Origin of the sequence: Phycobacter sedimenti, from assembly GCF_038148855.1 — a bacterium.
Classification (GTDB): Bacteria; Pseudomonadota; Alphaproteobacteria; order Rhodobacterales; family Rhodobacteraceae; genus Phycobacter; species Phycobacter sedimenti.
In genome coordinates this window covers 57,672-113,334 of the sequence record NZ_JBBVGR010000005.1, presented here as the reverse complement: position 1 = coordinate 113,334, position 55,663 = coordinate 57,672, and the positions used below count along the sequence as shown (strand labels likewise).

Below are 55,663 nucleotides of genomic sequence, written 5' to 3'. Positions count from 1 at the left end.
CCGAGGCCAAGACCAAGGACATGTGGGGCGAGGCCTTTGAGGAGGGGGTGCGCTGGGTCGCGCCGATCCAGGCGAGTTCACGCATGGTTATGGAGGACACCGAGATCCGCGGATATGTGATCCCCAAGGGCGATACGGTGATGACCATCCAGGCCTCTGCCTGCCGGGACGAGGACATCTACGGAGACGATGGGGAAAGCTTCAACATCTTTCGCCCCCGCAAGCCGCATCAGGCTTTTGGCAACGGGCCGCATTTCTGTCAGGGGACCCATATCGCCCGCCGGATGCTGGCGAATATCATGCTGCCCATGCTGTTTGACAGGTTCCCGAACATGGAACTGGCAAAAGACGAGCCTGTACAGTTCTACGGGTTCGGGTTCCGCGGACCACGCAATCTGCCGGTGACACTGATGTAGGTCACTGATGGGAGGAGATGCCGGATACTCTGGCCAATAAATCATCATCTGGGAGGAGAACATGATGACACGCAAAATACTGGGTGCGGCGCTTTTTGCCGCTGCTACCGCGCTGACGCCTGTGGCGGTCGCGGCCCAAGAGGTCACCCTGCGGCTGCACCAATTCCTGCCGCCGCCCGCCACGGTGCCGAAAATGATCCTGAAACCCTGGGCGGCCGAGGTAGAGGCCGCCTCAAACGGGCGCATCAAGATCGAACACTATGACGCCATGTCCCTGGGCGGCACGCCGCCGGGGCTGATGGATCAGGCCGCCGATGGGGTCGCCGATATGGTAATGACCGTGGTGGGGTACACGCCGGGCCGTTTTCCCAAGACCGAGGTCTTTGAACTGCCCTTCATGATGACCGACCCGATTGCGACCTCCAAGGCGTTTATGGAACTGGTCGAAACCGACCTGCAGGAGGGTGAATACAAGGACGTGAAGGTGCTGGGCGCCTGGGTGCATGGACCCGGTGTCATCCATACCGAAAGCGGCGTGACCAAGCTTGAGGATATGGAAGGGCAGACCCTGCGCGGGCCGACCCGGATCATCACCGACATGCTGAAAGAGCTGGGTGCGACGCCCGTGGGGCTGCCGCTGCCTGCGATCCCCGAGGCGCTGTCCAAAGGCGTGATCAGCGGCACGGTGATCCCGTGGGAGGTGACACCTGCGGTCAAGCTGAGTGACCTTGTCGAGCATCACACTGAGTTCAGCGGCAACGAATCGCTCTATACTGCGACCATCGTTCTGGTGATGAACCGGGACAAGTACAACGCGCTGCCGGATGATCTGAAGGCAATTCTGGATGCGGAATCCGGGCAGAAGCTATCCGCCTTTGCTGCCCGCGTGATGCTGGAACGCGATGCGCCGGGTCGAGAGATCGCCGAGGACAAGGGCAATGAGATCTTTGTTCTGGACGAGGCGGAAGTGGCGCGCTGGAAGGAAAAGGCGCAGCCCGTGATTGCCCGATGGGTCGAAGAGATGAACGCCAAGGGCGTGGACGGCGAAGCCCTGATCCAACAGGCAAAATCGCTCATCACCAAACACGGCGGGTAATAGCAGGCGTTCAAATCGGGCAGAAAATCGAACGCAACGACGAAGGGCGCAGGCAGCAACCTGCGCCCTTTTTTGCATGCAAAGTGGCGACTGAGGCGTATCGTGCCTGGCCTGTCACCCCACGTTTTGCTCAGATTGGGGCTGATCGGCGCTTGTTTTGCCGATCCCGGCGCAAACCTGTGACTAGGGCCTTGCCGAAAAACCGCGACTGCTTCCGGCCCATTCCCGAGGAGGCCCCGCGATTGCAGTTGCATCAGCCTGCGCCTGGCGTCGAGGCAAAGCTTTGTCGGCCAGGATCGAGTGACACGGTTGCTCATACTCGGGTGCGCTTACGCGCTCATGTACCGGAGCCGAGATCGCCTCGCCGCGGAACTCCGGCGCGTCAAAATCAAACCGGCGCAACAGCCGGAACAAGGCGCGCCGCCGAAGCGCGGCCTCTTCCTTATCAAGAGAAAAATGCATCATGACTGGTTCCCACACCTACCAAGGTCTTAACCTCTGGCATGGCAGTGGCAAACAGAAGGTTTCCAAACGCAGTCAAAATACGGCGAGTTTTCCATTTATTAAGCTAAGATAACCGAGTGTTTACGGCAGCCTCGCGGCAGTCCTGATCGGCCTGACAACCTCAGCTTCGGGCCAGAAGAGGGCGCGCTTCGGCAAAAGAGAGAAGGCGGCGGCTGTCCTCGTCCCACAGGTGAAGGCGCGCATTGGCCAGGCTTTCACGGATGGTCATGCGGTTGCTTTCGGCCAGTTCCTGATGATCGCGCAGCACTTCGGTCAGCCGGTAAAACGGGATGCGGCTGTATAGGTGATGCACGTGGTGGATACCGATATTGGCGCTGAACCACTGCAGGACTGCGGGCAGCTGATAGTAGGAACTGCCATGCAGAGCGGATTCATGCAGCTGCCAGTCGGGATCGTGATCCCAGTTGGTGTGTTCGAACTGGTGCTGCACATAGAACAGCCAGACGCCGATTGTGGCCGCCATAAGGGTGCTGGGCAGGAAAATCAGCACCAGCGGCTGCCAGCCGCCATAGTACCAGATGGTCACCAGAGCAGCGAGGATGACCAGATTGGTGAGCATGGCACTGAGCCAGTATTTGCCGCTGTCCATCAATCCCAGCGGGATACGGTTCTGCAGCAGGAACAGATAGCCGGGGCCGAGGCCGAACAGGACCAGTGGATTGCGATAAAGACGATAGACCAGCCGCTGAAAGCGCCCCAGCGCACGGTACTCGGCCAGGGTCAGCGTGTGTACATCGCCCATGCCCCGTTTATCCAGGTTGCCGGTGGCGCTGTGGTGGATCGAATGGGTCCGGCGCCAGACGTCATAAGGCGTGAGCGTGACCACCCCCATTGCCCGGCCGATCCAATCGCTGATGGTCCGGCTTGGGAAAAAGGCGCCATGGCCGCAGTCGTGCTGGATCGCAAACAGCCGCACCAGAAACGCCCCGTTCACAAGCGAGATCCCGAAGGCCAGCCAGTAGCTGATCGACAGGCTCCACCACGCGAGGCCCCAGAGGAGGACAAAGGGCACAACCGTGGCCCCCAGCTCAAAGGCGCTGCGCAGCCGGTTTGGATCGCGATAGGTGGCAAGGGTCTTGACCCAGTCGCGGGCAGGGGTTGCGCCGCGTGCGGGGCCTTTGGGGTCGATGATGTCGGTCATGCGCCTGTAGTCTTGTGTTTCTTACTGCCCGGATACCTGAGTATGTGGCTATAGCAAGAGGAATTTGAAACTCTGTTATCCACTTGTGGGGCTGGATCAGCTGCCTTTGGGTCAATCAGGCGTTGCACAGGGCGCGCAACGTCGCATTCAAGGTTTTGATTTTGAGGGAGATTTGCCTTTTCTCGCAGGGGCGCGGCGGCGGGGAGCAGAGACAATGGGCCGCAAGGCGTTACAGGGTGAGTTTTGAAGGTTGGCGCAAAATGAAATGAGCCGCCCCGGACAGGGCGGCTCATTATGATCCTGACTTGGCGGCCACGCCGCTTTGGCGTCAGCCGTAAACCAGCCGTGGCAGCCAGGTGATGATCTCGGGGAAGACCATACACAGCACCAGGCCGACGATCTGCAGCGCCAGAAACGGCAGCGCGGATTTGAAGATATCCGACATCGGGATCTCGGCCGGGGCCACGCCGCGCAGGTAGAACAGCGCATAGCCGAAGGGCGGCGACAGAAAGCTCATCTGCATGTTGACGAGGTAGAGCACGCCGAACCACAGGACCAGATCGGCTTCGGAGGTCAGGCCGAACGGCTCGGGGCCCATTGCCTTGATGATCGGCACGAAGATCGGCACGCACAGCAGCAGGATGCCGACCCAGTCGAGGAACATGCCCAGAATGACCAGAACGAACATCATGATGATCAGGATGCCCCAGGGACCGAAACCGGTTGCCTCAAGCGCCGATTGTACGAACTGCTGACCGCCTTCGAGAACGTAAAGCCCCACGAAAATGGTGGCGCCGAACATGATCCAGATCACCATGGCGCTTGCCTTGAGCGTGCCGATCGAGGCTTCGCGCACCGTTTGCCAGTCCAGCTTGCGGTGGATTGCGGCGACGATGAAGGCGCCGAAAGTGCCGATGCCGGCGGCTTCCACCGGGGTTGCAACACCCGTGAAGATCACGCCGAGCACGATCACGATCAGCGCGATGGGTGCCGACATATTGCCCATCAGGCGAACCTTCTCGGCAAAGCTGACGCGTTCCTCGACCGGGATCGGCGGGCCGAGCGTGGGGTTGATGGTGGAGCGGGCAATCACATACAGGACATAGGTGCCCGACAGCATCAGCCCCGGAAAGACCGCGCCGATGAACAATTCGCCCACCGACTGCTCGGCCACCACCGCATAGATGATCGCCAGGATCGACGGCGGGATCAGGATGCCGAGCGTGCCGCCCGCCATGATCGAACCCATCGCGATCTTCGGATCATAGCCGCGTTTCAGCATGGCGGGCAGGGCGATGATGCCCATGGTTACAACGGCCGCGCCGATCACGCCCACCATGGCCGCCAGAACGGTCGATGCGATGATCGTTGCCGCTGCCAGACCGCCTTTGACGCCGCCCAGCACCTTGTAGATCACATCGAACATGTCGTTGATTATCCCGGCCCTTTCCAGCATCGAGGCCATGAAGATGAAGAGCGGGATCGCCGAAAGCTGATAGTTGGTCATCAGCGGGAAGATCCGGCTTGGGACGATGTTGAGCGCCCGCTCGTCCCCCAGGAGATAGAGGAAGACGCAGGCCAGACCCCCGGTCACAAAGGCCAGCGGCAGCCCGGCCATCAGAAGGGCCAGGAGCGAGCCGAACATGATGAGTGTCAGCCACTCGATTCCAATTTCCAGACCCATGTCTTAGGCCCCCTTCACGATTGCGCGCACGTCCTGCGCAAGCTTGGAAATGCCCTGAAGGACCAGCAGCAGGCCGCCGATCACCATGACCCATTTCATTGGCCACAGCGGGATTTCCCATTCATTGAAGCTGATCTCGCCCCAGCGGATATTCGGATCGGTCCATTGCGCCAGGTTCATGCTGCCCAGCATCTCGCCAAAGCCGATGTTGCCGCGCGCCCATTCGGACACCACGCCGTTGCCGGTGGCCACCGCATTTGCATCCAGCGCGAATTTGTAGCCGGTGAACAGCAGGGTGAAGGCAAAGATGAAGAAGAAGATCGAGGTGAACAGATCCGCCCACGCCCGTTTGGGGCGGCTGAGCGGCGCGTAGAAGATGTCCACCCGCACATGCGCCTCGGTCAGCATCGCGTAGGAGCCGGCAATGAGGTACTGCATGCCGAACATCAGGTACATCGCCTCATGCGCCCAGTTGGTGGGCGAGCCGAAGACATAGCGGCTGATCACTTCGAAGTAATAGACGAAGACCGCGATCACGGCCCAGTAGCTGACGAACTCGCCCGCCATCAGGGACGTGCGGTCGATCCATCCGGTCCAGCCGGTCGACACATGGCTGGAATCCTCGACCTTCTCGGCCTCTTCCAACTCACGCAGGGCTTTTTCGGCTTCGGTTTCCGGCTCTTCCTCGGGCAGGTTCTGATTGGCCCGGCGCACCAGGCCCGGCATCAATACCGCGTCCACCAGCATTGCAGCCAGCAGCACGTATAGCGCATAGGCCCCGACCTGGTTCCAGAAGGCCATGTTCTCGCCGGCAACCTCCAGGGCTGGAGCGGCGGTTTCGAGGTCAGTCTTCGCTTGGGCGATGCGTTCCTGGCCGTCCGAGATACGCTTCTCGGCGCGCTCTATGTTCTTTTCCGCGCGCCGCTGGGCAAACGAGCCTTCCTCGGCGGCGGTCAGTTCCTCGCGCAGGGTGGGCAGATCGGCCTCGGCAGCGGCAACGCGGCCCTCTTCGCGTTCCAGCGTGCGTTCCGCCTGGCGCACCACGTTGGAGGCGTCCGACAGAATGCTGCGTGCTTCCTGGCCGTTCGAATTTGCGATCAGGATCAGCACGAAGACAGGGATGTAGGCAAGGCCGACAAGGCTGCGCAGGTAGAACCGGTGCAGACCCAGCATGCCGCCGGTCACAAGAATGAAGTAGCCAAGCGAGTTGGTGTATTTGCTGGGGCCGGTTTTGGGCCTGCGGGCCAGGAACATGGCCACCAGCGGGAAGACGATCAGTCCGATCCAATAGGCCCAATGGGGCAAGGACACATCGAGACTGGGCATGGGGATCCCCCGTTGATGTTAGAGATGAGCTGTCTCACAAACGGACCCGCACGCGATGTGCGGGTCCGACGCGGTTCAAGGTGCTGTGGTTCGGATCACAGATCCAGGGTCATGCCCTCGGTCAGGGCCGGGTCCACATAGCCAAGCGAGCCGGACTGCATGTAGTCGAGGATCGTCTTGAAGACGCGGGCGCTGGACTTGTCGCGGTTGGCGTATTTGTACCAGACGGGCACGGCGACCTCGGTCATCAGCTCCACATCGTCCTGGCTGAGGCGGGTAACCTCGGTGCCATCGGCCTCGAACTTCTTCCAGGCTTCCTGGTCGGCGGCCTGGATCGCGGCGTGGTGCATGTCGGAATAGACGTGGGTTTCCATCTCGACGAACTGCTGCATCTGCGGCGAAAGCGCATTCCAGCTGTCCATGCCCACAGTGAGGTCCATGATGTCCACCGGCTGGTAGAGCGACATGAAACCCGGAGGGCCCATGACGATATAGTCGGTCACCTGGCTGAAGCCGAGCGAGTAGTTCACCGCGGGGCCCACATAGTCGGCCACGTCGATGGTGCCCTTTTCCAGCGCCGGGAAGATTTCCGAGCCGGGCAGAACGGTGGTTTCGGCGCCAACTTCGGTGAAGATCTCGGCGACCATGCCGCCGGGCAGGCGCATTTTGCGGCCACGGAAATCGTCGATCGAGCGGATCGGCACCTTGGAATGGATGATGTTCGGACCGTGGTGGATCGGGCCGACGAAGTGCATACCCTGCGCCTTGTACAGCTCGCGGGCCATGTCGATCCCGCCAAGGCCGTAGTAGAAGACGTCATATTCATGCGGGTTGCGCAGGCCCAGCGGGAAGGACGACAGGAAGACCGCCGCCGGAATGATGCCTTGCGCGTAGATGGTGAAGGGATTCACCGCGTCCAGAACGCCGTTCTTGACCGCGTCATAGAGCTGGAAGTCGCCGACGACGTCATTGGCGCCAAAGGGCTGGAACGCCAGCTCACCGCCGGTCTTTTCGACGATGGTCCCGCACCAGTCCTTGAAGATCTGAAGCCCGGCGCCGCCCGGCCAGGATGTTTGCACCTTCCAGGTTTTCGTATGGCTGGCGGCTGTTGCGATATGGGGCGCGGCCAGCCCGGCAGCTCCAGCCCCGGCAAGAGCGGTCAGCGCGCGGCGGCGCGATACGATTTTTGTCATGATACTCAATTCCTCCCTTTTCCTGTCTTGCGACAGTTCCGACCGCGCCCCCCCTCGGGTTTTCTGTGCGCGGTGCGACCATTTTAGGGCTCTGATTTCAGATTCTCAAAATCATATGTTTTGTTTTTTTCAGCCCCAGAGATGATGCTCGGGCTAACAAATTGATTTGACGAATGGAAAAGGCATCGACGTCAGATTGGAAATTGGACTGTTTTTTTTACCAAATTGTGATCGGGTCAATTTGACAAGTTTTGAAGCGGCAGAGGAGGCGGTAATCGTCAGAATGTCCAGCCGAACATGCCTCTGCAAAGACGGGTCTTGGTGCATGCGGTCGATGCAAAACACCACACCCTTGTTGACCCTGTTGAGGGTGCAGGCTGTTGTTTCAATCGGCATCTTTAGAGGCTATTGAACGAGTTGTTAGTATGTAGTCGGTTACGACGTATCTGGTGAGTTTTTACGATTTAAGAGGCTTGAAATGGTGGAGGGGGTGAAGGGTCTTGGCGGCCTGCGCGAAGGTTTGCGCAGTGTGCTCGGCCGTTTCTATCCACCCGTTCTTGTCGCGCTTGCGGCTTTGTCGGGCGTTTTCCTTTTTGCCGAGCAACAGAATGCCACCATCCACAAGCAAAAGCTGCGGGCCAGTGTTCAGAACGAGGCAGGTCTGATCCGGTCTCGCCTTGAGGGGGCGCTGACGGCGGATATTCAGCTGGTGCGCGGGCTGGTCGGGGTGATGTCCACCGAACCCGATATGTCGCAACAGCGGTTTGCGGATCTGGGGGCGAACATCATCGGAGATCACGGCGAGATCTCGCATATTGCAGCGGCGCCGGATCTGGTGATCTCTCTCATTCATCCGCTCGAAGGAAATCAGGCCGCCATTGGCCTCGATTACAATCAGAATGACATGCAGCGTGCGGCGGCCCATGACGTCAGGGATAGCGGCCATATGGTGCTGGCAGGGCCTCTTGAGCTGGTTCAGGGCGGGCGTGCCTTTGTCGCCCGGTTTCCGATTTTCACCGATGATGCGGAGGGGCGGCGGTTCTGGGGCATCCTGTCGGCGGTCATTCAGGAACAGGGTCTTTACGAGCGCGCAGGTCTGCTGGATGAAGACCTCGGCATCGAGCTGGCCCTGATAGGCAAGGACGGGCGCGGCGCCGAGGGGGAGCTGTTCTTGGGTGAGGCCAGCGTGGTCGAAGACGATCCGATCTGGATGGAAATCATCCTGCCGCAGGGAAACTGGCTTCTCGCGGCGCGTCCGAAGGGCGGCTGGGGGTCTGCGCCGGACAATCGATGGGCCCTGCGCCTCGTCTTGCTGATGGCGGGTGCTCTGATCCTGATCCCAACGTTCCTGGCAAGCGCCTTGTCGGCGGCGCGCAGGCAGGTGATCGAAAAGCTGAAGCGCCGCGAACAAGAGCTGGAGACACTGTCTCGCCGTCTCGAAATTGCCGTTGAAACCTCAAAAATCGGTATTTGGGAACTTGATGTCGAAACCGGAGAGTTGATCTGGGACCGGCGGATGCATGAACTCTACGGTTTGCAGCGAAGCGACAAACCGATCACCTTCGCGGACTGGAAGAACCGCCTGCATCCGGAAGATACGCAAAGTGCGGTCGAGACGTTCTGGCGGGCAACCCAGCAGAACGAAAACTATTTGTCGGAGTACCGCATCCTGCTGGACAATGGGGAGCACAAATACATCAGGGCTTTGGGCAGTTGTTACATCGATGCCAAGGGGCGTCAGCGGATGATTGGCGTGGACTGGGACGTCTCCTGGGACGTACATCTGCGTGAGGAACTGATCCGGGCCAATCGCGCTCTTACCCAGCGCAACACCGAATTGCTTGAGGCCAAGCTGACTGCAGAGCAGGCCGACCGGGCCAAGAGCGAATTCCTCGCCAATATGAGTCACGAGATCCGCACACCCATGAACGGGATCCTCGGCATGGCTGACCTTCTGGCCGAGACCGATCTGCCCGAGGAAGAGCATCTCTATGTTGAAACCATCCGTGATTCCTCGAATGCGCTCCTCAAGATCATCAACGACATTCTGGATCTCTCAAGGCTCGAGGCCGGAAAGCTGGATATTTCGCCGACCGATTTTGATCTTCACACATGCATCAACCAGGCCGTGAACCTGCTGAGGCCAAAGGCGGAAAGCAAGGGGTTGTCGGTTGCGGTCGAGATCGACGAGAGCGTCCCGGACCAGGTGCGCGGGGATGATGGCCGGTTGCGCCAGATACTTGTCAATCTGGTGGGGAACGCCGTGAAGTTCACCGCCGAAGGCTCTGTGACGCTGCGGGCATACAACCTGCCGACGGCCCCCTATCGGATCATAGTCGAAGTGGAAGACACCGGAATCGGGATTTCCGAAAGCCAGGCGCAGCATATCTTTGACCGTTTTTCACAGGCGGATGCCGCGACGACCCGAGCATTTGGCGGAACGGGCCTGGGCCTGACGATTTCAAGCATACTGGCCGAAAGAATGGGCGGCAGCCTGACGCTGTGCGAGGATCGCGGAGTGGGAGAGGGCGCCTGTTTCCGACTGGAGATCGAGCTGGAGCCGATGCGTCATCCGACGGCGAGACAAGACGAGGCTCATGCTGCGGAATTTGACATCGATGTGCTGCGCGGCTGCCGTATCGTCCTGGCCGAAGACAATCGCACCAACCGGCTCTTGATCCGCAAATACCTCGCCCGGCTGCCCGTGACCTGCGTGGAGGCGGAAAACGGTCGGGAGGCCGTTGAATTGTGTCGCCAGAACATGCCGGATTTTGTGTTGATGGACATGTCCATGCCCGAACTCGACGGGATTGCGGCGACAAAGGAGATTCGCGCGCTGGGTGGCAAGCAGCCGGTCATTGTGGCGTTGACGGCCAATGCCTTTGACAGCCATCGCAGGGCTTGCCTTGCGGCCGGAATGGATCATTTCCTGCAAAAGCCGATCCGAAAGCCGGTTCTGCTGGCCGCGCTGGCGGGGTTGCAGACGAAACGTCTGGGCGCAGGCAGGATCAGTAGCGCCAGTTAGCGGGCGCATGGCGCTGCCGGGCGTTACTGGGCCTGACGCAGCCAGTCCGTGAGGGTGCGTTTGGCTTCGGCGCAGGCCGCTGAGACGGTCAGACCCTTGGCCAGATTGCAGGCGATAGCTGTGGCAAGGGTGCAGCCGGTTCCGCGCATTTCCCGCGCCAGCCTTGGGGCTGTAAAAACCTCGTGGCTGCAGCGCGAGAACAGGTGATCACGGCTTTGCGCACCGGTGCCGTGCCCCCCTTTGATCAGCACCGCTTTCGGTCCACCGTGTACGCCGCTGGCCAGCAGGGCATCGGCTTGTCGACGCAGGGCGCCCGGCGCGTCGCTGACCGGCCGTCCTGACAGAAGGGCGCTTTCGTCGAGGTTCGGTGTGAGCAGCGTGACCCGGTCAAGCAGTGGAGCCAGGCTTTGCCCGGACCCAAGTGTGCCGCCAGAAGTGGTCTTCAGGACGGGATCCAGGACCACCGGCACATCGGACGGCAGGCACCGGGCGATGGCGCGGGCGGCCTCGTCACTGCCGATCATCCCGATCTTGACGGCGGCAATCGGCGCGTCCTGCAGGGCGGCGCAGATCTGCGCCTCGATGATCCTGGCAGGCACCGGGCTGACGCATGTGAGGGCGCGGCCGGTTTGCACCGTGACGGCGGTGACGACAGGCGCAACGCGGCAGCCCAGTTGTGTCGCCGTCGCCGTGTCGCGGGTCAGGCCCGCGCCGCCGCTGGAATCGGTGCCGGCAATCACCAGGATGCGCGGCTCTGCGTCGGCGCTCATGTGGGTGCTGCCGCCAGGAGGGCCAGGTTGACAAATCCGCGCTGCTGGAGACGCCGCGCCGCGCGCCAGGCCCGAAAACCAGATTGGCAGCACAGAACGATGCGACCGTGGCGGGGCAGTTCGGTGGTTTCGACGTCGCTCAGGGACAGGCGGCGGGCATCGGGGAGCACCGGGGTCGGAGCCTCTTGCGAAGGGCGCAGCTCGATCACGAAATCCTCTGCCGTGATCTGTTCTCTGGCAACGAAGGGCAGGGATTCTGTCGGCTCTGCTGCCTGGTCGAAGCGAAAGGCGGCAGGCCTCAGCTGCGCCATGTCCAGTGAAACGAGCTGTCCCAGAGGCGATGGGGTGTGCCCCAGCAAGACCTTCAATGCCATCTGCGCCTGAAGAGCGCCGATTGCACCGACCACGGGCCCCATGACACCCAGGCTGGCGCAGGAGGCGCCGTTGTCCGGCGGGTCGGGGAACAGCGCCCGCAGCGATGGTGCTGCACCGCAAAAGCCGCCGACATAGCCCGATTGCCCAAGGGCAGAGGCCGAGATCAGCGGCTTGCCCTCAGCCCTGCAGGCGTCGGACAGCGTGTAAGAGGCGGCGATGGTATCGGCGGCATCGACGACGAGGTCAGCGCGGGCCACGGCGGCGGGCGCGTTCAAAGGGGTCAATGCGCTCTGGATCGGGTAGAGCCTCAATCCGGGAAAAGCCTTGCCCAGATGGCGGCGTGCGGCCTCGATCTTGGGCAGGCCGATGTCGGCCATGGTGTAAAGCGGTTGGCGGTGCAGGTTGGTTTCCTCCACCAGATCGGGATCCATCAGGGTAATCTCGCCAACGCCCGCTCCGGCAAGGTAGCTCAGGCACGGGCAGCCCAACCCTCCGGCGCCGACAACCAGAACATGGGCCGAGGCCAGCCTGGCCTGACCGCGTGCGCCCACCTCGGGCAGGGCTGTCTGACGCGCGTATCGGTCTGTCTGGCTCATCGCGCGCAGGCCTCGATCCATTCGCGGGTGCGCGCCTCGGGGTCTGCGGCCTGCTGGATGTCCGTCACCACGGCGGCGCTGTCGGCCCCGGCGGCAAAGACACCGGGCAGACGTTCCGGGGTGAGCCCGCCGATGGCCACCAGCGGCGTGTCGCCTGCAAGTGCTTTCCAGCGCCGCACCCGCTCCAGCCCCTGCGGCGCCCATTTCATCTTTTTCAGCAGGGTCTCGTAGACCGGCCCCAGCGCCACATAAGCCGGATCATGGGACAGGGCGCGGTCAAGTTCCGCCTCGTCATGGGTCGAGAGGCCATAGCGCACCCCGGCGCGGCGCAGGGCGGCAAAGTCGGCGCTCTCCATATCCTCCTGGCCCAGGTGCACGAAGGTACAGTTGAGATCCAGCGCCGCTTGCCAGTAGTCATTGACCACCAGCTGCGCGCCATGCACCGCGCAGAAATCGCGCGCGCGGGCGATCTGGCGGCGCACCTCGGCCTCGGGCTGGTCCTTGAGGCGCAACTGCACCAGTTTTACGCCGTGGGGCACCAACAGCTCCAATCGGCCCACATGGCCGACGATCAGGTAAAAGCGCTCCATCACATCAACTCCGCCCATCACATCAACTCCGCAAGGCCCAGAACAGGGGTCGAGGGAACGCCCATGTCGCGCCGCTCCATCGGCTCGGCCTCGAAACCCGCGCGCCCCGCCTCGGTGGCGCGGGCCATGGCGCGCGCCATCAGTACCGGATCGCCGGCCTTGGCGACCGCGGTGTTCAAAAGGACCGCATCCATGCCCAGCTCCATCGCTTCGGCGGCATCCGAAGGGCGCCCGATACCGGCATCGACGATCAGCGGCACATCCGGAAAATGCGCCCGCATCGCCCGCAGCCCGTCGCGGCGCAGCAGCCCTTGACCCGAGCCGATCGGCGCGCCCCATGGCATCAGCACCTCGCAGCCTGCCTCGATCAGCCGCTCGCCCACCACCAGATCCTCGGTCGTATAGGGAAAGACCTGAAACCCCTCGTCGCAAAGGATCCGCGCCGCTTCGACCAGCGCAAAGACGTCCGGTTGCAGCGTATCGTTGTGGCCGATCACTTCGAGCTTGATCCAGGGCGTGCCAAAGACCTCCCGCGCCATATGAGCCGTCGTCACCGCATCGCGCACCGTATGACAGCCGGCGGTATTGGGCAGGATGCGCGCGCCGGTCTGTTGCAGCATCTCCCAGAAGGCGGCGCCGGTTCCCCCCGCCGTTTCGCGGCGCAGGGATAGGGTGATGATGTTGCTGCCACTGGCGCGGATCGCCTCGGTCAGAACCTTCGGAGAGGGGTACTGTGCGGTGCCCAGCAAGAGGCGCGAGGAGACCTCGGTATCGTAAAGCCGCATGGCTCAGCCTCCCTGCATCGGGGCGAGGACTTCGAGCCGGTCGCCCTCTGTTAACGTTGCATCAACACGTTTAGCGCGCGAAACAAATTGCCCGTTCAGCGCGGTGGCGATCGCAGGGCTGGTAAAGCCCAGCTCCTGCAGGGCCGCATCCAGTGTCTGGGCGCGGATCTCACGCGGTTCGGCGTTCACGATGATCTGCATTTTTTGTCTCCGGTATCAGCATCTGCGCGGCGCGTTCCGCCATGGCCGGCGCCAGCAGAAATCCGTGGCGATAAAGCCCGTTGAGGAACAATGTGCCGTCCTGCCAGATCAGGTCCGGCAGGTTGTTGGAAAAGGCCGGGCGCAGGCCTGCGCCGACCTCCACCACCGAGGCTTCGGCAAAGCCCGGATGCAGGGTGTAGGCGGCATTCATCAGCTCGCTGAGGGCGCGCAGGGTAGGCGGGCAGGTGGCGCTGCTTTCCACCATGGTTGCGCCCAGCATGAAATGGTGATCGCCGCGCGGTACCAGATAGATGGGGATGCGGGGGTGCAGCAGGCGGAGCGTACGGCTGATCTCGATCCCCGGCGCATGCAGGATCGCCATCTCGCCGCGCACGGGGCGCAGGCCGGGCAGGGCGGCGTGCATGCCGGTGCAGTCCAGCGTCACCCGCTCCGGGGCGGGTGTGCCCAGATGAAGGGTCACGCCCATCTCCTCGACCCGCTGTGCAAGATCGATCAAAGCCTTGCGCGGGTCCAGATGGCCTTCCTGCGCAAAGTGCAGACCGCTGCGGAACCGGCCAGCGAGGTCCGGCTCCAGCGCGGCGATCTGCGCTTCATCGACCACCTCATGGGCTTCGGTGCGTTTGGCAAAGCGGGTGAGCTCGGCCCGGTCGCGGGCAGGCGCCACCACCAGCGTGCCGCGCCGGACCACTGGGGTGATCTGGGCCCACCAGTCGAGGGCGCGGCTGCCGAGGGTGATCACCTCGGCTTCGGCGCTTTCCGCCTCGCACCAGGGGGCAAGCATGCCGCCCGCATAGCGCGAGACGCTATCTTCGCCGATGCGCGCGCCGCGTTCATAGACCGTTACCCCAGCGCCGCGCTGCGCCAGCTCATGGGCGCAGGCCAGCCCGGCCAGCCCGGCGCCTGCGATGGTGATCATGCGCCCGTGTCCTCAGCGTCCTTCACGGGCACATAGAGGTCACCGCCCTCGCGGAACTTGGCCGCCATCGCCTCCATCCCTTCCTTCTGGGCCTCGGCGCGGATGTCGTGGCTGATCCGCATGGAGCAGAATTTCGGCCCGCACATGGAGCAGAAATGCGCCACCTTATGCGCCTGTTTCGGCAGGGTGGCATCGTGAAAATCGCGCGCCGTGTCGGGGTCCAGCGAGAGGTTGAATTGATCCTCCCAGCGGAACTCAAACCGCGCGCGGGATAGCGCATCATCGCGCCGCTGCGCCCCCGGCAGCCCCTTGGCCAGATCGGCCGCATGGGCGGCGATCTTGTAGGTAATGACGCCTGTCTTGACGTCGTCGCGGTCCGGCAGGCCAAGATGTTCCTTGGGCGTCACGTAGCAGAGCATGGCGCAGCCGAACCAGCCGATCATCGCAGCCCCGATGCCGCTGGTAATGTGGTCATAACCCGGCGCAATATCCGTGGTGAGGGGGCCAAGCGTATAGAATGGCGCTTCGTGGCAGCACTCCAGCTGCTTGTCCATGTTCTCCTTGATCTTGTGCATGGCCACATGGCCCGGCCCTTCGATCATCACCTGACAGTCCTTGGCCCAGGCGATCTTTGTCAGCTCGCCCAGGGTTTCCAGCTCGGCAAACTGCGCCTCGTCATTGGCATCGGCGATGGATCCGGGGCGGAGGCCGTCGCCAAGGGAGAAGGACACATCATACTTGCGGCAGATGTCGCAGATCTCCTCGAAGTGCTCGTAAAGGAAGCTTTCCTTGTGGTGATGCAGGCACCATTTCGCCATGATCGAGCCGCCACGCGACACGATTCCGGTGACGCGGTTCACTGTCATCGGCACCATGTGCAGCCGCACACCCGCATGGATGGTGAAGTAATCCACGCCCTGTTCGGCCTGTTCGATCAGCGTGTCGCGGAACACCTCCCATGTCAGGTCCTCGGCAATGCCGTTCACCTTTTCCAGCGCTTGGTAGATCGGCACGGTGCCGATGGGCACGGGGGAGTTGCGGATGATCCATTCGCGGGTGTTGTGGATGTTGCGCCCGGTGGAGAGGTCCATCACCGTATCGGCGCCCCAGCGGATCGCCCAGACCAGCTTGTCCACTTCCTCTTCCATCGACGAAGTCACGGCGGAGGTGCCCATATTAGCGTTGATCTTGACCAGGAAATTACGCCCGATGATCATCGGCTCCAGTTCGGGGTGGTTGATGTTGGAGGGGATGATGGCACGGCCTGCGGCGATCTCCTGGCGGACGAATTCGGGCGTCACGTAGTCGGGGATATTGGCGCCCCAGTCGTTGCCATCGCGGTGGCAGGGTGCGGTTTCGCGCAGCTGGTTTTCGCGGATGGCGATGTATTCCATCTCTGGCGTGATGATCCCGGCCCGGGCATAGGCAAGCTGGGTGACCGCCTTGTCCCCCGTGGCCCGCAGCGGGGCAGGGCGCACCGGGAATTCGGGTGTCAGCCGGTTCCCTTCGACAAATCCGTTATCCTCGGGCTTGATCTCGCGGCCCTGGTATTCCTCCACGTCCCCACGTGCAAGGATCCAGTCGCGGCGCAGGGCAGGCAGGCCCTGGCGGATGTCGGCGGTGTGATCGGGATCGGTGTAGGGGCCGGAGCTGTCATAGACCGGCAGAGGTGCTTCGCCTGCGGTGGGGTGGGTCGAGATCTCGCGCATCGGCACGCGGATATCCGGGTGGATTTCGCCCGGCACATAGATCTTTTGCGATGCGGGCAGCGGGCCTGTCGTCACGCTGGGCGCGATCTTTGGGTCTTGATGGGTCATGCGGTGCTCCTCGAAGCAGAAACTTCAAAAAAGACACCAGATGAGGCATGGGCGGGGAAACGCGGAACGGTCGTACTCACCGTTCGGTTCGGACGTTGCATTCTCGGCCTGTACCTGGCCAAGGGACGCGCGTCCTAGCTTCCTACGCCAGTGTCAACTGGGTCAGGTTCAAAGGGTCGCGTCACCGGCCGGAATTGCTCCCGTCCTGTCAGCCTCTCAGTCCCCTTGGCGGGACTCCCCTGCGTGCTTTCACACCTAGAAGAGGCGCCCCCGTGCCGTCAAGTGGGTTTCTGCATGGTGCGTCCAGGTGACGATAGTTTTCATTAAGTATATGAATAAATGTCAAAAAAATTGATTATGAGCAGGGCTTGTATTCGGGCTTCAAAATTATCTATAAAAATATCAGGGCGCGGTGTGCGCGTGAGAAATTGATAGATAAAAAAATCAGGGGAGGGTGCAGATGCTGGATGCCGCGCCGATCAGAACGGACTGGACACGGTCCGAGGCCGAAGAGATCTACAACCTGCCCTTCATGGATCTTCTGTTCCGGGCGCACACGGTGCATCGGCAGGCGTTCGATCCCAATCAGGTGCAGAAGTCCAAGCTTCTCAGCATCAAGACCGGCGGCTGCCCCGAGGATTGCGCCTATTGCAGCCAGTCCGCGCGCAACGGCGCAAAACTGTCTGCCGCCAAGCTGATCGAGGTGGAGCGGGTGATTGCCGAGGCGAAAAAGGCGCGGGATGCCGGTGCCACGCGCTATTGCATGGGCGCTGCCTGGCGCAGCCCAAAGGACCGCGAGATGGCCGCGCTTGAGGCGATGATCCACGGGGTCAAGGATCTTGGCATGGAGACCTGCATGACCCTGGGCATGCTGGAAGAGGATCAGGTTTTCCGCCTGCGCGATGCGGGGCTGGATTACTACAATCACAATATCGACACCTCCGAGCGCTACTACTCCGAGATCATCACCACCCGCACGTTCGCTGACCGGATCGAGACCCTGAACAGGGTGCGCGAGGCTGGGATCAAGGTCTGTGCGGGCGGCATCGTTGGCATGGGCGAGCAGCAGATGGATCGGATCGACATGCTCCTGGCGCTGGCGACGCTTGAGGAACACCCGGATTCGGTGCCGGTCAACATGCTGATCCCGATCCCGGATACGCCGCTGGCGGATGTGCCGAAACTCGACCCGATCGAGTTCGTGCGCACCATCGCGCTGGCGCGGATCCTGATGCCGAACAGCCATGTCCGCCTCTCTGCAGGCCGCACCGACATGAGCGATGAACTGCAGGCCATGTGTTTCTTTGCGGGTGCCAATTCGATCTTTGTGGGTGAGACGCTTTTGACCGCCGACAACCCCGAGGAAGACAAGGACCAGCAGCTGTTCGACCGGCTCGGCCTCAAGGCGATGGCCGCCCATTGCGAGGGCCGGATCGAGAGGGCGGGCGAATGACTGTCGCGCTGCGTGATACGCCTGCCTCCGAGTACCCGCGCCAGCAGGCGCTGCTCCACAGCCTCGCACAGCAGGACCGCTATCGCCGCCTGATCCCACGTGCGGGTCATGATTTTTCCTCGAACGACTATCTGGGCCTTGCGGCCAGCCCCGAAATGCGCGCAGCGGCCCATGCGGCGCTGGAGCGGGGCGTTCCGGTCGGGGCGGGTGGTTCGCGCCTTTTGCGCGGCAACGACAGCGAGCATCAACTGCTTGAGGCCGAGGCGGCGGCCTTCTTTGGCAGTGAGGCTGCGCTGTTCATGGGCGGCGGCTTCAACGCCAATGTGGCGATCTTTTCGACCCTGCCGCAGCGGGGGGATCTGGTGCTTTACGATGATCTGATCCACGCCAGCACCCGCGACGGCATGCGGCTGGGCCGGGCAGAGATCCAGAGCTTTGCCCATAACGATGCCGCGGACGCGGCGCGGCGCCTTGCCGAGTGGCGCGCGCAGGGCGGCGCGGGGCAGGTCTGGATCGCGGTCGAGGCGGTCTATTCCATGGATGGCGACCTTGCGCCGCTGGCCGACCTGATGGTGCTGGCGGATGCCTCTGGCGGCGTTCTGGTGGTGGATGAGGCCCATGCCACCGGCCTGTTCGGCCCAAACGGGCGCGGGCTGGCGCATGAGTTTGCGCATCGCTCCAACGTCATCAGCTTGCATACCTGTGGCAAGGCGCTGGGCGCCTCGGGCGCCTTGATCTGCGCGCCCCATGTGCTGGTCGAGATGCTGATCAACAAGGGGCGCAATTTCATCTTTGCAACCGCCCCGTCGCCGCTGAATGCGGCCCTTGTGCGCGCGGCACTTGGACTGCTGGCGCAGGGAGGCGAGCGGCTGGAGTGCGCCTGGGAGGGGATCAGCCATGCCCATGCCGAGGCCGCGCGCCTGTGTGGTCTGGACGGGTTTCAGTGCCAGATCCTGCCGGTCATCATTGGCGAGGATGGGCAGACGATGCAGATGGCCGCCACCCTGCAGGCGCGGGGGTATGACATTCGCGGTATCCGTCCGCCCACCGTGCCTGCAGACACCTCGCGCCTGCGCCTTTCGGTGACGCTCAACGTGTCGAAAAAGGTGATCACGCAGATGTTCGAGGACCTCGCCCAGTTGCAGGATGTGCGGGCATGAGCGGGGTTCTTGTGGTCACCGGCACCGATACCGGGGTTGGCAAGACCGTTGTCGCGGCCGCGCTGTCGCAGGCGCTGAGCGCGGCCTATTGGAAGCCGGTGCAATCGGGCCTCGAAGAGGAAACCGACAGCGCCTTTGTTGCGCGGATGGTACGCTGCCATGTCCTGCCCGAGGCCTACCGGCTGCAATTGCCCGCCTCGCCGCATCTGTCAGCCGAAGCTGAAGGTGTCCTGATCGAATTGGATCGCCTTGCGCTGCCGCAGGTCTTTGGGCCGCTAGTGGTCGAGGGGGCCGGGGGCCTGATGGTGCCGCTGAACCGCGGGGCGCTTTATGTCGATCTCTTTGCGCGCTGGCAGGCGCCCGTGGTGCTTTGTGCGTCGACCCGGCTTGGTACGATCAACCACACGCTGTTGTCGCTGGAGGCGCTGCGGGCGCGAAACTGCCCCATTGTCGGCGTGATCTTCAACGGCGATCCTGAACCCGAGGTTGAGGAAACAATCTGCCAGTTCGGCGAGGTGGCCCACCTTGGGCGCCTGCCCGTGATCGCGTCCCTGACACCGGACAGTCTGCGCTCTGCCTGCGCGGCCCATATCGACCTTGAAACTATACGCAAGGCCTTGTTTTGAATGTCGAAAATCGCCCTCAGTCCACTCGCCTTTGACCAGAAACACCTCTGGCACCCGTACACGAATGTCGCGAAGCCCGGCCCAACCTTTCTGGTGAAAGAGGCCGACGGCGTGCATATCACGCTGGAAGATGGCACCCGGCTGATCGATGCGATGTCCTCCTGGTGGTGCATGATGCACGGGCATCGGCACCCGGCGATCACGCAGGCGATGAAGGCGCAGCTGGACCGGCTGCCGCATGTGATGTTCGGCGGTCTGACCCATGATCCGGCGGTGGATCTGGGGCGGCGGTTGCTGGAGATCACTCCGGACAGCCTGCAGCGGATCTTTTACTGCGACAGCGGTTCGGTCTCGGTCGAGGTGGCGATGAAAATGGCAGTGCAATACCAGCACGCCATGGGGCATCCGGGGCGCAGCGAGTTCGTCACCGTGCGTTCGGGCTATCACGGTGACACCTGGAAGGCGATGAGCGTCTGCGACCCCGACACCGGCATGCACCACCTGTTTCAGGGCGCGCTCAGCGTGCAGCACTTCGTCGCCCGCCCGCCCGTGCGACTCGACAAAGACTGGATCGACGATCCCGAGCGGAACGGTCTGGCTGAGCTGCGCCGGGTGCTTGAGGCGGGACAGAACCGGATCGCGGCCTTCATCCTGGAACCCGTGGTGCAGGGCACGGGCGGCATGTATTTTTATCACCCCGAATACCTCAACCAGGCGCGTGCGCTTTGTGATGAGTTCGGTATCCTGCTGATCTTTGACGAGATTGCCACTGGCTTTGGCCGCACGGGACAGATGTTTGCGACCGGTTTCACCGGGATCGAGCCGGATATCCTGTGTCTCGGCAAGGGGCTGACGGGCGGGCATATCTCCTTTGCTGCCACGTTGACGAATGATCGTGTGGCCGAAGGGATCGGCGGCGGCAATCCGGGCATCTTCATGCATGGCCCTACGTATATGGCGAACCCGCTGGCCTGCGCCGCCGCCTGCGCGGCGATCGATTTGCTGACCGGGCAGGACTGGCGCTCCCGCATCGCACAGATCGAGGCGCAGATGACAGAAGAGCTGGCCCCCGCCCGTGATCTGCCCGGCGTGCGGGATGTGCGGGTGCTGGGCGCCATTGGGGTCATCGAGATGGATCACCGTGTCTCGGCGGACCAGGCGCACGCCCTGGCACCCGAATCCGGTGTTTTCCTGCGCCCCTTCGGGCACAATATCTACACCATGCCGCCCTTCGTGACGACGCCGCAGCAACTGAGCCGGATCACGGGGGCCATGCTGCGCCTGGCTGCCGTATTGTAGGCAGCCGGGCCCTCGGAGGCCCATCACGGATCCTGCTGGCTGATTCTCTTTTCCCGCCGGATGGGCGCGCTGTACAGGCCCGTCCTGAATCCCGTTTTTGAATTTCGAACCAAAAAATTGAATGGATAATCAAGAAAATCTGCGGCGGAGGGCGCGAATGCTCGACAAATGGTCGCAATAACGTCAAAACGTAGGTCATGGGCCGGTCACACTCGGACATCAAGACGGGGTGCGACGGGCTTGGGTCCCGGTGCGGCGCGGTGCTGCCCGCCGGCCCGAACGCTTGAACGACCACAGACGACGAAGAGCGCAAAACAGCCGATCTGGCCTGCGCCAAAAAGAACAGGGATGACATCAATGAAGACACCTTCTTTTGCACTGACGCTGGGCGCGGCGGCATTCATGTCAGGCGCGGCAGGGGCCGCGGATCTTGGCGCGGTAGACAAGCCGATCAAACTGGCGATGAACGAATGGACCGGTCAGCATATCACGACCCATATCGCGGGTGAGATGCTGAAGGCGGCCGGTTACAAGGTTGAGTACGTCTCTGCCGGCATGATGAACCAGTTCCAGGCGATTGCGGATGGTGACATCCACGCGACGCTGGAGATCTGGTCCTCCAACGTGTCCGATGAATACGCCAAGAAGGTTGCCGAAGGCACCGTGGTCGAACTGGGCGATCTTGAGCTCGACGCCAAGGAAGGCATCGCCTATCCCGCGCATGTGGCCGACCTGTGTCCGGGCCTGCCCGCATGGGAGGCGCTGAAGGGCTGCGCGCCGCTGTTTGCGACTGCTGAAACCTTGCCTGCGGGCCGCCTCGTTGATTATCCGGCTGACTGGGGCACCCCTGGCGCCGACCGCATGACGGGGCTTGATCTGCCGTTCAAGGCGGTGCCTGCAGGATCCGAAGCGGCTCTGATCGTTGAGTTGCGCGCCGCGACCGAGCGCAAGACGCCGCTGCTTGTCACCTTCTGGCAGCCCCATTGGGCAATGTCGGCCTATGATGTGAAATTCGTCGACCTGCCTGCGGGCGAAGAGGCCTGCTTCAGCGATCCGGCCTGGGGGCCGAACCCCAATGCCGTCAACGACTGTGACTTTGCGCCCTCGCGTATCTTCAAGGCTGGCTGGTCGGGCCTTGCCGAGACCTGGCCTGCTGCGTTCGAGATCCTCTACAACTACACTCTGGCGGTGGAAGACCAGCAGCCGATGATGGGTGCGGTGGACGTCGATGGCGGCAAGGTCGAAGAGGTTGTCGCGGAATGGATGGCTGCGAACGAGGACAGCTGGCGCCCGGTTGTGGACGCCGCGCTGCAGTGAGCGGTGACACCGTGAGCAAGGAGGCAACACCTGCCATCACCTGCCGGAATGTCTGGCAGGTGTTTGGTGCCAACGCAGAGAGCGCCCTGAAACGGGCGCTCTCTGAAACCAAATCGGCGGATGAGGCGGCAGCGCTCCTGCGCGCGCAGGGGCTGACCCCCGCCGTGCAGGACGCCACATTCGAGGTGCAGGAGGGCGAGCTGTTCGTGATCATGGGCCTCAGTGGTTCGGGGAAATCCACCCTGATCCGTTGCATTTCCCAATTGCTCCCCGGAACTGGCGGCGAGATCCTGATCGAGGGCGAGGATATCCGCACCGCCAGTCCGAAGCGGCTGATCGAGATGCGCCGCAACACGCTGGGCATGGTGTTCCAGCATTTCGGCCTGTTCCCGCACATGAACGTGGCTGAAAACGTCGCCTATCCGCTGCGGGTGCAGGGCATGGGCAAGAAGGAGCGGCTTGCCAAGGCGCAAAAGGTGATCGATCTGGTCGGCCTCGGCGGGCGCGAAAAAAACTTCCCGCGTGAACTCTCCGGTGGTCAGCGTCAGCGTGTCGGCATTGCCCGTTCGCTGGTTGCGGATTGCTCGGTCTGGTTCCTCGATGAGCCGTTTTCCGCGCTGGATCCTTTGATCCGCCGCCAGCTGCAGGATGAATTCCTCGACATTCAGGCCAAGCTGAAGACCACCATCGTCTTCATCACCCATGACATCAACGAGGCGCTGAAACTGGCCGACCGGATCGCCATCATGCGCGACGGCAAGATCGTGCAGATCGGAACGCCCTCGGACATCGTGCTGAATCCGGTCGATGACTATGTGCGCGAATTCTCCAAGGACGTGGCCAAGGGCCAGCATGCGCGCGTGGCCTCTGTCATGCAGGCGGGGGGCGATCTGTCCTACGGGCCGGATGATCCGGGCCTGCGCCGCGACATGACGCTGGATGCGGCGCTGGCGCGCTGCATGGAGCTTTATGAACCCGTCCCTGTGCGCGATGAAAACGGTGCGCTTCTGGGCGTGGTGAACCCGGCGGATCTGGCCGCCGCCCTGCAGGTGGATCCGGCGGCATGATGACGCTCAGCAAAGGCAGCATGGCGGCGCTGATCGCGCTGGCCGTGGGCGCCCTGTGTCTGGCGCTCGAAGGCGTCGCGCCCTGGCTGATCGCCTTTCCGAAAGGATGGGTGCTGCCCGCGACCGAGTGGGTCGGCAGCGCGATGGAGGCTTTCCTTGCCCTGATCAAACCGGCGGCGCGGCTGTTCTCGGCCCTTATGGCCTATCCGATGGAGGCGGCGAACTGGATCCTGGGGGCGACGCCCTGGCCATTCCTGATCGCGGCCACGGTGGCGCTGGGCTGGCGTCTTGGGGGCCTTACCATGGCGATGATGGCGGCCGTGGGTCTTGGGGCGGTTCTGGCCTCGGGCTATTGGCCGCAAAGCATGAACACGCTGGCGCTGGTGTCGATATCGGTGCCGCTCGCACTGCTGATTGGCGGAGCCATAGGGATTCTGGCCAATGAATACCCGCGTGTCCGTGCGCCGGTGCAGGCGCTGCTGGATGTCATGCAGACCGTGCCAACCTTCGCCTATCTTACGCCGCTTCTGGTGCTCTTTGGCTTTGGCCCGGTTGTGGGCCTCATAGCCTCGGCGATCTATGCGGCGCCGCCTATGGCGCGCAACGTTCTGCTGGGCCTGCAGCGGATCGAGCCGGAGATCAAGGAAGCCGCAATTATGGCGGGCGGCACCCGGATGCAGCAGCTGTTTCAGGTCGAAATTCCCGCCGCGGCAACCCAGATCATGGTGGGTGTGAACCAATGCCTGATGGCGGCCCTGTCGATGGTGATCATCGCTGCCGTGATCGGGGGCTTTGACGACATCGGCTGGGAAGTGCTGCTGACCATGCGCAAGGCACAGTTCGGGGCCAGCCTTTTGGCCGGTCTGGTGATCGTGATCTTCGCGATCCTGATCGACCGGATGAGCGGCACGCTCGCCGACGAGAAACGTCGGCTTTACGACGGGCGCGTCTCACTGGTGATCCTGGCCCTTGGCGCGCTCGCAAGTATCGTCTTCTACGGGCAGATCCAGGATCCGGGCGCCTATGCGCTGTTCAACAGCACGGCGGACCGGGTGGATGCGGGGCTTTCCGCCTTTACCAGCGCCAATGCCGAACTTTTGACGGCCATCAAGAACGGCGTGATGTTCTATGTGCTGCTGCCGCTGCGCATCGGTCTTGATCAGGCGGTGCTGCCCTTCACCTGGGGCTTTGTCTGGACCTCGGGCATGAGCATGGGGCTTTTTGCAGCTGGCGCGGCGGCCGGGCTCTACTGCGCCTATCGCGGCAAGCTGACGCTGGGTGTGGTGATCCTCATCGCGGTAGGCATGCTGGAGACGGGGATTTCCCAGCTCCCATGGCCCTTCGTTCTGGTTGGCGTTGGAGCCCTGTCCTATGTGGCGGGCGGTGTGCGTCTTTCGGCGCTGTCGGTGGTTTTGCTTTCAACGATCCTGCTGTCGGGCCTGTGGGAGCGGGCGCTGTTGTCGCTATACCTGTCGGGCGCGGCCGTCTTTGCCTGCGCGGTCCTTGGGGGCGCAATCGGGCTGGCTTCGGCGGTGTCGCCCATGGCGTGGCGGGTGGTGCACCCCATCTGTGACATGCTGCAGACGATCCCGCTGTTTGTCTTCCTGATCCCGGTGCTGATGGTGTTCCAGATCGGTGAGTTCTCGGCCTTCCTGGCGATCATCGCCTATGCCATCGTGCCGATGATCCGCTACACGCGCCACGGGCTGACCGAAACCCCGGCCGAGATGATCGAGGCGGCGACAGCTTCGGGGGCAACCCGCTGGCAGATGATGCGCGATGTGCGCGCGCCCTATGCGGCGCCGACCATCCTCTTGGGGCTGAACCAGACCATCCTTTACGCCTTTGCCATGTTGGTGATCGCGGCGCTGATCGGCACGACCGGCCTTGGCCAGTCGATCTATCTGGCGCTGGGGCAGGCGGATGTGGGGCTTGGCATCTCTGCCGGGGCGGCCATGGCGATCCTGGCGCTGATCGCGGACCGCATCGTGCAGGGCTTTGCTGAGGAACGCCGCCGCGCGCTGGGTCTGTAACTCGGCCCTTTCAAATGGACGCCGCGCTGCCATCTGGGCGGCGCGGCAAAAGCGCCTCTGGCCGACTTCCCAAAACCGCGCTAGTGTCCCGTTCGCTGGAAAGAACCACAGTGAAATGAGGGTGCGATGAGCCTGGCCTATGTCATGACAACCGAACGCGGCGCCACCGACCGGCTGCTGACCGCTCTGGCAGAGCGTTTGCAGGCACGGGGGGTGCGGCTGGCGGGAATCGTGCAGACGAACACCGAATGCTACGATGACAAGCTTTGCGACATGGATGTGCGGGTTCTGCCGGGCGATACGGTGATCCGAATCTCCCAGTCCCTTGGTCCCGAGGCGCGCGGCTGCCGCCTTAACCCCGGTGCCTTGGAGCAGGCCGTGGGCCTGGTCACCAAGTCGCTGGCCGAAACACCGGCACCGCAGGTTCTGCTGGTCAACAAGTTCGGCAAACACGAGGCCGACGGGCGCGGCATGCGCCCCGTGATTGGCGAGGCGCTTGCCATGGGCATCCCGGTGGTGTCGGGCGTGAACCGCATGAATGTAGAGGCCTTCAAGGATTTCTCGGGCGGTATGGCAGAGGCGGGAGAGGCCGATCTTGACGCGCTTGAGGCCTGGGTGATGCAGGCGATCGAAGCCCCGGCAGACTAGGCGCTCCAGCCTGATCCTTAAACATTATCAACAAGATGACCCGGCCGTTCGTCGGGTTTTTCTATGCTCATATGGCAGGGTTTGAGAAATCACTTGCTGCCATATGGCAGCGGTCACCATCGTCCCATATCTTGTCGTCCGGCTTAACAAAGAGGGGGAAGATGGTGGGCGACCCTGGAATCGAACCAGGCGTGCGTCTCCGCGAGGGAGTTACAGTCCCCTGCCACACCTTGCGGCCTGTCGCCCACTGTCAGGTGAGTGTTGCACCTGACGTGGAGGCGTGATTACTAGCGCCACCAACGGGCGTCAACAGGAAAATTCCAAGTTTTCTGCACTGGCCTGAAATTCCTTTTGCAGGAGAGATCCATGTCCAAGAAACCCACCAAGAAACCCCAGTGGGTCATTGAAAAGGAACAGGCCAAGAAGGCCGGCGCGAGCGAGACCGTCTGGCTGTTCGGTCTGCATGCGGTGCGTGATGCGCTGATGAACCCAAAGCGTGAGAAACTGCGCCTGATCGTGACGCTGAATGCCAGGAACAAGCTGGAAGAGGCGATTGCCGAGGCCGGGATCGAGCCCGAGGTGGTGGACCCGCGCGGCTTCAAGGCGCCGATCGATCCCGGCTCTGTGCATCAGGGCGCCGCGCTGGAGGTGAAACCGCTGAACTGGGGCAGCCTTGCGGAAAACTGCATTGGCGCCGAGGTTCCACGGGTGATCCTGCTGGACCGGGTGACCGATCCGCATAACGTCGGCGCCATCCTGCGCTCGGCCGAGGTGCTGGGCGCCAGCGCCGTGATCGGCACGCGGCACCATTCAGCGCCCGAGACAGGTGCCCTGGCCAAGACCGCCAGCGGTGCGCTGGAACGTCAGCCGTACCTGCGCATGCGCAACCTTTCGGACACCATCGTCGAGCTGCAGAACATGGGCTTTGTGGTGCTGGGCCTCGACGGAGAAGCCGAAGAGACCATCGAGCAGGCGCTGGAGGGGCGCAAGGATCGCCCGGTGGCGCTGGTGCTGGGCGCCGAAGGGCCTGGTCTGCGTCAAAAGACCAAGGAAACCGTGGATCATCTGGTGAAAATCGACTTCGCGGGTGGGTTTGGCTCGCTCAACGTCTCAAATGCGGCGGCAATCGCCCTATATGCCTCAAGAGAACGGTCGTAACCCTTCAGGAGGCAGTCATCGCACATTCGAGCTTTTCGGGCGGAAAAATCATCAGTTGTTGCTATTGCGGGGTGCAGTCGGCTTTTGTACCGGGCGGCAAATCCGGCGGCATGTCGGCATTGGTCTGTAGTACCTGCGGCGCGCCCCTGTCGGCACAGAAGTCAAGGCCCCTGGTGCCCGGCAAGGGGGCCAAGGCACCTGCTTGTGCCCCAGCGTCGACGCCGCGCCACAAGGTCTCTCATCAGCCCATACCGGCCAAGGCTTACGGCAAGATGGAAAAGGCCAAGCCCGTGAAAGCCAGGAAGCCGAAGAAACGCAAAAGCCTGTTTCAAAAGGTCATGTCAGAAGCCCTTGATGTGATCGAGGATATCTTCGACTGATCGCGGGTGCGGGAAACGGCTGCGACAGTAAGTTGCGCCATGAACCGATCACATCTGCGTATCACATCTTTGCAGGGCAATGTGTCTGGGGCACAATCGGAGCGTTCCCGATCCAGATGTGGAGTGCGCCCGTTGATCCTGCGCCTGATGATTCTCGTCCTGTCGCTTTGCCTGTTTGCAGCCCCGCAGCGGGGGATGGCGGATATGGCGTTGTTTTCCGCGCAAGATGGTGTGGCGATAGGCGGCTATGATCCGGTGGCCTTTTTCGAGACGGGACATGCCGTGCAGGGCAGCGCCGAGCATGCCCTGATGTGGAAAGGGGCAGTCTGGCGCTTTTCCTCTGCAGGCAACCAGATGCGGTTTGAAATGAACCCCTGGGCCTATGCGCCGATGTTCGGCGGTTATTGCGCCTTTGCCATGGCGCAGGGCCGTCTGACGACCGCCGATCCAGAACTGTGGGTGATCGTCGAAGGAGAGCTGTTCCTCCTGAACAGCCCCCAAGTGCGGGCGCGCTGGCAGGACGAGGCTGAGGCCCTGATTGCCGAAGCGCGGGCGCACTGGCCGCAGGCCTTGCGGCAATAGATGCGAAGGTGCCCCTTTAAATGCGGATCAAGGCTTCCCACATTGGAATCAGGCCTGCGGCGCGGAACAGCCGCGGACCTTTTTCACTGTCCCTCGTTCCATACCTGACGCCCGGGGCCCGTCCCGGGCGCCTTTTTTTGCGAATGGGGCGGTGATCTTTCTCCCGCTGTCTTCATGGTGAACTTTTGGCTTTTCCGCCCTGCGCAGGCCCTCTAGGGTCAGCCCATGACCAACTACAGTGATGACCTTCTGCGCAAGATCCTGAAACGCACCCGGACCGTGGCGGTGGTGGGCGTGTCCTTGAATTCGGTGCGCCCCAGCTATTACGTGGCGCGCTATCTGTCTTTGAAGGGTTATCGGGTGATCCCGGTCAATCCCGGCCATGCAGGCAAGACGCTGTTTGGTGAAACCGTGCGCGCCAGCCTGTCCGAGATCGACGTGCCGGTCGACATGGTGGATATCTTCCGCAAATCCGAAGCGGTGCCGCCCATCGTTGATGAGGCGCTGGAGCTGTTCCCGGACCTGCAGACGATCTGGATGCAGATCGGCGTGCAGCATGCCGAGGCGGCGGCCAAGGCCGAAGCGCGCGGCGTCGATGTGATTCAGAACCGCTGTCCCAAAATCGAATACCAGCGCCTGTTCGGAGAACTGCGCATGGGCGGTTTTGCAACCGGGATCATTTCCTCGAAACTGTGATCTTTCCAGCCGGGCGGTGCTCCCGCCCGTCGCCCTGCACATCGCAGATGTGCAGGCTCCCGTTGGGCCGGGCGCCGCGCTGGCGCGCGGCGGTTTCTTTCCGCTGAGAAGCGCTTCAGGGGCAGGTCTGCCCTGACGCGCCATGTCGAGTGTAATCTGATCTGGTCCGCCTCAAGGGTAAACCGCGCGTGCCGCGCGGCCGCCGGCGCGGCCCTTGACCCGGATCAGATCGGGCGTTTGAAGCAGTAGAGGTCAGCCCTTGGGACGGGCGGCTTTCTCGTCGATGCCGCTGAGGCCCTGACGATCTGCCAGCACCGCGAGCACGTCGTCCAGTGCCACGTCACGGGCGGCCAGCATCACCAGGAAGTGATAAAGCACATCGGCGCCTTCGCTGGCGAGTTTCGCCTTGTCGTCCTTCACGGCTTCGATGATGGCTTCGATGGCTTCCTCGCCGAATTTCTCGGCACATTTCTCGGGCCCCTTGGACAGGAGTTTGGCCGTCCAGGACGTATCGGGATCAGCCCCCTTGCGGGAGAAGATGGTGGTTTCCAGATCGTGCAGCAGGCTCATCACGTTGCCTTTCAGGTCAGTCGCATCGGTATCCCGGCGGCGGCCATGTGTTCCTTGGCCTCCTGGATGGTGTATTCGCCGAAATGGAAGATCGACGCGGCCAGCACCGCCGAGGCGCCGCCCTCGGTGACGCCTTCGACCAGGTGGTCGAGCGTTCCCACCCCGCCAGAGGCGATCACCGGCACATCCACCGCATCCGAGATCGCGCGCGTCAGCGGCAGGTTGAAGCCGGATTTGGTGCCGTCCCGGTCCATCGAGGTCAATAGGATCTCGCCCGCGCCCTTGGCGACCACAGTCTTGGCAAACTCTACCGCATCGATGCCGGTTTCGCGGCGTCCGCCGTGGGTGAAGATCTCCCATTTGCCGGGGGAGACGGTCTTGGCATCGATCGCGACCACGATGCACTGGCTGCCGAACTGCGCAGAGGCTTCGGCCACCACATCGGGGTTGGCCACGGCGGCTGAGTTGAACGAGACCTTGTCGGCCCCGGCCAAGAGCAGCGCCCGCACGTCTTCCTTGCTGCGCACACCGCCGCCCACGGTCAGCGGTACAAAGCACTGTTCGGCGGTGCGGCGCACCATGTCGAACATGGTGCCGCGGTTTTCATGGGTTGCGTGAATGTCGAGAAAGCAGATCTCGTCGGCGCCGGCGGCATCATAGGCCTTGGCGGCCTCGACGGGGTCGCCCGCATCGCGCAGGCCGACGAAGTTCACGCCCTTGACCACGCGGCCATCGGCAACATCGAGACAGGGGATGATGCGGGTTTTCAGCATGAGGTATTGGCCCTTGATCGCGGGAGTGTTGCTCTGTCTTTACTGACCGCGGGGCGCAGATGCAATCGGGGCGGAGTGTCTGGCGATGCGGCGCATCGAATCGTGCACGATCAGCACGTGAAAGGGCATCACCGCCAAGAGGTAGAGACGCCCCAGCAGGTTGTTGCGATGAACCCAGGTTGCCATGTGGATGCGGCCTTCCTGTTGCATCACGCAGATGCGGAAATTCAGGTGGCTGTCGTCCGTGCCCAGGATCAGCTCGTTTGCGTCTTCATGGACCACTGGAAAGATCGCATCCGCACCCTTGTCAGAGACTTCGGTCTTGAGGCCGAGGGGCGCCACGATCCTATTGCGCAGGGTCAATAGCGCCTGCGCCCACCTCGGCAGTGCAAGCCCCAAGTCGGCCGCAGCACGGGGGGACAGGTCGCTGTCAACGGCGTAGCCATCGATGAAATCACCGGATTGAACGTTGGCCCAAAGATGCGAATGCAGGGGCAGGGGCGTTTTTGAAATCAAAGACATGAGGCACCTTTTCCAAATGCCGCCATCCAATCCAATTCCCAAGGCCTGTGCAAAGCGGCGCGGTGCCGCAGGCCTGTTGCGACGGTTTATCCTTTCAGAATGGCAAGCGCCTCGGCCAGATCAATTGCTCCATCATAAAGCGCGCGGCCCGAAATGGCGCCATTCAGCGCCGCGCCGCAGGATTTCAACGCCCGCAGATCGTCGAGCGAGGACACCCCGCCCGAGGCGATCACTGGGATCGACACCGCATTGGCAAGATCCGCCGTGGCCTCGACGTTCGGACCCTTCATGGCGCCATCACGCATGATGTCGGTGTAGATGATGGCGGCGACGCCTGCGTCCTCGAAGGATTTTGCAAGATCGGTCACCATCACATCGGTTTCTTCGGCCCAGCCCTTGGTGGCGACGCGGCCATTGCGGGCGTCGATGCCGACGGCGACCTTGCCGGGGAACGCACGTGCGGCCTCGCGCACCAGGTCGGGGTTTTCCACCGCCACGGTGCCAAGGATCACGCGGGCAAGCCCCTTGTCGATCCAGTTCTCGATGGTCTTCATGTCGCGGATGCCACCACCGAGCTGCGCGGGCACCTTGCACTGTTTCAGGATCTCCTCCACCGGGGCGGCATTGACCGGCTCACCGGCGAAGGCGCCGTTCAGATCGACCAGATGCAGCCATTCGCAGCCCTTGGCGACAAACTCCAGCGCCTGGGCGGCGGGGTTGTCGTTGAACACGGTGGTCTTGTCCATGTCCCCGTGCAAAAGGCGCACGGCCTGGCCGTCCTTGAGGTCGATGGCGGGATAGAGGATCATGGTCGTCAGTCCTTGTCTCTGAAGGGGATCGCCCAGAGGGCTGGCAGGGTTTTGCCGGTTCTATGGCAGCAGGGAGGCGGGATTGCAACGCGACCCAAAGTCAAGCTTGCCTGAAAAGCACCTGTCGCGCCAAACTGAACGCAAAGAGGGAGGAAACACCGATGAAGACACTGACACTGGGTCTGACTTTTGCCCTGACACTGGCCACCGGCGCCTTTGCCGATCAGGTCGCTGGCAAGTGGAAGACACAAGAGGGCGAGGAAGGCGGCTATCTGCATGTGGATATCGCGCCCTGCGGTTCCAGCATCTGCGGCACGATTGCCAAGGCCTATGGCGCCGGGGGCGGGGTGACCGCCGATTATGAGCACCTGGGCAAACGGCTGATCTGGGACATGAAGGCGGATGGTGGCGGCAGCTATTCTGGCGGCAAAATCTGGGCGCCGGACGCGGACAAGACCTACAAGTCCAAGATGTCGCTGGACGGCAACCGCCTGGAGGTGAAGGGCTGCGTTGCGGGCGGGTTGATCTGCCGGGGGCAGACCTGGACGCGCGTCAACTGATCCGGCGGGGCTGCCGTCTGCGCAATCAGAACAGCCCCAACTGAACCGGGATCGGTACGTAGCCGCGGCTGATGTGGCGATCCCGCGCTTCTTCGAGCAGCTGCAATGCCTCGGCGTGCTGGCTGAAATAGGCGCGCCGCTGCTGCCCGCCGGGGGCGGCAATGGGCCCAAGGGCCTGCTCCACGCACCAGTCTCCGAACAGGGTCTGGCTCAGCCGCAAGACGCAATAGCGGTGGCGTCCGCGGTGGTGGTCGAATTTTTCCAGTCTGATCTGCAAGGGGGCGGGGCCTGAACGGGTTTCAAGTCTACCCCATATGCCGTGAAGTGCCGGGCCTGTCCATTCCCGTCCTCCGGACCGCCGAGGGGCGGCCCGGAAGGGGGGGCTGCGGTGCCAAGGCTTTGTGCAGCGCGTGGGCGTCAAACGGCCCCGGTGTATTCGCCGCGCGCCGGGTAGTCGTTGGCAATGGCGAAATCGAGGGCCGAGACCAGTTCCGAGAAATGCGGCCGCACGAAGGGCATGGTCTGAACCGACCCGTAATACAGGGTCTGCTCGGGCGTCACCATGAACAGGCCGGGTTCGGAAAACAACGCCGGCTCCTCGATCCCGATGGAGGTTTTCCCGCGTGAGGTCGAGATATAAAGTCCCCAGTCCTTGGCCTCTTGCAGCGGCAGGTCATAGGCAAAGCGCAGGCCCTTGGCTTCGACCTTTTCGGCCATCTCGCGGGTGCGCTCTTCACCGTCCGAGCTGATGGCGATGGTGCCGACGCCCCGTTCGGCGAAATCGGCGGTCTTCTTCTCCAGTTCCTTCAGGTAATTGGCGCAGATCGGGCAGTGCAGGCCGCGATAGAAGCAGATCACCGTGCCGCGGCTGCTGGCCTCCGTGGCAAGATCGAAGGTGCCGCCGCCCAAGAGCGGCAGGGTGAGGTTCGGGGTTTTCTGGCGGGGCATCAGCATGAAAGCTCTCCTATTAGAATGCAGGGCAGGGCGCCCGTGAGTGGTGGTGCGCTCTCTATGGGGTAAATCTCTGCTTGAAAAATCCGAATAACATGACATTTATTCCGATGCTGGTTGTGGGGGCGGAAAATGGACAGATTGTCGAGCCTGATGGCGCGCTTTCGCATGACCGTGGGCGCGGTAGAGCCCGCTGCGGCCAATCTACTGGTCTACGGTCACGGAGGTGAGGATCTGTCGCGGCTGGTTTTCCATCCGGCGGGGGTAGGGATTGCCCTTGGCCGCGATGCCGACCTTGCCCTGCGGGTGGAGTGGGCCGGGCCGCATAATCCGCTGGTGGCGGCCCTGCCGGACCGGGTTGAGGTGAACCTCGAACAGGCGCCCGAGTTGAAGGCGATTCTCGATCTGATCCGGCAGGAGGTGGAGGTGCACCGCTGCGGGGCCGAGAGCATCCTTGCGAGCCTTGGTCAGGCGGCCATGGTGCGACTGCTGCGGCATCTGATCGAGGCGGGCACGGCAGAGCCGGGGCTCCTCGCGGGTCTCTCCGATCTGCGCCTTGCGCGGGCCATCGTGGCGATGCACGACCATCCGGGACGGGTCTGGAGCACGCAGGATCTGGCGATGGAGGCGGGGCTGTCCCTGTCGCGGTTTTCGGAGCTGTTTTCGAAGCAGGTGGGCGAAAGCCCGATGAGCTATCTGCGCCGCTGGCGGCTGACCCTTGCGCGGCAGGATCTCATGCGCGGGGATCGGGTCGATGCGGTGGCGCGGCGCTATGCCTATGAGTCTCCTGAAGGCTTCACCCGCGCGTTTCGGCGCGCCTATGGCTGCGCGCCGGTGTCCTTGCGCAAAGGGGTGGCCTGATCCTGCAAAAGTGTCAGGGCTTCCAGGTCAGGAAATTACCGATCATGCGCAGGCCCACGTGCTGGCTTTTCTCCGGGTGGAACTGCATGCCCAGCATGGTGCCCTTGCCGATGACCGCGGTGACATCGCCGCCATAATCCACATGGGCCAACCGCTCGGCCGGGTCAGTGACCCGGAAGTGGTAGGAGTGCACGAAATAGCAGTGATCGCCGGAGGATATGCCCGCGAACACCGGGTGGTCATGGTCGATCACCAGATCGTTCCATCCCATGTGCGGCACCTTGAGGGCTGGGTCTTCGGGGGTGATCTTCACCACATCGCCGCCGATCCAGTCCAGACCTGGCGTGTCCTGGTATTCATGGCCTGTGGTGGCCATCAGCTGCATCCCGACGCAGATGCCGAGGAAGGGGCGGCCCTTGTCCTCGACCGCGTGAACCATGGCGTCATAGATGCCCTTGTGACCGCGCAGCTCTTCCGCACAGGCGGGAAAGGCGCCATCGCCGGGCAGCACCAGCCGGTCGGCACGGGCGACCACATCGGCGTCGGATGTGACCACAACCTCGCCCGCGTCCACCTCCTGCGCCATGCGCTGAAAGGCTTTCTCGGCAGAGTGGAGATTGCCGCTTTCGTAGTCGATGATCGCCGTCAGCATCGCGGGGGTCCTTCCTGTCTTGCCCGTTTGAAGTGGCCAATAATGGCTGCGGGGTCAAGAGGAGGATCGCGGCTCCAGCCCGTCGAGGAGCGCAATGACCTGCGCGAAGGGACCGTCGTGGATGGGTGGGGGCGGGCTGCCGAACTCCCCGGAGAGGTAGAGCAGGGTGAAACCGTGGATCAGCGACCAGATCTGGGTTTCCACGACCAGACGATCCTGCCCCGGTGCAACAAAGGGCGCCGCCACATCGCGCAGGGTGAGATAGGCGTCGGCCTCTTCCTTGCCGCCGCCATGCACAAGGCCCGCCAGACCCTGATCGCCGAAAATCACCGCAAGAATGCCGGGATGATCCAGCCCGAATTGCAGGTAGCCCCTGCACAGCGACCTGAGCCGCCCCCTCGGGTCCTGTGGGCCGCCGTCGCAGGCGGTTTGCAGGTAGTGTGAAAACAGGCGAAAGCCTTCCTCGGCGATGGCCTGTTTCAGCCCCGCCAGCCCATCGAAGTGATGCGCGGGCGCCGCGTGCGAGACACCGGCGCGGGCGGCGCATTTGCGCAAACTCAGCGCCTTGAGGCCGCCTTCCTCAAGAAGGTCGATGCCGGCGTTGACGAGAGCGGCCTTCAGGTCGCCGTGATGATGGCGGCTCTTCACGTTTTCTTGTGTCATGTCGGGTTTATCACCGGCAAACTTGACGGCGTCAAGTTTTGGCGTATCCTGACTGCAGCTTGACAGTGTAAAGTTGGCGTTGTGGCAAGGAGAAATGAGATGTCGATGAATGCGCGGCCTGCGGGCTTTCCAAGGTGGGTGATCACCGCGATGTGGGTTTCTGCGGTGCTGATCGCGGTCGGCTCTTATCGTTTTCTGATCGCTGATGTGGCCCTCGTTATGCCCGCCATGCTGCATCATGCGCTGGAGCGGCCGGTGATGTTCTATCTGCACGTTGGTCTTGCACCGATCGCACTGGCCTTCCTGCCGGTACAGTTCTCCAAAGGCCTGCGAAAGAACCGCCCGGCTGTGCACCGCTGGCTGGGGCGGCTATATGGCGGTGCGATCCTTCTGGCCGGGATCAGCGGCATCTGGCTGGCCTATACGACCGAGGAGGGTCCGGTGGCCGCGGCGGGGCTGGGGCTGTTGTCGGTGGTCTGGCTATGGACGACGGGCACGGCGATCTGGCACGCGATGAAGCGCCGGATTGTGCAGCACCGCGCCTGGATGATCCGGTCTGCCGCGCTGACGCTGGCTGCTGTCACCCTGCGGGTTTACCTGCCGATTGGTTCTGCTACTGTGGGGTTCGAGGCCAGCTATCCGATCATCTGCTGGCTGGCCTGGGTGCCCAACCTGATGCTCGCCGAATGGATCCTGCGCCGGGGCCGCGGCGCGCCGGTGGGCGCCACGGCCTAAGGTTGCGTCAGAGTGCGCCCTTGGTGGACGGGATCGCATCGCCTTTTCGCGGATCGGTCTCGACCGCATCGCGCAAGGCACGGGCCACGGCCTTGAAGGCGGCTTCGGCGATGTGGTGGCTGTTGAACCCGTGGAGCTGGTCGATATGGAGCGTGATGCCGCCATGGGTGCTGAGCGCCTGGAAGAACTCGCGCACCAGTTCGGTATCAAACGTGCCGATCTTGGGCGTCGGCAGGGTCACGTTCCAGATCAGGAAGGGGCGCGCCGACAGGTCCAGCGCGCAGCGCACCTGGGCGTCATCCATCGGCAGGTGGCATTCGCCATAGCGGCGGATGCCCTTTTTATCTCCCAAAGCTTTCACCAAAGCCTGACCCAGCGCAATGCCGGTGTCCTCGACCGTGTGGTGGTCGTCGATGTGATAATCGCCCTTGGCACGGATGGTCATGTCGATGAGCGAGTGCCGCGCCAACTGGTCCAGCATGTGATCGAAGAAGCCGACACCGGTCTGGTTGTCATAGGCCCCGGTGCCATCGAGGTTGATCTCCACCGAAATCTCGGTCTCGGCGGTGGAGCGGGTGATCTTTGCGCTGCGCATCTGCGGGCCATCCTTCGTCGTGTCGCCCGCAGGCCATTCGGCGACCTGGGGCTGGTCCTGCGCTTATAGGGCGGTGAGGGCTTCGCACTCAAGAGCGGTCAGTGCGAAACTCGGGCCCTGTTGCATCGGCAGCTGCGGGATTGCGCCTGCCTGCGCGCTGTGCCAGCTTTGCGCCAAATCGTCATTCCAGAACACCCAATGAAAGGGCGCCCATGTCGACCTGCGTTTTCATCCAGATCCGCTGCAAGCCCGGCACCACCTACAAGGTGGCCGAGGATATTGCGCTGCGGGAAATCCACTCCGAGCTTTACTCCACCAGCGGCGAATACGACCTGTTGATGAAGCTCTACATTCCCAAGGACGAGGATGTCGGGAAATACATCAATGATCACCTGCTGGTGATCCCGAATATCGAACGCTCTCTCACCACGATGACCTACAAGGTTTTCTGAGCCTCAGGTTCCAGAAACGAGAACACCCCGGTCTTGCGCCGGGGTGTTTTGGTTTTTTGGTGCGCAGTGGGCGATCAGACGGCGATCAGGCCTTGCTCTTTCAGCCGCTCATACGCCGTGTCGATCGAGGTCTTGAGGCGCTTCAGCATCTCGTCCACCTCTGCCTTGGTGATGATCAGCGGCGGACACAGGGCAACCGCGTTGCCTGCCACCGCGCGCAGGATCAGGCCGTTTTCCTCGCACAGCTTTTGCGCCATCGCGCCAGCGGCGCCTTTTTCAAAACTCGCGCCTGTGGTCTTGTTCGACACCAGCTCAAGCGCCGCGATCAGACCCTTGCCGCGCACTTCGCCCACCAGCGGGTGATCGGTGAAGATTTCGCGCAGCTGCGCCTGCATATGCGCGCCTACTTCGGCGGCATGGCCGAACAGGTTGTCGCGCTCGTAGATCTCCAGCGTTTTCAGGGCAGCGGCACAGGCGGCGGGGTGGCCGGAGTAGGTGTAGCCGTGGCCGAATACGCCGACCTCGTTCGAGGGGGCGACCATTTCCTTGTACATCCAGCCGGGAATGACCGATGCCGAGATGGGGAAATAGGCGGAGCTCAGCTGTTTGGCAAAGGTCATCAGGTCGGGCTTGATGCCCATGGTGGTGCAGCCGAAATCGGCGCCGGTGCGGCCAAAGCCACAGATCACCTCATCCGCCCAGACCAGAATGCCATGCTTGCGCAGCACCGCCTGCAGTTTCTCGTAGTAGCCTTCCGGCGGCACGATCACGCCCGAGGCGCCGGTGATCGGCTCCACGATCATCGCGGCAATGGTATCGGGGTCTTCGGCGATGATCTGCTGTTCCAGATTGTCGATGATGCGGTCCACGAACTGGGCTTCGGTTTCGTTGCCCTTGCGGCCCGTGTAATAATGCGGCGCGTCCGAGCGCAGGATGTGCAGCGCCTCGATCGGAGCATCGAAATGCGCAAGGTTCGCGGGCAGGGAGGTCAGCGAGCCAGCGGCCACGGTGACGCCGTGATAGCCGCGCTCGCGGGTGATGATCTTGCGCTTTTCCGGCTTGCCGATGGCGTTGAAGTAATAGCGCAGCATCTTGTAGTGGGTGTCATTGGCGTCCGAGCCGGAGTTGCCGAAGAAGAAATAGGCATCCTCCACCGGCACCATCGCTTTCAGTTTTTCCGCCAGCTTCTGGATCGGCTCGTGGGTCTTGCCGCCAAAAGTGTGCGAAAAGGACAGCTTGGTCAGCTGGTCCGTAATGGCCTCGATGACCTCGGTGTTGCCATAGCCCAGCGAGGTGCACCACAGGCCCGCAAGACCTTCGATGTACTCCTTGCCGTCCTTGTCATAGATATAGATGCCCTGTGCGTGATCCAGGCAAAGTTGCTCCGTCGCGGTCAGGTTGGTGGTGGGGTAGATGACAGGTGCCATGGCTGAACTCCTTTAGAAAAGAAACGCGTGGAGCGGATTGGATCGGCGGGCGGATTGCCGCTGGCGCAAGCATTGGCGCGTTTTTTCCCCTGCGTCAAAAGGAATTTGATCAAAAGTGCAGGGCCGCGTGCGAGAGGCTCGAAACACAAAAGCCGCCCCGAGGGACGGCCTTTGTGTTTCGAATGGAGCGGGCGAGGCGATTCGAACGCCCGACCCTAACCTTGGCAAGGTTATGCTCTACCCCTGAGCTACGCCCGCGCTGCCATTCGGTGTGCGGTGTTTAGAAAATCAGGCGGGGGGCTGCAAGCGCAAAATTCCGTCCGGGAGGGGATTTCTTGGGCGGTGCAAGAGATTGCAGTGGCTGAAAGACAAAAGCCGCCCCGATGGGACGGCCTTTTGTTTCGAATGGAGCGGGCGAGGCGATTCGAACGCCCGACCCTAACCTTGGCAAGGTTATGCTCTACCCCTGAGCTACGCCCGCGCTGCCATTCGGTGACCGGGTATTTAGGAAGTTCGGGCGAAAGGCGCAAGAGGAAAATCGCAGGCCTTTTCGGCAAGCAACCCCGCCAAGGTCTATCCCTCAGGCAGGGCAAAGCCGGCTTGCTTTGCAAGGCTGCGCTGCTGCGCGGTTTGCGGCACGCAAGAAATGAAAGCGCTGGCCGGGCAAGCCGGCAGGTCGAGCGCGCGGATCAGTTGGGAATCATACTGCCCCGAGAGCAGAAGGATTCCCTCGCGCGCCAGAATATCGCGGGCCCCGCGCCCCTTGTCCGAGCGGATCCTGCGCATGAAGTCCTTTTGCTGGGCCACCGCCTCCAGCACATCGCGCGGTACAGGGGTGCGCTGCACCTGCCGGAACAGTTCGGCCATGCGGGCATTGCCGGTTTCGGCGGCAAAGATGCGCAGGACCATCTCTTCGGGCAGCGGGCGCCAGAAATTGGCCGGATAGGGGTGATCGCGGAACAGCCAGTAGATATGGCGAAAGCCCTCGGCCGAGACCGAGCGTTTGGCGTCCTTGTTCTGCCCCGCCGTCAGGTAGTCGGGGCGGGCCACGATCAGGCCCAGATAGCAGCGCGCGCGTACCTCGTCGGCGGCGACCAGCAGGCAGACCTCGCCTAGTGCCTCGGTCGGGATCATCCAGTTGCTGCCCATGGTGTGTTTGATGTCCACATCATAGCCAAGGATGCGTGTGTCGAGCCGCCCCTTTTGCAGGCCAAGGAGGGCGCGCAGCTCAATCTCGACGCGGGTGCCGATATAGGTTTTCTCGGTCTTTTCCAGTTCCTCATAGGCGCGACGCCCGGTCTTGGGCGTCATGATCACGTCGTCGATGCACTGGCGCAGCATCTGCGGCACATCGTATTCCAGCGCCAGGCTGCCGCCCGCGCGGGTGGTGATCTCATCGGCCAGGGGGAACAGGATCCCGAAATCCGGATGGTTGGGATCGACACGGCTGTCGGGAATGTTCTGCTTCATGGAGACGAGCTTATTTCAAGAGCGCGCGGCCGGATAGGCGACACTGCAGCTCACGCCCGCACCGCGTGCAGGTTGGGCTTTGCAATCGCCGCCCTCAGCTGGCGGGCCACTGCCTCGGCCACGGGGGGCGGGAAGGCGTTGCCCACCTGGCGGTAGGCGTTGGTCTTGGCGCCGGTGAAATGCCAGGCGTCGGGAAAGCCCTGGATGCGGGCCACCATGCGCACCGTCAGGCGCGGCATGTCGTTGTGAAAGGGATCCGGCGCCTCATAGGCGATGGTGCGCCCCTCGACCCCAAGCGCGGCCCAGGCGCGGCGCGCGCGGGTTGGACCCAGATCCGGCCCGCCGTGCTTCTTGGAGCCGCCAACGATGGTGGGGGCGATTTCATCGGCCTTGGCGGCCCAGTCCTCGGCCCCGCGCCAGCCGCGTTCCTTCATCAGGTCAAGCAGTGTCGCGCCCACGGTAGGCGGGTTGTGCGGCAACGGCTCGGGCCAGTTGAACTGACCTGCGTATTCTTTGCGCAGGGCCACAATGGCCACGCGCGGGCGCAGCTGCGGCACGCCAAAGTCCGAGGCATTGAGCAGCCGCCAGTCGGTCTCATACCCGAGTTTTGCAAGCTGCCCCTTCAGTTTTTCACGGTAGTCGTGGAACACCGCGTCCAGAAAGCCACGCACGTTTTCGATCATCACGGCGCGGGGGCGGGTGGCATCGACGATCTCGATCGCGTCATCAAAGAGATTGCGCTCGTCCTTTTCGCCAAGCTGTTTGCCTGCCACCGAAAAGGGCGGGCAGGGCAGGCCGCCGGCCAAGAGGTCAATCCCTTTGTAAGCATGGGCGTCCTCCTTGAAGGCGCGCACGTCTTCTTCGAGCACGTTCCATGTGGGGCGATTGTGGCGCAGGGTGGCGCAGCAGTGCTTGTCGATCTCCACCAGTGCGGTGTGATCGAAACCGGCGCGCTCCAGTCCCAAGGCCTGGCCGCCCGCACCCGCACAGAGTTCAACCGATGTCAGCATTCTGTTCTGCCTGCCCTGTTTCTGCCCGTGCGGGCCGTTCTTGCTCTGTTCCCTTGGCGGGTAGTCCTAATCGCAACACCGATTCCGCGCAAGGTCAAGCGACAAGGGGGCTGGGGAAGGATGTATCCAAAAACACGAAAGGCCGCCATATGGCGGCCTGTTCGGTGGTCCAAATGGAGCGGGCGAGGCGATTCGAACGCCCGACCCTAACCTTGGCAAGGTTATGCTCTACCCCTGAGCTACGCCCGCGCTGCCATTCGGTGAGCGGTGGAATATTCATTCTGCCGACAGGCTGCAAGCGAAAAAATGTACTCCGGCTGCAAATTCTTTTGATTTTCTGCGACGGAATGCGGCTGAGGCAGCGTTGAACCGGTAACCAGATCGCCGCAAGGGAGGCCTATTGATGTTGAGAGGGAAGAAGCCATCAGATTTCGCCCGGATCGCTGCTTTGATAGCGGCGATTGCGCTGGCCAGAGTTCTGATGCCGGGTGCGATCACCGAGGAGACAGAGAACGCCGGCCCGCTGCTCTCGCAGCCTGCTCCGATCTATGTGAAGACCATCCGCGAGCTGCGCCCGGTGCCGCAGATCAGGTCAGCGCAGGGCTTCGACGTTTAACGGCTACACAAGGGCATGGGCGAGAAGACCAAGCCCTGCGGCCAGCACCATGACGAGGTTCAGTACAATACCGACCTGCCGCAGGATCAGGATCTGCGGACGTTTGGTAAACCCGATGGCATGAAGGATTCGCCCTCCGATCAGCATCACTCCAAGGGCGTGCATTGCCATGGCAGGCGCGCCCTGGCTTTCGACCGCTGCCATCAGGATCAGGCCGATGGGCACATATTCCACGAAGTTCCCCTGGGCACGGATGGCCACCAGAACCGCGCGGTTGTCGCCATCCCCGATCGAAACCTTGTGTCTGATCCGCTGCCGACTGACGCCCAGCGTCAGGTAGACAAACATGAGCGCCGCAGCACCGGCATACATGGACGTGATAACAAACATCGGCATTTCCTCCCGGTGGAGCCGTATCAATGGTTAAGTTCTTTTTTGGAACTTATTTAATAGCAGGGTTTTTGAAGGTGTGAAGCCGCAATGTAGCGATGCTCACGTGAGGTCATGCGCTTTCCCGATACCATCGGGGTGACGGTCGGGCCCGACGCGGACCATTGAAAATGCCGAAGGCAGACCCACCATCGGAACGATCCGCGACATTGGGGGTGTGGCTTGCGTTTTCTGCTGAGTATTCTGTTTGGGACTGTCCTTGCCTCCTGTGCGCCAGTGCCCAGGCAGGCCGGTGACATCGTGGTGATCGGAGATTCGGTTCTGGCGTGGAACCGGTCGGATGGCAGGGACATTGGCAGCATCATTGCGGCGGATCTGGACCGGCCCGTCGTGAACCGCGCCAATTTCGGGGCGCAAATCCGTGCTGGCAACGCGTCGTCCTTGCTGCGCCTCAGCATCCCTGACCAGTTGCCGGACGGGCCGTGGAACTGGGTAGTGATGAACGGCGGTGCCAATGACCTTGGCTTCTCCTGTGGCTGCACGCGCTGCGCAGGCGAGATCGAGGCCTTGATTTCACCTGACGGACAGAAGGGGGCAATCCCGGATCTGATTTCACAGGCGCAGTCCCAGGGGGCCAGGGTTCTGTGGCTTGGCTACTACCGCGCGCCCGAAACCCGCTCGTTTGAAGGGTGCCGTCCCGGCCTTGTGGAGATCGAGCGACGCATCGCCCGGCTCGCATCCACGCGCGCCGGTGTTTTCTTTCTGGATGCGGAGGATGTGCTGGCCCCGCCGCTGCGCGAGCATTTCGACCGCGACCGCACGCACCCGTCGGCTCTTGGCTCAAAGCTGATTGGCGCAGCGGTGGCGGACATCATGAAAGCGCAAGAATAGACTGAACTATCCGAAAAGGGCGCCGCTCCTGATTGGAGGGCGCCCTTTTGCATCATCTGCGATTGGCTTTATTCCAGTTCGATCAAGAGATCCTTGGCATCGATCTGTCCGCCCGGCTGCACGAGCACGGCCTTGACTACAGCGTCACGTTCGGCATGCAGGCCGGTTTCCATCTTCATGGCTTCGATGGTCAGCAGAAGATCGCCTTCGTGCACCTGCTGACCCGCCTGCACCGCGACCGTGGCAACAACGCCCGGCATCGGCGCGCCGATGTGGTTTGCGTTGCCCGCTTCGGCCTTGGGGCGGGCGGCAGTGGTGGATTTCACAAGCCGGTTCGGCACCCGGATCACGCGCGGCTGGCCGTTCAGCTCGAAGAAGGCCTTCACCTCGCCGTTTTCATCGGTTTCACCGAGGGCCTGCAGGCGGATTTCCAGCGTCTTGCCTGGATCGATCTCGGCCGAGATCTCGTCGCCGGGTTCCATACCATAGAAGAAGGTATGTGTCGGCAGGGTGCGCACCGGGCCGTATTCACGGTGGCGCCCCATGTAATCGAGAAAGACCTTGGGATACATCAGGTAGCCGTTCAGATCCTCGTCATCGACCTTCTTGCCTTCCAGCGTCCTGGACAGTTCGGCGCGGGTTGCTTCCAGATCCACGGGCTCAAGGTGCTTGCCGGGGCGCTCGAGGTTGGGCGCTTCGCCTTTCAGCACCTTGGCGACAATGCCGTCCGGGAAACCGCCCGGAGGCTGGCCGAGGTTTCCGCGCATCATGTCCACGACCGAGTCGGGGAAGGAAACATCGGTCGCGGGATCCTCGACCTCGGCGCGGCTCAGGCCCTGGCTGACCATCATCAGCGCCATGTCGCCAACCACCTTGGACGAGGGCGTCACCTTCACGATGTCGCCGAACATCTGGTTCACGTCGGCATAGGTCTGGGCGACCTCGTGCCAGCGCTCTTCGAGACCAAGCGAGCGCGCCTGCGCCTTGAGGTTTGTGAACTGGCCGCCTGGCATTTCGTGCAGGTAGACCTCGGAGGAGGGCGCCTGCATGCCGGATTCGAAGGCCGCGTAATGCGCGCGCACGTCATCCCAGTAGTCCGAGATCTCGCGGACCTTTGTGATATCCAGCCCGGTGTCGCGGTCGGTGTGGCGCAGCGCTTCGACCACGGTGCCCAGCGTCGCCTGCGAGGTGTTGCCGGAAAAGGCGTCCATGGCGCAGTCCACCGCATCAACGCCCGCCTCGGCAGCGGCGAGGATGGTGGCCACGGCCACCCCTGCGGTGTCATGGGTGTGGAAGTGGATCGGCAGGCCGACCTCTTCCTTCAGGGCCTTGATCAGCTGGCGGGCTGCGACGGGTTTCAGAAGGCCGGCCATGTCCTTGAGGCCAAGCACATGGGCGCCCGCAGCCTCCAGTTCCTTGGCCATGCCGACGTAGTATTTCACGTCATACTTGGCGCGGGCCGGATCGTTGATGTCGCCGGTATAGCAGATGGTGCCTTCGCAGATCTTTCCGCTCTCGTTCACGGCGTCCATGGCGACGCGCATGTTCTCGACCCAGTTGAGGCTGTCGAAGACGCGGAAGACGTCGATGCCCTTGGCGGCTTCCTTGACGAAGAACTGCACCACGTTGTCAGGGTAGTTGGTGTAGCCAACCCCGTTTGAGCCGCGCAGCAGCATCTGGGTCATCAGGTTCGGCATCGCCTCGCGCAGATCGCGCAGGCGCTGCCAGGGGCATTCCTGCAGGAACCGGTAAGCCACATCGAACGTGGCCCCGCCCCAGCATTCGACCGAGAACAGCTGGGAAAGATTCTTCGCATAGGCGGGGGCCACCTTGATCATGTCGATCGACCGCATTCGGGTCGCCAAGAGCGACTGGTGCCCGTCGCGCATGGTGGTGTCGGTGATCAGAAGCTGGCGCTGGGCCTTCATCCAGTCAGCAACGGCCTGCGGGCCTTTCTGCTCCAAGAGGTTGCGGGTGCCATAGGGCAGATTGCCGGTCTCGACCTTTGGCGCGCGCGGATCCTTGAGGCCGGGCTTGGGCTCTGGCCGTCCTTCGGTTTCGGGATGCCCGTTGACGCTGATATCGGCGATATAGGTCAGAACCTTGGTGCCGCGGTCCTGACGCTTGGCGAACTGGAACAGCTCGGGCGTGTCGTCGATGAACTTGGTGGTATATTCATTGTTGAGGAAGGTCGGATGCTTCAGCAGGTTTTCCACGAAGGCGATATTGGTTGAGACACCACGCACGCGGAATTCGCGCAGGGCGCGGTCCATGCGGGCAATCGCCTTTTCCGGGGTCGGCGCCCAGGCGGTGACCTTGGTCAACAGACTGTCGTAGTAGCGCGTGATCACCCCGCCCGCATAGGCGGTGCCGCCATCCAGACGGATGCCCATGCCGGTGGCCGACCGGTAGGCGGTGATGCGGCCATAGTCAGGGATGAAGTTGTTCAGCGGATCCTCGGTCGTCACACGGGTTTGCAGCGCATGACCATTGAGGCGGATTTCGGACTGGTCCGCCTTGCCGGTGGCCTCGGCCAGGGGCTTGCCTTCGGCGATCAGGATCTGCGCCTGAACGATGTCGATGCCGGTGACTTCCTCGGTGACGGTGTGTTCCACCTGAACGCGGGGGTTCACCTCGATGAAGTAGAAGTTGCCGGACTCCATATCCATCAGGAATTCGACGGTGCCCGCGCATTCGTAATTCACATGGGCGCAGATCCGGCGACCGAGATCGCACAGCTCTTCGCGCTGGGCGTCGCTCAGGTAGGGGGCCGGGGCGCGCTCGACCACTTTCTGGTTGCGGCGCTGGACCGAGCAGTCCCGCTCCCACAGGTGATAGATTTCCCCGTGTTTGTCGCCAAGGATCTGAACCTCCACGTGGCGGGCGCGGGTGATCATCTTCTCCAGATACCCTTCACCGTTGCCGAATGCGGCTTCGGCCTCGCGGCGCCCTTCCAGCACCTTCTCCTCCAGCTCATCCTCGGAGAAGATCGGGCGCATGCCGCGTCCACCGCCGCCCCAGGACGCTTTGAGCATCAAGGGATAGCCGACCTCGGCCGCTTCTTTCTTGATGGCAGCCATGTCATCGCCCAGCACCTCGGTCGCGGGAATGACCGGCACGCCCGCCTCGATCGCCACGCGCCGCGCCGAGGCCTTGTCGCCCAGGGCGCGCATGGTTTCGGCCTTGGGGCCGATGAAGGTGATGCCATTGCGCGCGCAGGCATCGACGAAATCGGGGTTCTCCGACAGCAGGCCATAGCCCGGATGGATCGCATCGGCGCCCGACTCCTTGGCGACGCGGATGATCTCGTCAATCGAGAGGTAGGCGGCCACGGGGCCAAGGCCTTCGCCGATGCGGTAGGCCTCATCCGCCTTGAAGCGGTGCAGGCCCAGCTTGTCCTCCTCGGCATAGACCGCGACGGTCTTCTTGCCCATTTCATTGGCGGCGCGCATCACGCGAATGGCGATCTCGCCGCGGTTGGCGATCAGGATTTTCTTGAAGTCGGTCATAGCTTCCCCCGAGGTCATGAAGTCTGGCGGTGTGTTAGGCGCTCATGAGCGCGCGGTATACTCGTAGTTCTGGGTATTTTGCAGCCTGATTGCGCTCTCATTTTGCATGATAGCGCCCCCATTTGACGCAGAGGCGTCGCGGACCCGGCGGCTCTCACGAAAGAGCGGGGTCCTTGCGACAGCTGCGCCCGGATAGCGGCCTAGCCTTTCGGTGCAAAAAACGGACAAGGGCCTATGCCGATGCACAAGACCGGCCTGCGCCGACTTGCGGTATAACATCCTCCTGCGCCGAGCTGCTCGGCGCCTCGGCTTCGGGGGGTGTAAGCTGCAACCTTGAACCTCACAGGAGACTCGATGCACAGAATTGTCTACTCCAGCCAATTGACCCGGAAAATGTCGCCAGGCGAGATTGAGCGCCTTGTCGAGGAGTCGCGGCGCAACAATCTGCGTGACGATGTTACCGGCTATCTTCTGCACAACGACTCGCAGTTTTTCCAGGTGCTTGAGGGGCCCGAGGATGTCTTGGTGCAACGATACAGCAGGATTGCCGGGGATCCGCGGCACGGCCATCTGCGCCTGGTGCGAAGCGAACCCATCGAGGCGCGGGCATTCGCCAACTGCCCGATGGGGGTGCTGACCTCCGAACACCTGCCGGCCTGGTCCTGTTGAAGCCAGTTTTCCCTGTTTGCTCCGCTCCCGGCGATCGGTGCTCTGCGTGGGGATCATGCCCAGGTATTGCGGCTGCTGCACAGGCTGTTCTCGCGTCTTGAGCAGGACATGACCGCGTGATCTGATCACGACAGGATCCGGCGCGGCAAATCGCGAACCTGCTGCAGCGTGCCAAGGCCGAGCTGTCCCATATTGGCCTCAAGATCCTTTCTCAGAATATCGACCACATGGTCCGGACCGCCCACGCCAAGGGCTGCAAGGGCATAATGAAAGCCGCGCGCCAGCATCACGAAGTCTGCGCCAAGCGCCAGCGCGCGCAGGATGTCGAGACCGCCCTCTATGCCGCTGTCAAAGATCAGCGGCAGATCGGTTGCCGCGCGGATCTCGGGCAGCACCTCGATCGCCGCAGGGCCGCCGTCGAACTGTCGGCCTGCATGGTTCGACACCCAAAGCGCATCGACACCGATCTGTTGCAGCGGGGCTGCATCTTCCGCGCGCATCACACCCTTGATGACAAAGGGGCCATCCCAGTTGTCCCGGAGCCAGCGCACATAGTCCATATCGGGCGAGGTGCGCAGCAGATAGCCGATATGCGCCGTGGACGAGCGGCTCTGCCCGGTCGCCTCGGCAGTGTACTTGTCCAGCGTGCGCATATGCGGCATGCCGCCCTCGTGGCGGTGTTGGCGGGCCATGCCCATGGCCCAGGTCGGGCGCATGGCCACCTGCGCCAACAGGCGCGGGGTCAGGCGCGGGGGCTGGGTGAGACCGGATCTCGTCTGGCGTTCCCGGCGCGAGGCAACGGGGACATCCACCGTCAGCACCAGCACCTTGAAGCCGGCATCTCGCGCCCGCGCCAGCATGTCCTTGCGGATGCCTTCGTCCTTGGGCGGGTAAAGCTGATACCAGGCCTGATCTCCAAGATGCGGCGCCAGATCCTCGGGGGATTGGCTGGCGACGGTGGACAGGCTGTATGGAATACCATTGCGCGCGCCGCAGCGGGCAAGATGGCCTTCGGCGTCTGGCCAGATCAACCCTGACATTCCGACCGGTGATATGCCAAAGGGCAGTGGCAGCGTTTGACCAAAGATCTGGGTGGACAAGTCGATCTCGAGCGGACCGTGCAGGATCGACGGAAGGAAACCGACCCTGTCCAGTGCTGCACGGTTGCGCGCCGTGGTTGTCTCCAGCCCGGTTGCGCTGTCCAGATACTCCCAGACAAAACGCGGAAGCCGCCGCTGTGCGCGCGCGCGCAGATCGGAAAGGCCGGGATAGTGCTGGTGCAGATCTTGAGCCGCTGTCATGGGCGCATAATTGCTGCTTTGCAGCGAGAGTCTAGCGAAATGTTACAGAAATCTAACGGGGCGGCCACGACCGGGTCTTTGGCAGGCTGGAGATGGCGCAGGCTATGACAAAAGAGCCGTGAACATAGTGTGAACGTCCCCTTTCCCAGAGCCATGAATCGCGCTATTGTCCCGCCCATGAGCAGTTTCGATGAAATGGACGCCTTCGAGGGCGCCTCTCTCTCCGCCCGCGCCATGGCCGCGCGCCCGAAACCCTATCTGGACGGGCTGAACCCCGCCCAGCGGGAGGCGGTGGAATGTCTGGATGGTCCGGTGCTGATGCTGGCCGGCGCCGGCACGGGCAAGACCAAGGCGCTGACCACGCGGATCGTGCACCTTCTGACGCTGGGGCAGGCGCGCCCGAACGAGATCCTCGCCGTGACCTTCACCAACAAGGCCGCGCGCGAGATGAAGGAACGGGTGGGGCGGATGCTGGGCCAGCCCGCCGAAGGCATGCCCTGGCTGGGGACGTTTCACTCGATCTGTGTGAAACTGTTGCGCCGCCATGCGGAACTGGCCGGGCTGAAGTCGAACTTCACCATTCTGGACACGGACGACCAGATCCGCCTTTTGAAACAGCTGATCCAGGCGGCCGGGATCGACGACAAGCGCTGGCCCGCGCGGATGCTGGCGGGGATCATCGATGACTGGAAGAACCGCGCGCTGACACCGGAAAAGGTGCCTGCCGCCGACGCCAGCGCTTATAACCATCGCGACACCGAACTCTACGCCCAATACCAGACCCGCCTGAAAGAGCTGAACGCCGTCGATTTCGGCGATCTCCTCTTGCACATGGTGACGATCTTCCAGACCCACCCGGACGTTCTGGCGCAATACCAGCGCTGGTTTCGCTACATCATGGTGGACGAATATCAGGACACCAACGTGGCGCAGTACATGTGGCTGCGGCTGCTGGCGGCGGGGCACAAGAACATCTGCTGTGTTGGCGATGACGACCAGTCGATCTACGGCTGGCGCGGCGCTGAGGTGGGCAACATCCTGCGGTTCGAAAAGGATTTTCCCGGCGCCAAGGTTGTCCGGCTGGAGCAGAATTACCGCTCGACCGAACATATCCTGGCGGCGGCCTCTGGCGTGATCCGGGGCAATGCGGGGCGTCTGGGCAAGGAGCTGTGGACCGATGCGACGGGCGGCGAAAAGGTGCGCCTGATCGGCCATTGGGACGGCGAGGAAGAAGCGCGCTGGATCGGCGAGGAAATCGAATCCATGCAGCGCGGCACCCGTGGTCAGGCGCCTGTGGACCTGAACAACATGGCGATTCTCGTGCGGGCCTCGCACCAGATGCGCGCCTTCGAGGACCGCTTTCTGACCATCGGTCTGCCTTACCGCGTCATTGGCGGGCCGCGTTTCTATGAACGGCTCGAGATCCGCGATGCCATGGCCTATTTCCGCCTCGTGGTCTCGCCCGAGGACGATCTGGCCTTTGAACGCATCGTCAACACGCCCAAACGCGGCCTTGGCGATAAGGCGCAGCAGAAAATCCAGATCGCGGCGCGGGAGAACGGTGTGTCCCTGCTGGAGGGCGCGCGCCTCGCCGTCGAAAGCGGTGAGATCAAGGGCAAGGGAGGCGCGGCGCTGCGCCAGCTGGCCGAGGATCTGCGCCGCTGGGGCCGGATGACCGGCGATCCCGACATCAGCCATATGGAACTGGCGGAAATCGTGCTCGATGAGTCGGGCTACACCACCATGTGGCAGATGGACAAGAACCCGGACAGTCCGGGCCGCCTTGAGAACCTCAAGGAACTGGTGAAGGCGCTGGAGAATTTCGACAACCTGCAGGGCTTCCTCGAACATGTCAGCCTGGTGATGGACAATGACAAGCAGGACGCCGAGCAGAAGGTCTCGATCATGACCCTGCACGCGGCCAAGGGCCTGGAGTTTCCGGCCGTCTTCTTGCCAGGCTGGGAGGATGGTCTTTTCCCCTCGCAACGGTCGATGGATGAAAGCGGGCTCAAGGGGCTCGAGGAGGAGCGGCGCCTGGCCTATGTGGGCATCACCCGCGCCGAAGCGGTCTGCACGATCTCCTTTGCGGGAAACCGGCGGGTGTTCGGGCAATGGCAATCGCAGCTGCCCTCGCGGTTTATTGATGAGTTGCCCGAGGAACACGTGGAGGTGCTGACGCCGCCCGGCCTTTATGGCGGGGGGTACGGCGCGGCGGCGGGCGGCCCTCAGGTCAAATCCCGTATCGACGAGCGCGAGGCCCAGGCCGATGGCTACAACTCTCCCGGCTGGAAGCGCATGCAGGCCCGCGCCAGCGAACGTGGCCTTTCGCAGCCCCGCGAAAGCCGAACCCAGGTGATTGACCTAACGGCGACCTCAAGCTTCACGCTGGGAGAGCGCGTGTTTCACCAGAAATTCGGCTATGGCGCGATCACGGATATCGAAGGTGACAAGCTGGAAGTGGATTTTGAAAAGGCTGGTCTCAAGAAGGTGGTTGCGAAATTCGTGACCGCTCATGACGACGTTCCGTTCTGACAGTCCGCAATTGAAAGAAGAGGCGGTCGGATCGCAAAGCGATCCGACCCGGGGGGGGGGGGGGGGGGGGGGGGGGGCCGCCCCCCCCCCCCCCCCCCCCCCCCCCCCCCCCCACGCCATTCCCCTGACGCACCCAAAGTTTGTGACGCACCCGATGCGAAAGGGTGCTCGGGCGCCGAATAACGCGGGCTGGGTGTGATGCGGCAGCGGTATCCCAAAAAAGAAAACGACGGTGCCAGGGAGGAGGAGAGGCACCGTCGTTCTTTGCAACATTCAGCCAAATGGGAGGAGGGGCCGAATGTATCAGATCCCGGGTTTGATCCCGGTATGAGGTGCGGCGACACCAGGGAGGAGGAGAGGTGCCGCCGCTCTGAACAACACCCGGCCAGATGGGAGGAGGAGGCCGGATGTATCAGATCCCGGGTTTGACCCCGGTATTGGGTGCGGTGACATCAGGGAGGAGGAAGATGTCACCGCGAGTTACAGACCCTAAAGGGAGGAGGAGAAAGGGCCTGATCTCGGTTATGCGTTTTCGTAAGCGGCCTGCAGGGCCAGACGCTTGATCATCGAACGGTTCAGACCCAGATCCGCCAGTTCGCGGTTGCTGAGCGAGGACAGCTCGCTGATGGTTTCACGGTACACGCGGTACCGTGCGAATTTGACTTTCAGCGCTTCGACAAAGGCCAGGCCGTTCTCAGCCACGGTGCCTTTGGAGGCGGAGATGTGATTTACTGCAGCCATCTGGCAGCTCCTCAATCTGGTTTCAAACAGTGTTATCTTGCGGTGCCGGTTAAGGCGTTTCTTGAACACCAATTTAAGGTTATGCTGCAGGTGCACAATCCCCAGAGTCGGCATTTCTGCTATGCGGCATTTGCATGGGTCTTGCGGGCGCCTCCCGCTCAAATGGCCAAAAAGACACCGAAAATGCTGGATTTGCCGCCATATTGGGCGCTCTGTGTCTGGCTTTGAGTGGGTGCCGTTACGGCAATTGTGCTTGGGCTGACGGGGCCGGAGCTATATCAGGTAGGGCGCCCTGCAGGGGGTGCCGAAACAAAAGGAGACGCCGATGGCCGTGACCCAGGATCAGATTCGTGACGCTCTCGAGCGGCTGGAACTGCCGGACGGGGGAACCCTTGTGTCGCGGGACATGCTGCGGGCGTTGCAGATCGAGGGCTCCAAGGTCAGTTTCGTGATCGAGGCGCCCAGCCCTGCCATCGCGCAGCAGATGGAGCCTTTGCGCCGCGCGGCCGAGGCTGTTGTCTTGACCCTCGAGGGGGTGGAGACTGTCTCCGTGGCCCTGACGGCGCATGGACCCGCCGCGCAGCCCGGCGGAAACTCTGGCGGTGGCCTCAAGATCGGTGGGCACCCCAAGGCGCAGCAGGGGCCGATCAAGCCGCAGGGAGTCGCCCGCATCTTGGCGGTTGGATCCGGCAAGGGCGGTGTGGGGAAATCGACTGTAAGTGCCAACCTGGCCGTTGCGCTTGCGCGGCAGGGTCGCAAGGTCGGGCTTCTTGATGCAGATATATACGGTCCCAGCCAGCCCCGGATGATGGGGGTCACCGGCAGGCCGTCCAGCCCCGATGGGCAGCGCATTACGCCTCTGCAGGCTCATGGGGTCACTCTGATGTCCATCGGCCTGATGGTGGACGACGCCAAGGCGGTGATCTGGCGCGGCCCGATGCTGATGGGGGCCTTGCAGCAGATGCTTGGCCAGGTGGACTGGGGAGAGCTGGACGTTCTGATCGTGGATCTGCCGCCCGGCACCGGAGATGTGCAGCTTACCTTATGCACCAAGGCTGAACTGACCGGCGCCATCGTGGTCAGCACGCCGCAGGATGTGGCGCTTATTGATGCCCGCAAGGCGCTCAACATGTTTGATCAGTTGAAGGTGCCGGTTCTGGGGTTGGTGGAAAACATGTCCTTCTTTACCTGCCCGGACTGCGGCGGCGAGCATCATATCTTTGGTCATGGTGGCACAGCGGCCGAGGCACAGCGGCTCGACCTTCCTTTGCTGGGGATGCTGCCGATCGATCTGGAGACGCGTCTGGCTGCCGACGGCGGCACGCCGATAGCGGCAGGGGATGGCGCCATGGCCGAGGCTTATGGGCGCATCGCGGCTGGCCTGGTGCAGGGCGGCATGGCGTAATCTGGCCGGTGGCAAGCCCAAAGCGGCGCGCAGGCTGCAGGTCAACCGACGGCCCTGCTTTGCGGGACGGGCAGCGGCTTTGGCATGGTGCGGCGCCGGAAGGGTGGAACGCCCGCCTAAGCGCCACGGGTTTTTGTACGCCTTGCCAGCAAGACCGGCCCGGCTGTCAGCCTGCAACGTCTCCTGACGTTGCAGGCTGAGTCATTTCTGGCGTGGGGGTCCGGTGGCGCCGTTCATGATCTCCTTCACGGTTGATTGAATGGAGGGTCACTGGAACCGACCTTGATCGGAGATGCGGTCACGATCCACAGGGTGGCGCGCGCGGCCGTCAAATACTGTCTGACCGGGCGCGATGCTGGAAATGGTGCGTCGAGCCTTGCGCGCTCTGCGCTGTTCTGTGTCTTGTTTGGGCTGTTTCGGGTTGGAGGATGCGCCCATGGGAAATCATGGGCGAGCATTGAGAGGCCTGCGGAGGGCGTGGGTCCGGATGCCGATAAAGGCGAATCGCATTTGTGTGTTTTGACGTGATTCTGACTGGAAACGGCTTGGCCATGACCGTTTTGAGGGGGTGCGCGTGGGAACATCGCGGGAACATTCGGCCTGCCACGAAAATGCCTCATTTTTTTTCTGGGAAACTATGGGTGCTCGAGGGTCGCGATGTGAACACTACATATAGGTATAAATATTAAAATTGGCGCAATTTAGGCTGTCTGCTTTGCGAAGGTTAATAGTGTGTTAACCGGAATTGCCCGTCTCTACCCGTGTTTGCCCACGCCGCCGTGAAGAAACCTATTGCCGTACCCTAATTTCCCATAGTATCCCTTTTGTCATCGAAAGAGAGCAAGGACGGGGCACCAAACGACCCCACGCGAAAACAAAACAAGCAGGTTTCATACAGGCCTTCGCTTTCATCGAACCAAGAGATCCGGCGCGCGAGCGAGCAGACATCCCCCCAGGTGGCGCGCGCAGTCGGACACCCCCGCAAGGCGGGACAAGGCGGCGGGTTGATCAGTGGCAGCAGATCAACCCGCCGCTTTCACTTCCACGGGGCAAAACACACCGCGAGGGACGCGAAAAAGGGACGGTAATTTGGGCCGCAGGTTCAGAGGCGAAAGCCACCATAAGGTGGACAGCAAGGGGCGGGTGTCTATCCCGGCTTCTTTTCGCCGCGTTCTGGAGGCTTGCGATCCCAACTGGCAGCAGCCCGGCGACAACCCCGAACTCGTGATCGTCTACGGTGACGACAGCCGCAAATTCCTTGAGTGCTATACGATGGAGGCAATCGAAGAAGTCGATGCCAAGATCGCCGAACTGCCGCGCGGCTCTTTTCAGCGCAAGCTTCTTGAGCGCATGTTCAATGGTCAATCCCTTCCGACCACGGTTGATGAGACGGGCCGCCTCGTGCTGCCTGCCAAGCTGCGGAGCAAGATCGGGCTTGAAGGTGAGGCCTTTTTCATTGCGTCGGGTGATACCTTCCAGATCTGGAAGCCGCAGACCTATGAAGAGGTCGAAATGGCCGAAGTCGAAAAACGGATGGCGGAACTGCCCGAAGGCTTTGATCCGCTGCAGTTTCTTGATGGCGCCGGAGGGGTTTAAGGTATGACTTCGGACCAAGAGCTTCCGTCCGGTCCTCACATCCCTGTATTGCTGCGCCCGCTGCTCAAGGCGGTCGCACCTGTATCTGGGCGCTGGCTGGATGGCACCTTTGGCGCGGGCGGTTACACGCGCGCCTTGCTTGATGCGGGGGCAGAGCAGGTGATCGCGGTGGATCGCGATCCGCTGGCCTTTGAGATGGCCAAGGCCTGGGCCGATCAATATGGCGACCGTCTGGTGCAGCAGCAGGGTGTTTTCTCCCGCATGGACGAATATGCGCAGGACCTTGATGGGGTGGTGCTGGATCTTGGCGTCTCTTCCATGCAGCTTGATCTTGCGGAACGCGGCTTTTCCTTCATGAAAGACGGCCCCCTTGATATGCGCATGTCGCAAGAGGGGCCTTCGGCCGCCGACCTGGTGGCAGAGCTTGGCGAAGAAGAGCTGGCTGACATCCTGTTCCATTTCGGCGAGGAGCGCGCCAGCCGCCGCATTGCCCGCGCCATCGTCAAGGCACGCGCGCTGGAGCCGATCACAACCACGCTGCAACTGGCGAGCATCGTCGAATCCTGTCTGCCGCGCCCCAAGCCGGGCCAGTCCCACCCCGCAACCCGCAGCTTTCAGGCGCTGCGCATCGCGGTGAATGCCGAGTACGATGAGCTGTTCGAAGGGCTGCTCGCCGCTGAGCGCGCGCTGAAGCCCGGCGGTCTATTGGCCGTCGTGACTTTCCATTCGGTCGAGGACCGCATGGTCAAACGGTTTTTCCAGTACCGCGCAGGAAAGACGGGGCGGGCAAACCGCTATGCTCCTGAGATCGAAGAGACACCCGCACAGTTCGAAATCGTCACCCGCAAGGCCATCGGCCCCGATGAGCAGGAGCTTGCTGAGAACCCCCGCTCCCGCTCGGCCCGACTTCGGGTAGGGCGGCGCACGGATGCGGCGCCGCAGCCCATCTCGGCCCGGGAATTGGGCATGCCACAGTTGAAGGAGGCGCGCAAATGAAGTCGCTTTTGTATGCCGTCACTGCTTTGGCGGTCTTTGGTCTGGCCTTTTGGGCCTACCGGGAGAATTAC

Annotated in this window: 53 protein-coding genes and 4 tRNA genes (2 of these 57 only partly in view); 26 read left to right on the top strand and 31 right to left on the bottom strand. The window is 62.5% G+C overall.

The genetic code is table 11. From position 1 onward, the window contains the following. On the top strand, positions 1-416 hold the 3' portion of the coding sequence (locus AADA15_RS10305; protein ID WP_341641478.1) for a cytochrome P450. 778 nt of this gene lie to the left of the window's left edge; 416 of the gene's 1,194 nt are visible here — the last part of the coding sequence; the start codon falls outside the window, past its left edge; its stop codon occupies positions 414-416. A 61-nt stretch (positions 417-477) separates the two neighbouring features. After that, positions 478-1,512 (top strand): TRAP transporter substrate-binding protein, encoded by a 1,035-nt coding sequence (locus tag AADA15_RS10300; protein ID WP_341641477.1) that lies wholly within the window; start codon positions 478-480, stop codon positions 1,510-1,512. A 625-nt stretch (positions 1,513-2,137) separates the two neighbouring features. On the opposite strand, the gene AADA15_RS10295 is transcribed toward AADA15_RS10300, so the two are convergent. The 4 genes from AADA15_RS10295 to dctP form a co-directional block, all read right to left on the bottom strand. Then, positions 2,138-3,178, bottom strand: a complete 1,041-nt coding sequence (locus AADA15_RS10295; RefSeq protein ID WP_341641476.1) for a fatty acid desaturase — start codon at positions 3,176-3,178, stop codon at positions 2,138-2,140. A gap of 328 nt (positions 3,179-3,506) precedes the next feature. After that, positions 3,507-4,862 (bottom strand): TRAP transporter large permease, encoded by a 1,356-nt coding sequence (locus AADA15_RS10290; protein ID WP_341641475.1) that lies wholly within the window; start codon positions 4,860-4,862, stop codon positions 3,507-3,509. Positions 4,863-4,865: 3 nt separating this feature from the next. After that, entirely contained in the window at positions 4,866-6,188 is a 1,323-nt protein-coding gene (locus AADA15_RS10285; RefSeq protein WP_341641474.1) for a TRAP transporter small permease subunit, read from the bottom strand. A 95-nt stretch (positions 6,189-6,283) separates the two neighbouring features. Continuing rightward, the gene (gene dctP, locus AADA15_RS10280; protein WP_341641473.1) at positions 6,284-7,381 is read right to left on the bottom strand and encodes a TRAP transporter substrate-binding protein DctP; all 1,098 of its coding nucleotides are present in this window, start codon (positions 7,379-7,381) and stop codon (positions 6,284-6,286) included. 478 nt (positions 7,382-7,859) lie between these two features. Here dctP and AADA15_RS10275 point away from each other — a divergent pair, with 478 nt between their 5' ends. Continuing rightward, entirely contained in the window at positions 7,860-10,406 is a 2,547-nt protein-coding gene (locus AADA15_RS10275) for an ATP-binding protein (protein ID WP_341641472.1), read from the top strand. A gap of 23 nt (positions 10,407-10,429) precedes the next feature. Here AADA15_RS10275 and thiD read toward each other — a convergent pair whose 3' ends face one another. The 7 genes from thiD to thiC are packed head-to-tail and all read right to left on the bottom strand — an operon-like array spanning position 10,430 to position 16,477. Next, the gene (gene thiD, locus AADA15_RS10270; RefSeq protein ID WP_341641471.1) at positions 10,430-11,176 is read right to left on the bottom strand and encodes a bifunctional hydroxymethylpyrimidine kinase/phosphomethylpyrimidine kinase; all 747 of its coding nucleotides are present in this window, start codon (positions 11,174-11,176) and stop codon (positions 10,430-10,432) included. Further along, positions 11,173-12,147 carry a ThiF family adenylyltransferase gene (locus tag AADA15_RS10265; RefSeq protein ID WP_341641470.1) on the bottom strand — a complete coding sequence of 325 codons (975 nt, stop codon included), beginning with the start codon at positions 12,145-12,147 and terminating at the stop codon, positions 11,173-11,175. Before AADA15_RS10265 ends, thiD begins: the two co-directional genes overlap by 4 nt. Next, positions 12,144-12,737 carry a thiamine phosphate synthase gene (locus tag AADA15_RS10260; protein ID WP_341641674.1) on the bottom strand — a complete coding sequence of 198 codons (594 nt, stop codon included), beginning with the start codon at positions 12,735-12,737 and terminating at the stop codon, positions 12,144-12,146. The genes AADA15_RS10265 and AADA15_RS10260 overlap by 4 nt, the downstream gene beginning before the upstream one ends. Before the next feature lie 17 nt (positions 12,738-12,754). Then, positions 12,755-13,522 (bottom strand): thiazole synthase, encoded by a 768-nt coding sequence (locus AADA15_RS10255; protein ID WP_341641469.1) that lies wholly within the window; start codon positions 13,520-13,522, stop codon positions 12,755-12,757. 3 nt (positions 13,523-13,525) lie between these two features. Next, positions 13,526-13,723 (bottom strand): sulfur carrier protein ThiS, encoded by a 198-nt coding sequence (gene thiS, locus AADA15_RS10250; protein ID WP_341641468.1) that lies wholly within the window; start codon positions 13,721-13,723, stop codon positions 13,526-13,528. After that, positions 13,692-14,660, bottom strand: coding sequence for an FAD-dependent oxidoreductase (locus tag AADA15_RS10245; RefSeq protein ID WP_341641467.1), 969 nt, complete (start codon positions 14,658-14,660; stop codon positions 13,692-13,694). The genes thiS and AADA15_RS10245 overlap by 32 nt, the downstream gene beginning before the upstream one ends. Beyond that, positions 14,657-16,477 (bottom strand): phosphomethylpyrimidine synthase ThiC, encoded by a 1,821-nt coding sequence (gene thiC / locus AADA15_RS10240; protein WP_341641466.1) that lies wholly within the window; start codon positions 16,475-16,477, stop codon positions 14,657-14,659. Before thiC ends, AADA15_RS10245 begins: the two co-directional genes overlap by 4 nt. 460 nt (positions 16,478-16,937) lie before the next feature. Here thiC and bioB point away from each other — a divergent pair, with 460 nt between their 5' ends. The 8 genes from bioB (at position 16,938) to AADA15_RS10200 (ending at position 26,080) form a co-directional block, all read left to right on the top strand. After that, positions 16,938-17,930: a biotin synthase BioB gene (bioB, locus tag AADA15_RS10235; protein WP_341641465.1), complete on the top strand. Its 993-nt coding sequence runs from the start codon at positions 16,938-16,940 to the stop codon at positions 17,928-17,930. Next, positions 17,927-19,090: an 8-amino-7-oxononanoate synthase gene (locus AADA15_RS10230; RefSeq protein WP_341641464.1), complete on the top strand. Its 1,164-nt coding sequence runs from the start codon at positions 17,927-17,929 to the stop codon at positions 19,088-19,090. Before bioB ends, AADA15_RS10230 begins: the two co-directional genes overlap by 4 nt. Further along, positions 19,087-19,716 carry a dethiobiotin synthase gene (gene bioD, locus AADA15_RS10225; RefSeq protein ID WP_341641463.1) on the top strand — a complete coding sequence of 210 codons (630 nt, stop codon included), beginning with the start codon at positions 19,087-19,089 and terminating at the stop codon, positions 19,714-19,716. The genes AADA15_RS10230 and bioD overlap by 4 nt, the downstream gene beginning before the upstream one ends. Beyond that, positions 19,717-21,015 carry an adenosylmethionine--8-amino-7-oxononanoate transaminase gene (bioA, locus tag AADA15_RS10220; RefSeq protein WP_341641462.1) on the top strand — a complete coding sequence of 433 codons (1,299 nt, stop codon included), beginning with the start codon at positions 19,717-19,719 and terminating at the stop codon, positions 21,013-21,015. Between the two features lie 357 nt (positions 21,016-21,372). Then, positions 21,373-22,332 carry an ABC transporter substrate-binding protein gene (locus AADA15_RS10215; RefSeq protein WP_341641461.1) on the top strand — a complete coding sequence of 320 codons (960 nt, stop codon included), beginning with the start codon at positions 21,373-21,375 and terminating at the stop codon, positions 22,330-22,332. An 11-nt stretch (positions 22,333-22,343) separates the two neighbouring features. Further along, positions 22,344-23,399 (top strand): quaternary amine ABC transporter ATP-binding protein, encoded by a 1,056-nt coding sequence (locus AADA15_RS10210; RefSeq protein ID WP_341641460.1) that lies wholly within the window; start codon positions 22,344-22,346, stop codon positions 23,397-23,399. Continuing rightward, positions 23,396-25,432 carry an ABC transporter permease gene (locus AADA15_RS10205; protein ID WP_341641459.1) on the top strand — a complete coding sequence of 679 codons (2,037 nt, stop codon included), beginning with the start codon at positions 23,396-23,398 and terminating at the stop codon, positions 25,430-25,432. The genes AADA15_RS10210 and AADA15_RS10205 overlap by 4 nt, the downstream gene beginning before the upstream one ends. A gap of 126 nt (positions 25,433-25,558) precedes the next feature. Then, complete coding sequence (locus AADA15_RS10200) at positions 25,559-26,080, top strand: DUF2478 domain-containing protein (RefSeq protein WP_341641458.1); 522 nt, start codon at positions 25,559-25,561, stop codon at positions 26,078-26,080. A 162-nt stretch (positions 26,081-26,242) separates the two neighbouring features. On the opposite strand, the gene AADA15_RS10195 is transcribed toward AADA15_RS10200, so the two are convergent. Beyond that, positions 26,243-26,326 (bottom strand) — tRNA-Tyr (locus AADA15_RS10195). Positions 26,327-26,446: 120 nt separating this feature from the next. On the opposite strand from AADA15_RS10195, the gene rlmB reads away from it, so the two are divergent. From rlmB to AADA15_RS10180, 3 genes are all read left to right on the top strand, one after another. Beyond that, a complete protein-coding gene (rlmB, locus tag AADA15_RS10190; protein ID WP_341641457.1) occupies positions 26,447-27,238 on the top strand; it encodes a 23S rRNA (guanosine(2251)-2'-O)-methyltransferase RlmB in 792 nt (263 codons plus the stop codon). 512 nt (positions 27,239-27,750) lie between these two features. Beyond that, positions 27,751-28,200 carry a YHS domain-containing (seleno)protein gene (locus tag AADA15_RS10185; protein ID WP_341641456.1) on the top strand — a complete coding sequence of 150 codons (450 nt, stop codon included), beginning with the start codon at positions 27,751-27,753 and terminating at the stop codon, positions 28,198-28,200. A 225-nt stretch (positions 28,201-28,425) separates the two neighbouring features. Then, positions 28,426-28,896: a CoA-binding protein gene (locus tag AADA15_RS10180; RefSeq protein ID WP_341641455.1), complete on the top strand. Its 471-nt coding sequence runs from the start codon at positions 28,426-28,428 to the stop codon at positions 28,894-28,896. Between the two features lie 252 nt (positions 28,897-29,148). Here AADA15_RS10180 and AADA15_RS10175 read toward each other — a convergent pair whose 3' ends face one another. The 4 genes from AADA15_RS10175 to hisA all read right to left on the bottom strand — a co-directional run bounded on the left by AADA15_RS10175 (position 29,149) and on the right by hisA (position 31,570). Further along, entirely contained in the window at positions 29,149-29,466 is a 318-nt protein-coding gene (locus AADA15_RS10175; RefSeq protein ID WP_341641454.1) for a phosphoribosyl-ATP diphosphatase, read from the bottom strand. Between the two features lie 11 nt (positions 29,467-29,477). Next, complete coding sequence (hisF, locus tag AADA15_RS10170) at positions 29,478-30,239, bottom strand: imidazole glycerol phosphate synthase subunit HisF (protein ID WP_341641453.1); 762 nt, start codon at positions 30,237-30,239, stop codon at positions 29,478-29,480. Positions 30,240-30,278: 39 nt separating this feature from the next. Continuing rightward, positions 30,279-30,761: a DUF2867 domain-containing protein gene (locus tag AADA15_RS10165; RefSeq protein ID WP_341641452.1), complete on the bottom strand. Its 483-nt coding sequence runs from the start codon at positions 30,759-30,761 to the stop codon at positions 30,279-30,281. An 86-nt stretch (positions 30,762-30,847) separates the two neighbouring features. Further along, positions 30,848-31,570: a 1-(5-phosphoribosyl)-5-[(5-phosphoribosylamino)methylideneamino]imidazole-4-carboxamide isomerase gene (hisA, locus tag AADA15_RS10160; protein WP_341641451.1), complete on the bottom strand. Its 723-nt coding sequence runs from the start codon at positions 31,568-31,570 to the stop codon at positions 30,848-30,850. 161 nt (positions 31,571-31,731) lie between these two features. On the opposite strand from hisA, the gene AADA15_RS10155 reads away from it, so the two are divergent. After that, on the top strand, positions 31,732-32,130 hold the full coding sequence (locus AADA15_RS10155; RefSeq protein WP_341641450.1) for a DUF2147 domain-containing protein: 399 nt from the start codon (positions 31,732-31,734) through the stop codon (positions 32,128-32,130). Positions 32,131-32,155: 25 nt separating this feature from the next. Here the strand turns inward: AADA15_RS10155 and AADA15_RS10150 are convergent, their stop codons facing one another. Then, positions 32,156-32,407: a WGR domain-containing protein gene (locus tag AADA15_RS10150; RefSeq protein WP_341641449.1), complete on the bottom strand. Its 252-nt coding sequence runs from the start codon at positions 32,405-32,407 to the stop codon at positions 32,156-32,158. A gap of 140 nt (positions 32,408-32,547) precedes the next feature. Next, complete coding sequence (locus tag AADA15_RS10145) at positions 32,548-33,084, bottom strand: peroxiredoxin-like family protein (RefSeq protein ID WP_341641448.1); 537 nt, start codon at positions 33,082-33,084, stop codon at positions 32,548-32,550. Between the two features lie 129 nt (positions 33,085-33,213). Between AADA15_RS10145 and AADA15_RS10140 the strand changes: the two genes are divergently transcribed. After that, positions 33,214-33,942: a helix-turn-helix transcriptional regulator gene (locus AADA15_RS10140; RefSeq protein WP_341641447.1), complete on the top strand. Its 729-nt coding sequence runs from the start codon at positions 33,214-33,216 to the stop codon at positions 33,940-33,942. Between the two features lie 13 nt (positions 33,943-33,955). Here the strand turns inward: AADA15_RS10140 and hisH are convergent, their stop codons facing one another. Together hisH and AADA15_RS10130 are read right to left on the bottom strand one after the other, a co-directional pair. After that, positions 33,956-34,594 carry an imidazole glycerol phosphate synthase subunit HisH gene (gene hisH, locus AADA15_RS10135; protein ID WP_341641446.1) on the bottom strand — a complete coding sequence of 213 codons (639 nt, stop codon included), beginning with the start codon at positions 34,592-34,594 and terminating at the stop codon, positions 33,956-33,958. A gap of 54 nt (positions 34,595-34,648) precedes the next feature. Continuing rightward, positions 34,649-35,257, bottom strand: coding sequence for a TetR/AcrR family transcriptional regulator (locus AADA15_RS10130; RefSeq protein ID WP_341641445.1), 609 nt, complete (start codon positions 35,255-35,257; stop codon positions 34,649-34,651). Between the two features lie 99 nt (positions 35,258-35,356). Here AADA15_RS10130 and AADA15_RS10125 point away from each other — a divergent pair, with 99 nt between their 5' ends. Further along, the gene (locus tag AADA15_RS10125) at positions 35,357-35,992 is read left to right on the top strand and encodes a DUF2306 domain-containing protein (protein WP_341641444.1); all 636 of its coding nucleotides are present in this window, start codon (positions 35,357-35,359) and stop codon (positions 35,990-35,992) included. Between the two features lie 7 nt (positions 35,993-35,999). Here the strand turns inward: AADA15_RS10125 and hisB are convergent, their stop codons facing one another. Continuing rightward, the gene (hisB, locus tag AADA15_RS10120) at positions 36,000-36,587 is read right to left on the bottom strand and encodes an imidazoleglycerol-phosphate dehydratase HisB (RefSeq protein WP_341641443.1); all 588 of its coding nucleotides are present in this window, start codon (positions 36,585-36,587) and stop codon (positions 36,000-36,002) included. Positions 36,588-36,799: 212 nt separating this feature from the next. On the opposite strand from hisB, the gene AADA15_RS10115 reads away from it, so the two are divergent. After that, on the top strand, positions 36,800-37,039 hold the full coding sequence (locus AADA15_RS10115) for an Lrp/AsnC family transcriptional regulator (RefSeq protein WP_192963825.1): 240 nt from the start codon (positions 36,800-36,802) through the stop codon (positions 37,037-37,039). Positions 37,040-37,113: 74 nt separating this feature from the next. Here AADA15_RS10115 and AADA15_RS10110 read toward each other — a convergent pair whose 3' ends face one another. From AADA15_RS10110 to AADA15_RS10085, 6 genes are all read right to left on the bottom strand, one after another. Further along, on the bottom strand, positions 37,114-38,466 hold the full coding sequence (locus AADA15_RS10110) for an aminotransferase (RefSeq protein ID WP_341641442.1): 1,353 nt from the start codon (positions 38,464-38,466) through the stop codon (positions 37,114-37,116). A gap of 183 nt (positions 38,467-38,649) precedes the next feature. Beyond that, positions 38,650-38,724: transfer RNA gene (locus tag AADA15_RS10105), tRNA-Gly, on the bottom strand. Positions 38,725-38,872: 148 nt separating this feature from the next. After that, positions 38,873-38,947, bottom strand: a tRNA-Gly gene (locus AADA15_RS10100). A gap of 92 nt (positions 38,948-39,039) precedes the next feature. After that, complete coding sequence (locus AADA15_RS10095) at positions 39,040-39,936, bottom strand: NaeI family type II restriction endonuclease (RefSeq protein WP_341641441.1); 897 nt, start codon at positions 39,934-39,936, stop codon at positions 39,040-39,042. Between the two features lie 50 nt (positions 39,937-39,986). Next, a complete protein-coding gene (locus tag AADA15_RS10090; protein WP_341641440.1) occupies positions 39,987-40,946 on the bottom strand; it encodes a DNA cytosine methyltransferase in 960 nt (319 codons plus the stop codon). A gap of 174 nt (positions 40,947-41,120) precedes the next feature. Further along, positions 41,121-41,195 (bottom strand) — tRNA-Gly (locus tag AADA15_RS10085). A 154-nt stretch (positions 41,196-41,349) separates the two neighbouring features. On the opposite strand from AADA15_RS10085, the gene AADA15_RS10080 reads away from it, so the two are divergent. Continuing rightward, the gene (locus tag AADA15_RS10080) at positions 41,350-41,562 is read left to right on the top strand and encodes a hypothetical protein (protein ID WP_341641439.1); all 213 of its coding nucleotides are present in this window, start codon (positions 41,350-41,352) and stop codon (positions 41,560-41,562) included. A 3-nt stretch (positions 41,563-41,565) separates the two neighbouring features. On the opposite strand, the gene AADA15_RS10075 is transcribed toward AADA15_RS10080, so the two are convergent. Further along, positions 41,566-41,952, bottom strand: a complete 387-nt coding sequence (locus tag AADA15_RS10075) for an MAPEG family protein (protein ID WP_341641438.1) — start codon at positions 41,950-41,952, stop codon at positions 41,566-41,568. 222 nt (positions 41,953-42,174) lie between these two features. On the opposite strand from AADA15_RS10075, the gene AADA15_RS10070 reads away from it, so the two are divergent. Then, positions 42,175-42,843, top strand: a complete 669-nt coding sequence (locus AADA15_RS10070) for an SGNH/GDSL hydrolase family protein (RefSeq protein WP_341641437.1) — start codon at positions 42,175-42,177, stop codon at positions 42,841-42,843. 68 nt (positions 42,844-42,911) lie between these two features. Here AADA15_RS10070 and AADA15_RS10065 read toward each other — a convergent pair whose 3' ends face one another. Next, complete coding sequence (locus AADA15_RS10065) at positions 42,912-46,352, bottom strand: pyruvate carboxylase (RefSeq protein WP_341641436.1); 3,441 nt, start codon at positions 46,350-46,352, stop codon at positions 42,912-42,914. A 354-nt stretch (positions 46,353-46,706) separates the two neighbouring features. Here AADA15_RS10065 and AADA15_RS10060 point away from each other — a divergent pair, with 354 nt between their 5' ends. Next, the gene (locus tag AADA15_RS10060; RefSeq protein ID WP_341641435.1) at positions 46,707-47,021 is read left to right on the top strand and encodes a BLUF domain-containing protein; all 315 of its coding nucleotides are present in this window, start codon (positions 46,707-46,709) and stop codon (positions 47,019-47,021) included. A 125-nt stretch (positions 47,022-47,146) separates the two neighbouring features. On the opposite strand, the gene AADA15_RS10055 is transcribed toward AADA15_RS10060, so the two are convergent. Next, entirely contained in the window at positions 47,147-48,322 is a 1,176-nt protein-coding gene (locus tag AADA15_RS10055) for an alpha-hydroxy acid oxidase (RefSeq protein ID WP_341641434.1), read from the bottom strand. A 177-nt stretch (positions 48,323-48,499) separates the two neighbouring features. Between AADA15_RS10055 and AADA15_RS10050 the strand changes: the two genes are divergently transcribed. Continuing rightward, positions 48,500-50,854 (top strand): ATP-dependent helicase, encoded by a 2,355-nt coding sequence (locus AADA15_RS10050; RefSeq protein ID WP_341641433.1) that lies wholly within the window; start codon positions 48,500-48,502, stop codon positions 50,852-50,854. A gap of 522 nt (positions 50,855-51,376) precedes the next feature. Here the strand turns inward: AADA15_RS10050 and AADA15_RS10045 are convergent. Next, the gene (locus AADA15_RS10045; protein ID WP_341641432.1) at positions 51,377-51,595 is read right to left on the bottom strand and encodes a DUF1127 domain-containing protein; all 219 of its coding nucleotides are present in this window, start codon (positions 51,593-51,595) and stop codon (positions 51,377-51,379) included. A gap of 325 nt (positions 51,596-51,920) precedes the next feature. Between AADA15_RS10045 and AADA15_RS10040 the strand changes: the two genes are divergently transcribed. The 4 genes from AADA15_RS10040 to ftsL form a co-directional block, all read left to right on the top strand. Beyond that, positions 51,921-53,000, top strand: coding sequence for an Mrp/NBP35 family ATP-binding protein (locus tag AADA15_RS10040; RefSeq protein ID WP_341641431.1), 1,080 nt, complete (start codon positions 51,921-51,923; stop codon positions 52,998-53,000). 1,089 nt (positions 53,001-54,089) lie between these two features. Then, positions 54,090-54,596 carry a division/cell wall cluster transcriptional repressor MraZ gene (gene mraZ, locus AADA15_RS10035; RefSeq protein WP_341641430.1) on the top strand — a complete coding sequence of 169 codons (507 nt, stop codon included), beginning with the start codon at positions 54,090-54,092 and terminating at the stop codon, positions 54,594-54,596. Positions 54,597-54,599: 3 nt separating this feature from the next. After that, positions 54,600-55,592: a 16S rRNA (cytosine(1402)-N(4))-methyltransferase RsmH gene (gene rsmH / locus AADA15_RS10030; protein ID WP_341641429.1), complete on the top strand. Its 993-nt coding sequence runs from the start codon at positions 54,600-54,602 to the stop codon at positions 55,590-55,592. Next, positions 55,589-55,663: the beginning of a cell division protein FtsL gene (gene ftsL, locus AADA15_RS10025; protein ID WP_341641428.1), read on the top strand. It continues 288 nt past the right edge of the window; the window shows 75 of its 363 coding nt (coding positions 1-75); it begins with the start codon at positions 55,589-55,591; its stop codon lies off the right edge, out of view. Before rsmH ends, ftsL begins: the two co-directional genes overlap by 4 nt.

Excerpts from the sequence above, each read along its gene's own strand:
- AADA15_RS10245 (WP_341641467.1), bottom strand. The coding sequence starts at position 14,660 with ATGATCACCATCGCAGGCGCCGGGCTGGCCGGGCTGGCCTGCGCCCAT.
- AADA15_RS10145 (WP_341641448.1), bottom strand. The coding sequence starts at position 33,084 with ATGCTGATGCCCCGCCAGAAAACCCCGAACCTCACCCTGCCGCTCTTG.
- AADA15_RS10045 (WP_341641432.1), bottom strand. The coding sequence starts at position 51,595 with ATGGCTGCAGTAAATCACATCTCCGCCTCCAAAGGCACCGTGGCTGAG.
- AADA15_RS10165 (WP_341641452.1), bottom strand. The coding sequence starts at position 30,761 with ATGTCTTTGATTTCAAAAACGCCCCTGCCCCTGCATTCGCATCTTTGG.
- AADA15_RS10230 (WP_341641464.1), top strand. The coding sequence starts at position 17,927 with ATGACTGTCGCGCTGCGTGATACGCCTGCCTCCGAGTACCCGCGCCAG.
- AADA15_RS10155 (WP_341641450.1), top strand. The coding sequence starts at position 31,732 with ATGAAGACACTGACACTGGGTCTGACTTTTGCCCTGACACTGGCCACC.
- hisH (WP_341641446.1), bottom strand. The coding sequence starts at position 34,594 with ATGCTGACGGCGATCATCGACTACGAAAGCGGCAATCTCCACTCTGCC.
- hisF (WP_341641453.1), bottom strand. The coding sequence starts at position 30,239 with ATGCTGAAAACCCGCATCATCCCCTGTCTCGATGTTGCCGATGGCCGC.
- hisB (WP_341641443.1), bottom strand. The coding sequence starts at position 36,587 with ATGCGCAGCGCAAAGATCACCCGCTCCACCGCCGAGACCGAGATTTCG.
- AADA15_RS10055 (WP_341641434.1), bottom strand. The coding sequence starts at position 48,322 with ATGACAGCGGCTCAAGATCTGCACCAGCACTATCCCGGCCTTTCCGAT.
- AADA15_RS10125 (WP_341641444.1), top strand. The coding sequence starts at position 35,357 with ATGTCGATGAATGCGCGGCCTGCGGGCTTTCCAAGGTGGGTGATCACC.
- AADA15_RS10215 (WP_341641461.1), top strand. The coding sequence starts at position 21,373 with ATGAAGACACCTTCTTTTGCACTGACGCTGGGCGCGGCGGCATTCATG.
- rlmB (WP_341641457.1), top strand. The coding sequence starts at position 26,447 with ATGTCCAAGAAACCCACCAAGAAACCCCAGTGGGTCATTGAAAAGGAA.
- AADA15_RS10060 (WP_341641435.1), top strand. The coding sequence starts at position 46,707 with ATGCACAGAATTGTCTACTCCAGCCAATTGACCCGGAAAATGTCGCCA.
- AADA15_RS10260 (WP_341641674.1), bottom strand. The coding sequence starts at position 12,737 with ATGGAGCGCTTTTACCTGATCGTCGGCCATGTGGGCCGATTGGAGCTG.
- AADA15_RS10275 (WP_341641472.1), top strand. The coding sequence starts at position 7,860 with ATGGTGGAGGGGGTGAAGGGTCTTGGCGGCCTGCGCGAAGGTTTGCGC.
- thiC (WP_341641466.1), bottom strand. The coding sequence starts at position 16,477 with ATGACCCATCAAGACCCAAAGATCGCGCCCAGCGTGACGACAGGCCCG.
- thiD (WP_341641471.1), bottom strand. The coding sequence starts at position 11,176 with ATGAGCGCCGACGCAGAGCCGCGCATCCTGGTGATTGCCGGCACCGAT.
- AADA15_RS10205 (WP_341641459.1), top strand. The coding sequence starts at position 23,396 with ATGATGACGCTCAGCAAAGGCAGCATGGCGGCGCTGATCGCGCTGGCC.
- AADA15_RS10175 (WP_341641454.1), bottom strand. The coding sequence starts at position 29,466 with ATGAGCCTGCTGCACGATCTGGAAACCACCATCTTCTCCCGCAAGGGG.
- AADA15_RS10095 (WP_341641441.1), bottom strand. The coding sequence starts at position 39,936 with ATGAAGCAGAACATTCCCGACAGCCGTGTCGATCCCAACCATCCGGAT.
- AADA15_RS10040 (WP_341641431.1), top strand. The coding sequence starts at position 51,921 with ATGGCCGTGACCCAGGATCAGATTCGTGACGCTCTCGAGCGGCTGGAA.
- AADA15_RS10295 (WP_341641476.1), bottom strand. The coding sequence starts at position 3,178 with ATGACCGACATCATCGACCCCAAAGGCCCCGCACGCGGCGCAACCCCT.
- AADA15_RS10050 (WP_341641433.1), top strand. The coding sequence starts at position 48,500 with ATGAGCAGTTTCGATGAAATGGACGCCTTCGAGGGCGCCTCTCTCTCC.
- AADA15_RS10300 (WP_341641477.1), top strand. The coding sequence starts at position 478 with ATGATGACACGCAAAATACTGGGTGCGGCGCTTTTTGCCGCTGCTACC.
- AADA15_RS10255 (WP_341641469.1), bottom strand. The coding sequence starts at position 13,522 with ATGCGGCTTTACGATACCGAGGTCTCCTCGCGCCTCTTGCTGGGCACC.
- AADA15_RS10265 (WP_341641470.1), bottom strand. The coding sequence starts at position 12,147 with ATGAGCCAGACAGACCGATACGCGCGTCAGACAGCCCTGCCCGAGGTG.
- AADA15_RS10075 (WP_341641438.1), bottom strand. The coding sequence starts at position 41,952 with ATGTTTGTTATCACGTCCATGTATGCCGGTGCTGCGGCGCTCATGTTT.
- AADA15_RS10065 (WP_341641436.1), bottom strand. The coding sequence starts at position 46,352 with ATGACCGACTTCAAGAAAATCCTGATCGCCAACCGCGGCGAGATCGCC.
- dctP (WP_341641473.1), bottom strand. The coding sequence starts at position 7,381 with ATGACAAAAATCGTATCGCGCCGCCGCGCGCTGACCGCTCTTGCCGGG.
- AADA15_RS10180 (WP_341641455.1), top strand. The coding sequence starts at position 28,426 with ATGACCAACTACAGTGATGACCTTCTGCGCAAGATCCTGAAACGCACC.
- AADA15_RS10130 (WP_341641445.1), bottom strand. The coding sequence starts at position 35,257 with ATGACACAAGAAAACGTGAAGAGCCGCCATCATCACGGCGACCTGAAG.
- hisA (WP_341641451.1), bottom strand. The coding sequence starts at position 31,570 with ATGATCCTCTATCCCGCCATCGACCTCAAGGACGGCCAGGCCGTGCGC.
- bioB (WP_341641465.1), top strand. The coding sequence starts at position 16,938 with ATGCTGGATGCCGCGCCGATCAGAACGGACTGGACACGGTCCGAGGCC.
- AADA15_RS10140 (WP_341641447.1), top strand. The coding sequence starts at position 33,214 with ATGGACAGATTGTCGAGCCTGATGGCGCGCTTTCGCATGACCGTGGGC.
- bioD (WP_341641463.1), top strand. The coding sequence starts at position 19,087 with ATGAGCGGGGTTCTTGTGGTCACCGGCACCGATACCGGGGTTGGCAAG.
- AADA15_RS10080 (WP_341641439.1), top strand. The coding sequence starts at position 41,350 with ATGTTGAGAGGGAAGAAGCCATCAGATTTCGCCCGGATCGCTGCTTTG.
- AADA15_RS10290 (WP_341641475.1), bottom strand. The coding sequence starts at position 4,862 with ATGGGTCTGGAAATTGGAATCGAGTGGCTGACACTCATCATGTTCGGC.
- bioA (WP_341641462.1), top strand. The coding sequence starts at position 19,717 with ATGTCGAAAATCGCCCTCAGTCCACTCGCCTTTGACCAGAAACACCTC.
- thiS (WP_341641468.1), bottom strand. The coding sequence starts at position 13,723 with ATGCAGATCATCGTGAACGCCGAACCGCGTGAGATCCGCGCCCAGACA.
- AADA15_RS10110 (WP_341641442.1), bottom strand. The coding sequence starts at position 38,466 with ATGGCACCTGTCATCTACCCCACCACCAACCTGACCGCGACGGAGCAA.
- AADA15_RS10115 (WP_192963825.1), top strand. The coding sequence starts at position 36,800 with ATGTCGACCTGCGTTTTCATCCAGATCCGCTGCAAGCCCGGCACCACC.
- AADA15_RS10090 (WP_341641440.1), bottom strand. The coding sequence starts at position 40,946 with ATGCTGACATCGGTTGAACTCTGTGCGGGTGCGGGCGGCCAGGCCTTG.
- AADA15_RS10285 (WP_341641474.1), bottom strand. The coding sequence starts at position 6,188 with ATGCCCAGTCTCGATGTGTCCTTGCCCCATTGGGCCTATTGGATCGGA.
- rsmH (WP_341641429.1), top strand. The coding sequence starts at position 54,600 with ATGACTTCGGACCAAGAGCTTCCGTCCGGTCCTCACATCCCTGTATTG.
- AADA15_RS10200 (WP_341641458.1), top strand. The coding sequence starts at position 25,559 with ATGAGCCTGGCCTATGTCATGACAACCGAACGCGGCGCCACCGACCGG.